This window comes from Streptomyces muensis (assembly GCF_021474425.1).
GTDB classification, from domain to species: domain Bacteria; phylum Actinomycetota; class Actinomycetes; order Streptomycetales; family Streptomycetaceae; genus Streptomyces; species Streptomyces muensis.
Window position 1 is genome coordinate 1 of the sequence record NZ_JAKEIP010000052.1, and the last position, 41,682, is coordinate 41,682.

At 71.9% G+C, this 41,682-nt stretch carries 25 protein-coding genes; 9 read left to right on the top strand and 16 right to left on the bottom strand.

Translation table 11 applies throughout. The features are described 5' to 3' along the window. The 3 genes from L0P92_RS15580 to L0P92_RS15590 form a co-directional block, all read right to left on the bottom strand. Positions 1-700 (bottom strand): spermidine synthase (locus L0P92_RS15580; RefSeq protein WP_234763302.1); only part of this gene is annotated, 700 nt, incomplete at its 3' end. A 115-nt stretch (positions 701-815) separates the two neighbouring features. Then, positions 816-1,985, bottom strand: a complete 1,170-nt coding sequence (gene tuf, locus L0P92_RS15585) for an elongation factor Tu (RefSeq protein WP_234763303.1) — start codon at positions 1,983-1,985, stop codon at positions 816-818. 275 nt (positions 1,986-2,260) lie between these two features. Then, on the bottom strand, positions 2,261-2,983 hold the full coding sequence (locus tag L0P92_RS15590; RefSeq protein ID WP_234763304.1) for a DNA alkylation repair protein: 723 nt from the start codon (positions 2,981-2,983) through the stop codon (positions 2,261-2,263). A 49-nt stretch (positions 2,984-3,032) separates the two neighbouring features. Between L0P92_RS15590 and L0P92_RS15595 the strand changes: the two genes are divergently transcribed. Next, entirely contained in the window at positions 3,033-3,827 is a 795-nt protein-coding gene (locus tag L0P92_RS15595) for a TVP38/TMEM64 family protein (RefSeq protein ID WP_234763305.1), read from the top strand. A gap of 61 nt (positions 3,828-3,888) precedes the next feature. Here L0P92_RS15595 and L0P92_RS15600 read toward each other — a convergent pair whose 3' ends face one another. Next, positions 3,889-5,058 (bottom strand): thiolase family protein, encoded by a 1,170-nt coding sequence (locus L0P92_RS15600; RefSeq protein ID WP_234763306.1) that lies wholly within the window; start codon positions 5,056-5,058, stop codon positions 3,889-3,891. A 116-nt stretch (positions 5,059-5,174) separates the two neighbouring features. Here L0P92_RS15600 and L0P92_RS15605 point away from each other — a divergent pair, with 116 nt between their 5' ends. Next, positions 5,175-5,645 carry a winged helix-turn-helix transcriptional regulator gene (locus L0P92_RS15605; RefSeq protein ID WP_234763307.1) on the top strand — a complete coding sequence of 157 codons (471 nt, stop codon included), beginning with the start codon at positions 5,175-5,177 and terminating at the stop codon, positions 5,643-5,645. Between the two features lie 21 nt (positions 5,646-5,666). On the opposite strand, the gene L0P92_RS15610 is transcribed toward L0P92_RS15605, so the two are convergent. Then, the gene (locus L0P92_RS15610) at positions 5,667-6,593 is read right to left on the bottom strand and encodes a DUF6807 domain-containing protein (RefSeq protein WP_234763308.1); all 927 of its coding nucleotides are present in this window, start codon (positions 6,591-6,593) and stop codon (positions 5,667-5,669) included. After that, on the bottom strand, positions 6,590-7,780 hold the full coding sequence (locus L0P92_RS15615; protein WP_234763309.1) for a Gfo/Idh/MocA family protein: 1,191 nt from the start codon (positions 7,778-7,780) through the stop codon (positions 6,590-6,592). Before L0P92_RS15615 ends, L0P92_RS15610 begins: the two co-directional genes overlap by 4 nt. 273 nt (positions 7,781-8,053) lie before the next feature. Between L0P92_RS15615 and L0P92_RS15620 the strand changes: the two genes are divergently transcribed. Next, positions 8,054-8,929 (top strand): undecaprenyl-diphosphate phosphatase, encoded by an 876-nt coding sequence (locus L0P92_RS15620; RefSeq protein ID WP_234763310.1) that lies wholly within the window; start codon positions 8,054-8,056, stop codon positions 8,927-8,929. On the opposite strand, the gene L0P92_RS15625 is transcribed toward L0P92_RS15620, so the two are convergent. Beyond that, complete coding sequence (locus tag L0P92_RS15625) at positions 8,883-9,416, bottom strand: hypothetical protein (RefSeq protein WP_234763311.1); 534 nt, start codon at positions 9,414-9,416, stop codon at positions 8,883-8,885. The two genes, L0P92_RS15620 and L0P92_RS15625, sit on opposite strands and share 47 nt — an antisense overlap. Positions 9,417-9,553: 137 nt before the next feature. Between L0P92_RS15625 and L0P92_RS15630 the strand changes: the two genes are divergently transcribed. Then, positions 9,554-10,189, top strand: a complete 636-nt coding sequence (locus tag L0P92_RS15630; RefSeq protein WP_234763312.1) for a hypothetical protein — start codon at positions 9,554-9,556, stop codon at positions 10,187-10,189. A 90-nt stretch (positions 10,190-10,279) separates the two neighbouring features. Here the strand turns inward: L0P92_RS15630 and L0P92_RS15635 are convergent, their stop codons facing one another. Further along, complete coding sequence (locus L0P92_RS15635; RefSeq protein ID WP_234763313.1) at positions 10,280-10,717, bottom strand: glutaredoxin domain-containing protein; 438 nt, start codon at positions 10,715-10,717, stop codon at positions 10,280-10,282. 135 nt (positions 10,718-10,852) lie between these two features. On the opposite strand from L0P92_RS15635, the gene L0P92_RS15640 reads away from it, so the two are divergent. From L0P92_RS15640 to L0P92_RS15650, 3 genes are all read left to right on the top strand, one after another. Continuing rightward, positions 10,853-12,316 (top strand): NF041680 family putative transposase, encoded by a 1,464-nt coding sequence (locus tag L0P92_RS15640; RefSeq protein ID WP_234763314.1) that lies wholly within the window; start codon positions 10,853-10,855, stop codon positions 12,314-12,316. A 142-nt stretch (positions 12,317-12,458) separates the two neighbouring features. Then, complete coding sequence (locus L0P92_RS15645) at positions 12,459-12,980, top strand: hypothetical protein (protein ID WP_234763315.1); 522 nt, start codon at positions 12,459-12,461, stop codon at positions 12,978-12,980. A gap of 707 nt (positions 12,981-13,687) precedes the next feature. After that, the gene (locus L0P92_RS15650; RefSeq protein WP_234763316.1) at positions 13,688-14,680 is read left to right on the top strand and encodes an aldo/keto reductase; all 993 of its coding nucleotides are present in this window, start codon (positions 13,688-13,690) and stop codon (positions 14,678-14,680) included. A gap of 274 nt (positions 14,681-14,954) precedes the next feature. Here L0P92_RS15650 and L0P92_RS15655 read toward each other — a convergent pair whose 3' ends face one another. The 8 genes from L0P92_RS15655 to L0P92_RS15690 form a co-directional block, all read right to left on the bottom strand. Next, positions 14,955-16,223: a diaminobutyrate--2-oxoglutarate transaminase gene (locus tag L0P92_RS15655; RefSeq protein WP_234763317.1), complete on the bottom strand. Its 1,269-nt coding sequence runs from the start codon at positions 16,221-16,223 to the stop codon at positions 14,955-14,957. A 65-nt stretch (positions 16,224-16,288) separates the two neighbouring features. Continuing rightward, positions 16,289-17,290 carry a TauD/TfdA family dioxygenase gene (locus tag L0P92_RS15660; RefSeq protein WP_234763318.1) on the bottom strand — a complete coding sequence of 334 codons (1,002 nt, stop codon included), beginning with the start codon at positions 17,288-17,290 and terminating at the stop codon, positions 16,289-16,291. A 32-nt stretch (positions 17,291-17,322) separates the two neighbouring features. Next, positions 17,323-17,577: an MbtH family protein gene (locus L0P92_RS15665; RefSeq protein WP_234763319.1), complete on the bottom strand. Its 255-nt coding sequence runs from the start codon at positions 17,575-17,577 to the stop codon at positions 17,323-17,325. A 190-nt stretch (positions 17,578-17,767) separates the two neighbouring features. Continuing rightward, positions 17,768-34,105 (bottom strand): non-ribosomal peptide synthetase, encoded by a 16,338-nt coding sequence (locus L0P92_RS15670; protein ID WP_234763320.1) that lies wholly within the window; start codon positions 34,103-34,105, stop codon positions 17,768-17,770. A 2-nt stretch (positions 34,106-34,107) separates the two neighbouring features. Further along, on the bottom strand, positions 34,108-34,380 hold the full coding sequence (locus L0P92_RS15675) for an acyl carrier protein (protein ID WP_234763321.1): 273 nt from the start codon (positions 34,378-34,380) through the stop codon (positions 34,108-34,110). 118 nt (positions 34,381-34,498) lie between these two features. After that, positions 34,499-36,211, bottom strand: coding sequence for an acyl-CoA dehydrogenase family protein (locus L0P92_RS15680; protein ID WP_234763322.1), 1,713 nt, complete (start codon positions 36,209-36,211; stop codon positions 34,499-34,501). Then, on the bottom strand, positions 36,208-37,869 hold the full coding sequence (locus tag L0P92_RS15685) for an acyl-CoA dehydrogenase family protein (RefSeq protein WP_234763323.1): 1,662 nt from the start codon (positions 37,867-37,869) through the stop codon (positions 36,208-36,210). The genes L0P92_RS15680 and L0P92_RS15685 overlap by 4 nt, the downstream gene beginning before the upstream one ends. Then, positions 37,866-39,620: a fatty acyl-AMP ligase gene (locus L0P92_RS15690; protein ID WP_234763324.1), complete on the bottom strand. Its 1,755-nt coding sequence runs from the start codon at positions 39,618-39,620 to the stop codon at positions 37,866-37,868. Before L0P92_RS15690 ends, L0P92_RS15685 begins: the two co-directional genes overlap by 4 nt. A gap of 217 nt (positions 39,621-39,837) precedes the next feature. On the opposite strand from L0P92_RS15690, the gene L0P92_RS15695 reads away from it, so the two are divergent. Both L0P92_RS15695 and L0P92_RS15700 read left to right on the top strand, forming a co-directional pair. Continuing rightward, positions 39,838-40,719: an ABC transporter ATP-binding protein gene (locus L0P92_RS15695; protein ID WP_234763325.1), complete on the top strand. Its 882-nt coding sequence runs from the start codon at positions 39,838-39,840 to the stop codon at positions 40,717-40,719. After that, entirely contained in the window at positions 40,716-41,603 is an 888-nt protein-coding gene (locus tag L0P92_RS15700) for an ABC transporter permease (protein ID WP_372497267.1), read from the top strand. Before L0P92_RS15695 ends, L0P92_RS15700 begins: the two co-directional genes overlap by 4 nt. Positions 41,604-41,682 lie beyond the last annotated feature (79 nt).

Consider the following 41,682-nt stretch of genomic DNA (forward strand, 5'->3'; position numbering starts at 1 on the left):
CTCCCAACTCGCCACCTACGCCACGCTGTTCGAGGAACTGGTACTGATTGCCGAAGCGCCGGCCGCGTAGGACGCCCGGTTCGGCGATCAGTACCAGTTCCTCGAACAGCGTGGCGTAGGTGGCGAGTTGGGAGCGCAGGAAGGCGAAGGGCGCGGCGTCGGCGAGGTTGGCCAGATAGACGCCGCTTCGCCGCAGCACCCGCTCGGCCTGCCGGGCGTACCCCACGGACGCCAGATGCGCGGGCACCCGGGAACCGCCGAAGACGTCGGTCACGAGCACGTCGGCCGAGTCGTCCGGGGCCGACTCGAGCCAGGCCCGCGCATCCCCGGCGTGCAGCCGGATGCCGGCCCCGTCCGGAACCGGCAGATGCTCGACGACCAGCTCCAGCAGCCCCCGGTCGGCCTCGACGACGTCCTGCCGCGAGCCGGGCCGGGTGGCCGCCAGATAGCGGGGCAGCGTGAGCGCCCCACCTCCGAGATGCAGCACGTCCAGCGCCCGCCCCGCCTCGGCGACGGTGTCCAGGACGTGCCCGAGGCGCCGCGCGTACTCGAACTCCAGGTGCTCCGGTTCGTCGAGGTCGACGTACGACTGAGGCGCCCCGTCGACGGTGAGCAGCCAGGCCCGCTTCCGATCGATGTCGGGCATGAGTTTGGCGGTGCCGTAGTCGACGGCGCAGGTGACGGGTATGGCGTCGTTCACCTCCCCATTGTGCCGGGGCTCTGTGTCCGAGGGGACGACAGCGCCCCTTCAGGGGCGCGGGGAACTGCGCGACCAGCCGCATACGGCCCGCAGTCCCCCACTCACCGAACCCCCCTCACACGACGGCTGTCACGGTGCCTGCCCCAACAGTCCGCCCACCCTCACGGATGGCGAAACCGAGCCCCGGCTCCAGTGGAACCTCCCGCCCCAGCTCGACGGTCATCGTGACCGTCTCCCCGGGCCGGGCGACCCCCACCGCACCGAGGTCGATGTCCCCCACCACATCCGCCGTACGGATGTAGAACTGCGGCCGGTACCCGGTGACCACCGCCGTCGTACGGCCGCCCTCGCGCGCGGACAGCACATACACCTGCGCGGTGAAGCGCCGCCCCGGCTCCACACTGCCCGGCGCGACCACGACGTGCCCCCGTCGGACGGCGTCCCGCGGAACGCCGCGCAGCAACAGCGCCACGTTGTCCCCGGCCTGCGCCTCGTCCATCGGCTTGCCGAACGTCTCCAGGCCGGTGACCACGGTCTCCAGCCCGGCGCCGAGCACTTCGACCCGGTCGCCCACCCGCACGGTGCCTCGCTCCACGGCCCCGGTGACGACGGTCCCGCGGCCCGTGATGGTGAGCACGTTCTCCACGGACAGCAGGAACGGCGCGTCCACATACCGCTCCGGCATCGGAACGTAGGTGTCCACCGCGTCGAGCAGCGCCTCGATCGACGCCGTCCACTTCGGGTCCCCTTCCAGGGCCTTCAGTCCCGAGACCCGTACGACGGGCGCGGCGTCGCCGCCGTAGCCGTGCTCGGTGAGCAGGTCGCGGACCTCCAGCTCGACGAGGTCGACGAGCTCCTCGTCGCCCGCGTCGGCCTTGTTGAGGGCGACGACGACGTGGTCGACGCCCACCTGCCGGGCGAGCAGCACGTGCTCGGCGGTCTGCGGCATGATCCCGTCGAGCGCGGAGACGACGAGGATCGCCCCGTCGAGCTGCGCGGCGCCGGTGACCATGTTCTTGACGTAGTCGGCGTGGCCCGGCATGTCGACGTGCGCGTAGTGACGGGTGTCGGTCTCGTACTCGACGTGCGCGATGTTGATGGTGATGCCGCGCGCGGCCTCCTCCGGCGCCCGGTCGATGCGGTCGAAGGGCACGAACGTGCCGGAGCCGCGCTCGGCGAGGACCTTGGTGATGGCGGCGGTCAACGTGGTCTTGCCGTGGTCGACATGACCCATCGTGCCGATGTTCAGATGCGGTTTGGTGCGCACGTATGCCGTCTTGGACATGGCTGTACCTCGAAGTCTCTAAGCAGGAGAGGGGGACCCCAAGGACTTGCCGACCCTCCCCCTGCGGGGTCCGCCGGACTGTCCGGGGAGGGTCAGCTTCGGGCGCCGTCGACGGCGGTCAGGAAGACCAGAACGGCAGCCTTCGGCGCATCCGCGACTGCGGATGCTGCGAAGTGGAAGGCGTGCCGGAACATGACGTCGATCATCGTCGACGCTTTGCCCCACGTCGAATGGTTTTTCGCGGTACGGGACTTCGGGCTTCGCGGTACGGGACTTCAGGCGCCGACGTTCCTCAGCGCCTCGCGCACCGACAGCGGCGCGAACCGCCCCCGCTCCCGCGCGAGGAAGTTCCGTACGGCGTCCGGGTCGGTCTTGGCGTACTCGCGCAGGGCCCAGCCGATCGCCTTGCGGATGAAGAAGTCGGTGTGCCCGGACTGGCGCAGGCAGTAGGCGAAGAGGCGCCGGGAGTCGGTGTGTTCCTTGAAACGCAGCTGGTGGAGCAGGGCGGTACGGGCGACCCACAGGTCGTCGTCGACGATCCAGGCGTCCATGTCCGCGCCGAGCTCCGGGTCGGCGGCGACGAGTGCGCCGACGACGTGGACGGCGAGCAGGTCGACGGTGTCCCACCACGAGACGGTGGTGATCAGCCGCCGGGTCACCGGGAGGAAGCCGGAGGAGCAGCGCCCCACGTGCCGGCGCAGATAGTCGACGGCGAAGTAGTGGTACTCGCGCTCGGGCAGCTGCCAGCAGCGCAGGGCGACGGCGGTGCAGTCGGCCTCGTCGGGGCGCGGTGTGCCCTGGAGGACGGTGCGGGAGAGGGCGCGGCGCTCGGGTGTGGGGATGCCGAGGAAGGGGGCGATGTCCTTCATGTACGCCTGTGCGGCGGCGGCCCGTTCCGGGTCCGCGGCGGCGGAGTACGTGGCGGTGAGCCGGTCCAGGACCGTGTCGGCCAGAACACTGCGCGGAACTTCTGATGTTCCCGCACCTGTGACGCTCATGAGACGAACCATACGGCGATCACACATCTTTCTCGGTTACTGTCGCCGAATGCTCGACGATGCCACCACCCGCTCTGGGGGCACCGCCACGGCCCCTCCCCGGGCCGCCGCCACGGAGCTCGCAGCCGCCGTACCCACACCCGTACCTGTCCCCGTTCCCGTGCCCGGGGGCTTCGCCGCGCGCTGCACGAGAACGCTGCTCTCGCCGTGGTCGCGGCTGTCCCTGCTCGTGGTCCTGCTCGCGGCGGCCGCGTCGTCCGTGCTGCTCTTCGAGCCGCAGAAGCTCCTGGCGGACGGCTGGCCGCCCCAGGTCGAGGGCTCGGCCGCGGTGGTGCTGTTCGCGGTGGCGTACGGCCTGGTCACGGTGGCCTTCGTGCCGCGGCCGCTGCTGAACCTCGCGGCGGGCGCCCTCTTCGGCTCCGAATGGGGCATCGGCGCGGCCCTGGCGGGCACGGTGCTGGGCGCGGGGATCGCCTTCGGGCTGGGCCGGCTGCTGGGCCAGGAGGCGCTGCGTCCGCTGCTGCGCGGCCGGTGGCTGAAGGCTGCGGACGGCCAGTTCAGCAGGCACGGTTTCCGTTCGATGCTGGCGGTGCGGCTGTTCCCCGGTGTGCCGTTCTGGGCCGCGAACTACTGCGCCGCGGTCTCCCGGATGGGCTACGTCCCGTTCCTGCTCGCGACGGCGCTCGGATCGATCCCGAACACCGCCGCGTACGTCGTCGCCGGCGCCCGTGCCTCCGCGCCGACGTCGCCCGCCTTCCTGATCGCGCTGGCCTGCATCGCCGTACCGGCACTGGCGGGCGTGGTGGTGGCGTGGCGGAAGCGGCACCATCTGCGCGACCGCTGAACCGTTTCGCCACCCTCTGCTCCGGTCCGGTCCGGTGCGCGGGTGCGCCGGCCGGGTCCGGCTACACCGTCTCCAGGATCATCGCGTTGGCCAGGCCGCCCGCCTCGCACATCGTCTGCAGGGCGTAGCGGGCGCCGCGTTCGCGCATCGCGTGCACCAGGGTCGTCGTCAGTCGGGTGCCGCTGGCGCCGAGCGGGTGGCCGATCGCTATCGCACCGCCGTGCACATTGACCTTGGCGAGGTCGGCGCCGGTCTCCTGCTGCCAGGCCAGCACCACGCTGGAGAACGCCTCGTTGACCTCGAACAGGTCGATGTCGCCCAGGGACAGGCCGGCCCGGCGCAGCACCTTCTCCGTCGCCGGGATCACGCCGGTCAGCATCAGGACCGGGTCGGAGCCGGTGACGGCGAAGCTGTGCAGCCGGGCGAGGGGGCGCAGGCCGAGGCGTGCGGCGGTCTCGCCGGAGGTGACGAGGACGGCGGAGGCGCCGTCGTTGATGGGGCTGGCGTTGCCCGCGGTGACGTTCCACTCGATCTGCGGGAAGCGCTCGGCGAAGGCCGGGTCGTGGTAGGCGGGCTTGAGGCCGGCGAGGATCTCGGGGGTGCTGCCCGGCCGTACGCACTCGTCGCGGGAGACACCCTCCAGGGGTGCGACCTCGACGTCGAACAGGCCCTTCTCCCAGGCGGCGGCCGCCTTGTGGTGCGAGGAGACGGCGAACGCGTCCATCTGCTCGCGTGTGATCGACCACTTGGCGGCGATGAGCTCGGCGCTGATGCCCTGCGGGACGAGCCCCTCGGGATAGCGCTCGGCGACGCCGGGGCCGAAGGGGTCCTTTCCGGGCGGCACGTTCGACCACATCGGCACCCGGCTCATCGACTCGACGCCACAGGCGACGACCAGGTCGTACGCGCCCGAGATCACGCCTTGGGCGGCGAAGTGCACGGCCTGCTGGGAGGAGCCGCACTGACGGTCCACGGTGGTCGCCGGGACCGTCTCCGGGAAGCCCGCCGACAGGGCGGCGTAGCGGGTGGTGTTCATGGCCTGCTCGCCGACCTGGTCGACGGTGCCGCCGATGACGTCGTCGATCAGCGCCGGGTCGACGCCGGAGCGTTCGACGAGGCTGCGCAGGGTGTGGGCGAGGAGCTCGACGGGGTGGACGTGCGCCAGGGAGCCGTTCGGCTTGCCCTTCCCGACGGGGGTGCGTACGGCTTCGACGATGACTGCGTCACGCATGGTGCGGGCCTCCCGATTACCGGTGAGTAGGAAATCCAAACTCACCATAGCCCGGTGGGTTGGGAAATCAAACCCATCAGGTTGGAAAGTCGAACCCGCCCTCTAGACTGAGCGGCATGGCCGCCACCAAAGACCCGCGCCCCTGTTCCATCGCCGACGCCCTGGCGCTCGTCGGCGAGAAGTACTCCCTGCTCGTCCTGCGCGAGGTGTGCCTCGGCAACGGCCGCTTCGACCAGCTCGTGCGCAACATCGGCGCCCCGCGCGACATCCTGGCCACCCGGCTGCGCCGTCTGGTCGACGCCGGCATCCTCACCAAGCGCGCCTACAGCGAGCGCCCGCAGCGGTTCGAGTACAAGCCGACCCAGGCCGGCCTGGAGCTGGAGCCGGTGCTGATGACCCTCATGGCGTGGGGCGACCGTCATCTGCGCGACGACGACAACCGGCCGATGGTCATCGAGCACGTCTGCGGCAACGAGCTGGTCCCGGTCGTCACCTGCCGCACCTGCGGCGACCCGGTGCGCCACGAGGACCTCAGGGCTCATCCCCAGGTGCCCGGCTGGTCGGTGTCGGGCCCGACGGCCGCATGATCCGCGTCCCTGGGGCCGCGCTCACCAGGGATGCGTCTCCAGGTACTTCTCGATCTCGTCCCTCTCCCACGCCCCGTCGGCCACGACGACCCGGTAGCGCCGCGTGAGGGTGTCGCCGGGCGCCAGTTCCAGCTCGTCGTGGAACGCCCAGGACGGGGCGACGCCCGCGAAGGGCTCGTTGCGTACGAACCAGTGGGCGGGGTGGGCGCCCCGGTCGCCGGCGTGGTCGTTCTCGGGGGCGTGCGCGAAGACGAGGGTCGCGTGGCCGTCGGTGCCATCGTGCTCGCCGGAGTAGGCCAGCCAGGGCGCCTGCTCGCCCATCAGGCCCGGCCCCTCGGCGTCCGGGGCGATGATCCGGCCGCCCTGGAAAGCGCGCGGGCCGCGCCAGAACAGGCCCGTGTACCCCGCCATGCCGCGCCCGGCGGTGGTGGGGCTGCCGAACCGCAGCGGCTCGGCGCGCCGGTTCGTCACGGCGCTCGTCCAAGTCAGCGCCCATGAACCGGACCCCGGCTCCACGTCGTGCACCTCGACCCCGCGCCGCTCGTCGGCCCACAGCTCTCCGTCGTGGGGGTGCCAGGTCAGCCGCTCGGCGATGACGACCCGGTCACCGTCCGAGGAGACCTCGTCGAACCCGACGTGCCGCATCGACCCGACCCGCTCGGGAAGCTCCAGATACCCCTGCCCGTGCACATAGCTGTTGCCGCCCCACAGGTTGGCCCCCGACAGGTGCGAGGCCGTCAGCGACAGTCCCTTGTGCCAGCGGTGGTCGTTGGGCCGGTAGTCGGTGACGACGTCGCCGGCGAGGGTCCGCAGCGGATGGACGTACGGCTTCGGGGCCTCCCAGGCGGCCTCCGGCCGGTAGACGTAGGCCAGCAGTTCGACGCCGGTGGCCGCAACGGTCACCGTGACGCGGTCGCCGTGCGCGTGGACGATACGCAGCCCGCTCATACGACGGCTTCCCCGCCCGGCACGACCCGCTCGGCCAGGACAGGCGCCCAGCCGGGCGCACCCCCGTGCATCGCCGCATGGAAGGGATCACCCGGGCCGATCTCCCCCGCCCGGACCGTCGCGTCCGTGAACGCCGACTTGTACAGCGCGGCGATCAGCTCAAGGCTCGTACGCCCGTCCGCGCCGCTGCTGCGCGGCCGCTCCCCCGCGCGCATGCTCGCGACCAGCTCCCGCAGCTGCTCCAGATGCGAACTGGGCAGGTCCGCTCCGAAGTCCTGCCAGGCAGCGGCCTCGGCGTCCGGCACGTCCCGGGCCGGCGTGATGCGCCAGTCGTCGTTGCGGTGCCCGTACAGATGGGTCAGTTCCACGGTCGCGCGCTCGCAGTCGATGCGGATGCGGCTGACCTCGTCGGGGCTCAGCACACTGTTCACGACGGTCGCCATCGCACCGTTCGCAAAGCGGACGAGGGCCGTCGACACGTCCTCCGTCTCGACGTCGTGCACCAGCCGGCCGGCCATGGCGCGCACCTCGCTCCACGGTCCGAGCAGGTCGAGCAGCAGATCCATCTGGTGGATCCCGTGCCCCATCGCGGGGCCGCCGCCCTCGGTCGCCCAGCGGCCGCGCCAGGGCACGGCGTAGTAGGCGGTGTCCCGGTACCAGGTGGTCTGGCAGTGCGCGACGAGCGGACGGCCCATGGCCCGCTCGGCCAGCAGACGCCGTACGTGCCGGGTGCCCGAGCCGAAGCGGTGCTGGAAGACGATCGAGGCGTACGGGCCGCCCTCCTTGCCCTCCTCCGCCTCCACGGCGTCGAAGTCCGCGAGACTCGGCACCGGCGGCTTCTCGCACCACACCCAGGCGCCGGCGCGCAGGGCGGCGACGGTCTGCTCGCGGTGCAGCGTCGGCGGGGTGCAGATGACGACCAGGTCGGGCCGCTGCTCCTGGAGCATCCGGTCCAGATCGGTGTAGGGGCGGGGTGCCTCGGTCCCGGCCGCGGCCGGGGCCGCCTCCGCGCAGAAGGACCCGGCCGACGACGCGTCGATGTCGACGGCCGCGACCAGCGTCGTCTCGCCCTCCTCCGCGAGCCTGGCGAGCGCGGGCAGGTGGGAGTCGCGTGCGATGGCGCCCGTACCGATCACCGCGACCCTGATGCGGCGGCCGGTGAGCGGGGCGATCTCGGATGCAGCCATGGATGTGGGACTCCTCCGGAGCGCCAACGACGAGTTACTGAGGGACGCGATAGCAAGCGCTTTCGGCCCGGAGCAACGTAAGCGGCGGCCCCACCGCAGGTCAACACCGGTTCGGCCGAGGCGGGCGATCGGCTGCCGAGGCCCCTGTGGCGGAGCCTTCATCGGAGGGCGCTACGCTGCCCCTCGACACCCGCGATCACTGTGCCGCCGACGCGGTGTCCTCCGTCATCCCTTGTCCCCTTGTCACGATCAGCACTTGGACTCCGTAACTTCATGTCTTGGTTTGAATCCCTCATCCTCGGACTCGTCCAGGGGCTGACCGAGTTCCTCCCCGTGTCCTCCAGCGCGCATCTGCGGCTGACCGCGGCGTTCTCGGGCTGGGAGGACCCGGGCGCGGCCTTCACGGCGATCACCCAGATCGGCACGGAGACCGCGGTACTGATCTACTTCCGCAAGGACATCGGGCGGATCATCGCGGCGTGGCTGAAGTCACTGACGAACAAGGAGATGCGGCGCGACCACGACGCCCAGATGGGCTGGCTGGTGATCGTCGGCTCGATCCCGATCGGTGTGCTCGGCCTGACGCTCAAGGACCAGATCGAGGGCCCGTTCCGCGATCTGCGCATCACGGCGACCATGCTGATCGTCGTCGGCATCGTCATCGGCGTCGCCGACCGGCTGGCCGCACGCGACGAGTCGGGCGGTCGGCACCGCGCCGCCAAGCAGCGCAAGGGGCTCGAGTCCCTGAACGTGAAGGACGGCCTGATCTTCGGCCTGTGCCAGTCCGCGGCGCTCATCCCCGGAGTCTCCCGCTCCGGCGCCACCATCAGCGGCGGCCTCTTCATGGGCTACACACGCGAGTCCGCGGCCCGCTACTCCTTCCTCCTCGCGATCCCCGCCGTCCTCGCCTCCGGCCTCTTCGAGCTGAAGGACGCGATGGAGAGCGACCATGTCTCCTGGGGTCCGACGATCTTCGCCACGGTGATCGCCTTCGCGACCGGTTACGCGGTCATCGCGTGGTTCATGAAGTTCATCAGTACCAAATCGTTCATGCCGTTCGTCTACTACCGCGTGATCCTCGGTGTGGCGGTGATTGTGCTGGTCAGCATGGGTGCGCTGAGCCCGCACGCGGGCGAATCCGGCGGCTGAACCAGGGCCACACAGGTAGCGCCATCCAGCATTTCCTAGCGCCTGATTGCAGCACCACGCCATGATCATCTCCCACTCGTCTCCCAGTCATCTCCCACCGGGGAGGCGGGAGACACCCCACCAGGACGTGTGCGTCCGCAAAGTAGCGGATGACGCCGTGTCCCAGGCAGCACCCGGTGACGTCGTCCAGTGCCGCGGCCGTGAGGATGAGCCGGCCGAGGCGCATCTCCACGTCCTCCCACTGGTGCGTCACCTCGGCTGACTCACCGTGCGGGCCCGTGCCCAGTGCCCCGCACACGGCGATGGCGATCTCGCCCAGGTCCCCGTTGATCGCGAGGACCTGGAGGAGCCGGGTCTCCCCGGCGGCCCTGGTCTCCTCCTCCACGCGTCCCTGGAGCTGGTGATCCACGACGGCCGCGCCATCTCCGCTCACGGTGTCCAGGGCGACCGCGGCCGTCACGATGACGTCCGCGAGCTCCTTCGACACGCCCCCGAGCGAGGCGCCCTTCCGCGGGTTGGCGCCGAGCGCGCCGTGACGGCCTCCGCGACCTCGCCCAGCTCCTGACAGGGCGCAACGAACTGCCCGAACCACAGGACGAGACCGGCGGCAGCATGCGGTGGTCCGTGCCGGTCGCACAGGACTGGGCCGAGAACTACCGCCGCAACAACGGCCCCGCAGCCCTGCTGTCGTCGACCACCGTGTACGACACCGCCCAGCCCGCCGGCCTCGTGGCCGACCACAACCGGCTGCGCCGCGTCTTCCACGAAACCTTGACCGAACAACGCCACAGCGGCGGCAAACGACGAGCGCCCTACATGAAGGGCGACCCCGCGCAGAGCGCCACCGACGATCTCGCGTGGGACGCGGCAGCCGCCCTCATGTACGGCAGCAACCAAGGCCTCGTCCCTCACGGCCCCGTACGTGACGTGCTGGTCGAGGCCATCCTCGGCCGCCTGGCCGAAGACGCCGGACGAAACAGCAGCGAGGGCGAAACCCAGGAGGACATCGCTCTGTCCGACCTGTCCGGCGGCACGGTGAAGCTGCTCACCTGGTACCTCCGGCACCGGCCCGGCGACAGCGCGAACCTCCTCGGGGCGATCTGCCTCAAGGCCCGCGTGCGCCTGGGCCTTGCTCCCGCCCAGGTCGGCAGCCTGCTCCGCCGGTCCTTCCACCTGGACAGCGGCCTCGACGGCCAGACCATCGACACCCTGCTGGACATGGCCCTGGCCCCGTCCGCATCCGGCTACCGCAAGCACTAGGGACCGCGGGCAGGCACCGGAGCTGAGCTTGTCTTTTAACCTCTGTGCGCTTGTGTCTGCGGGTGCCTCTCCGTAGGGCGCGGTTTCTGATCACGTGGAAGGGGAGACCTGCTCGCGCACCCATCCGGGATCGGGGTTGGTGTGTGGCTGGCCCATCACGACGGCGGTCGGCACGGTCTCGTTGCCGTCGTTGACTGCTCTCACCGCTGCGGCTCCTGCCGGGTCGCGCCAGATGTTGACCCAGTGCAACTGGCGGGCGCTGCGGCCCAGCCGGATGCGCAGTCGTATGCAGTACTTGCAGCCCGGCCGCCAGAAGACGACCGGTCGGCCGTCGACCGCGCTGCGGAGCTGTGCCTCCTGCGCACCGGTCGACCTCGGGAAGATCAGGGGTGAGTTCACGCCGGCGAGCGCCAGGAACGCCAGTAGGAGTGCTGCGGCTGTGCCGGGGCTCCCCTTGAAGATCTGCCCAGCCGCGACGGCTGAGCCGCTGAGTACAAGCAGCATCGGCAAGATCCAAGCGCGCATCATGGTGATGCAGGCTACCGATGAGTCGAAATGCTCCTCGAACTAGGCCGATCACCTGGGCATTCGCCGGACAGGCGGACGGCCCCCGCATGAGCATGCGTTCCGTCACAGAACCGCACTCATACGAAGGCCGCAGGGGTGAGTCTGCTGCACCACGATGCCCAACGCGACGCATTCGACTTCACGTCCCACTTTCGGGAGGACTTCTACGAATGCCTGACCCGGCGCGGTGACACGTTGTTCGAAGTCACGGACGCGATGCTCTGCGAGAACGGGCCGGTGACCTCGCCGGTCGGCCTGACGCTGCTGGCTGAACACCGGCGTGGGCACGGCGCGTTGTACGACGCGCTCAACCAGGGCCGCATCGACGCGGACAGGCTGCGCAAGGCACTGGCCGTGCTGCCGCAGCCCAAGGCCGCCGACGGGCGCCTGGTCCTGGCCGTCGATGTCTCGCCGTGGCTGCGTCCGGACGCGCCGACCAGCCCGGACCGTCTGTTCTGCCACGTCTACGGACGCTCGGGACGCTCCAGCGACCAGTTCGTTCCCGGCTGGCCGTACTCGTTCGTCGCCGCGCTGGAGACGGGCCGCACCTCGTGGTGCCAGCTGCTGGACGCGGTCCGCCTCGGCCCCGACGATGATGTCGCCGAGGTCACCGCCCGGCAGGTCCACCGCGTCGTGAACGACTTGATCGGCCAGGGCCAGTGGGAGGACGGCGACCCGGACATCCTGGTCGTCTTCGACGCCGGCTACGACGCCCCGCGCATGGCCTGCCTCGTCGACGGCCTGCCCGTCGAGGTGCTGGGCCGGATGCGTGCGGACCGTGTCATGCGACGGCCGGCACCCTCACTCAAGGAGTACGCCCTGGCCTATCCCCAGGGCGGGCGTCCGCCGAAGCACGGCAAGGAGTTCCGCTTCGCCAGGCCCGGCACCTGGGGCGAACCCGACGCGGAGACAGTGCAGGTCACCGACCGCTACGGCACCGCCCAGGCCATGGCCTGGGACCGCATCCACCCCCGGCTCACCACCCGCAGCGCGTGGATCGACCACGACGGCGAACTCCCCATCATCGAGGGCACCCTCATCCGCCTCCAGGTGGACCATCTGCCCGGCGGAGGTGACCCGCTGCCCGTCTGGCTGTGGTCCTCCAAGACCGGCATGACCAGCGAGGACGTCGACCTGCGGTGGCAAGCGTTCTTGAGGCGTTTCGATCTTGAACATACTTTCCGTTTTGTGAAGCAGACGCTCGGCTGGACCCGTCCCAGGCTCCGTAGTCCCGAGACCGCGGACCGGTGGACGTGGCTCGTGATCGCGGCGCATACCCAGCTCCGGCTCACCCGCAAGGCCGCGGCCGATCTCCGCCGCCCCTGGGAGAAGCCGGCCGAGCCCGCACGGCTCACCCCTGCCCGCGTCCGCCGGGGGTTCAGGAACCTCCGCCCTCACCTGCACAGTCCGGCCCGTGCGCCCAAACCCTCAACTCCCGGCCCAGGACGCCCACTTGGCTCGAAGAACCGGCGACCCGCCACCCGTTACGACGTGGGCAAATCGACCAGGCGCCCCGAAAGCATCGCTGAACGTAATCAGCCCAAAGCCCGCAAACCATAAAAAACAAGCTGATGCGGCAGCAGAGCCGTCGTCACCCGGCACGGGCGAGGGGAACGGTCATCGAGAGCAGCGCAGCGTCAGACACCCGAGCATCCCCGGGAGTTGTAGTCCAGGGCGACCTGCGGGTGCCACTCTGGACAGCATGACCGAACCCCCGCCTCCTCGAACCTCCGATGCCGAGCCGGCCGACCTGGCAGCCCTTCGTGGCGTCCGGATGAACCAGATGGTGGACGAGCTGTACCAGTGGCGCGCCCACCGGGACCACATCGAGTCGCACCTGATGGACGAGTACAACGGCGGCATCACCGATCCCGATCTGGCCCCCGTCCGCCTGGTCGACCTCGCCGCCAGTCCCGACCTTGAGCATCCCGTCATGTGTGGCATGCTGCGCGAACTCGGCGAGATCGCCTCCGAGTTCGCCGGCCAGCGGCCTGGCGCCCGGCACGGTACGTGTCTGAGCGGCATGGCCCCCGACCACTCGCCCCGCCACGACGCAGGTCATCCAGGTGACCGCCGGTTGGTGGAGCCTGGCCGCCCGGCATCCCGGCGGCCCTGCGTTGCTCTCATGGACGGCTCCGGCCTGTACGACATGACCGCTGCTCCCGACATCGCCAGCCTGCTGGACACCCTCGTGGCGGTCGCGGTCGAGGAGCCGCTGCCCTGACCGTGCGGCACCTGCGGACATCCGCGCCGTGCCCGCGAGTTCGGCGAGACGGATACTTCGGCGGCCCGGCGAAGATCCCTGGGTCTGCGATCACTGCGAAGCAGTCACCACCGGGGGCCGGTAGGGGTCCCACGCCGACGATCACGCCCTGAGGCACCCACCTTGGTACGTGATACGGGTGCGGTGCAATGAGGGCATCACGGCGCTTCTTCGAGACTGATGCCGTCCGGCGGGTTCTGCCAGGCCTTCCAGTGCAGGACGATCCCGTCGTCGTCCAGGCACCGGGTGCAGGTGCGGGGCCGGCACGCAGTTCGACCTTGGTCGGGAACGCGCGGACAAGTTGACGCTTGCGGTGGGGACTGCGGGCGGCTCGTCGGTTCCACCAGGCGGCCCCGGTACCGTGCCGCTCGAGGCACCTCCACACGCATACCGCACCGTCAGTTCAACCCGGGTCGCACGCTGCCGCGGTCGTGGACCGGGTGAAAGTCCCACTGCACCGGCGCCGAGGACAGCGCGTCAGTCAGCCCGACCCTGTCCACCGCGCGGGGATCCCTGGTCACGGGGGGGCACAGATGGACCTGACGATCACCATGAAGGGCGCATCGGAGGACTTGACAGTGGCGTCGGTTGCGTGGTTCGGCGTGTGGCTTCGGGCGCGGACTTGCACACTTACCTAAAACACACTTCACGCGACTAGCGTGCGGACCATGAAGTACACGCAGCTCGGACGCACGGGACTCAAGGTCAGCCGACTCGTCCTCGGCACCATGAACTTCGGTCCGCACACTGACAAGGCCGACAGCCACGCGATCATGGACGCGGCGCTGGACGCGGGCATCAACTTCTTCGACACGGCGAACGTCTACGGCTGGGGCGAGAACAAGGGCCGTACCGAAAGCATCATCGGCAACTGGTTCGCGAAGGGCGGCGAGCGGCGCGACAAGGTCGTCCTCGCCACCAAGGTCTACGGCAACATGGGCGCGGACGGCGCGGCGTGGCCCAACCACGACAAGCTGTCGGCCGTGAACATCCGGCGGGCAGTCGACGCCTCGCTCACGCGGCTGAAGACCGACTACATCGACGTCTACCAGTTCCACCACATCGACCGGGACACCCCGTTCGAGGAGATCTGGCAGGCGATCGACGTACTGGTCCAGCAGGGGAAGATCCTCTACGCCGGGTCGTCCAACTTCCCGGGCTACAAGATCGCCCAGGCCAACGAGGTCGCCGCCCGGCGCGGCGGCACCATCGGCCTGGTCAGCGAGCAGTGCCTCTACAACCTCTACGAGCGCCGCGCCGAGATGGAGGTCATACCGGCCGCGCAGGAGTACGGCCTCGGTGTCATCCCGTTCTCGCCGCTGCACGGCGGCGCCCTCGGCGGCGTACTGAAGAAGGAGATCGAGGGCGGTCGGCGCGGCGAGGGGCTGGCCGCGGGGAATTTGTCCGGCCCTGAGGTACGCGCGAAGATCCAGGCGTACGAGGACCTGCTCGACAAGCACGGCCTGGAGCCCGGCGAGGCCGCCCTGGCCTGGCTGCTCACCCGCCCCGGCGTGACCGGCCCGATCGTCGGCCCGCGCACGGCGGAGCAGCTCGAATCCGCCCTGCGTGCCGTCGAGTTGGAGCTGAGCGAGGAACTGCTGGCCGGGCTGGACGAGATCTTCCCGGGACCCGGACCCTCTCCGGAGGCCTTCGCCTGGTAGCGGTCGCAGCCTCATTCGTTCCCGAGCGCCGCCACCGTCGTCGGGACGGGGCGGCGCTCGGCCTCCGGCGTGGCTGTCGCGACTGCTGTCCGAGCGCCGCCGCCACCGCGACCAGGACGGACGTCGGCACCAGCGCACCGCCCATGATCCGTTCACGGGATTGGCCCAGGTCATCCTCTCCTCGCACGGCGCCGAGCCGACGCGCTCCTCGCCATGCCGGCCCCGGGGGCGGCCGCCGACGCTCGACGTGGCTCGTCCCCGAGGCGTCGGGCGGCTACGCCGTAGCGAGCGCATGGACGGTGTCGCCCAAGGTGTCCCCCACTTCCTTCCACTCGGTGAGGGGGATCGTCAGGGGTGGCAGGAGCTTCAGTACATGCCCTGATCCCGAGGTCTCGGCGACGATGCCGGTGCGGAACAACGCCTCCCGTATCCGCTCCGCTGTCCCGGGGTCGGGGAATCTCAGTCCGCTCATCGCTCCCTTGCCGACGACTTCGGCGGCACCCGCCGGGAGGGCGTCGGTGATGCTCGCGAGGCTGGTGCGGATCGCGGCGGTCAGATCGGCGGTGTGATCGGTGAAGTTCGGGTCGGTCCAGTGGTCCAGTGCCGCGGAGCCCGCTACGAAGGCGAGGCCCAGGCCACGGAAGGTGCCGTTGTGCTCGCCGGGGGCCCAACGGTCGATCTCGCGCCGGATCAGCAGCGCCGCCATCGGCAGCCCCATTCCGCTGAGGGACTTCGACAGGCAGACCAGGTCGGGGCGGAGTTCAGGGGCGTCCTCGAAGCTGAAGAAGGTACCGGTGCGTCCGCAGCCCGCCTGGATGTCGTCCACGATGACCAACGTGCCGGTGGTGTCGGCGAGTTCACGGATCCGGGCGAGCCACGCGCGGGGAGCGGTGTGCAGTCCGCCCTCGCCCTGGACCGTCTCCAGCAGGATCGCGGCGGGCCGGGGCGTCGCCGCGCTCGGGCCGAGGGCGTGTTCCAGGGCGGCGAACGGATCAGGCTCGGCCGTGTCGCCGTACGGAAGGATCGTGACATCGGTCAGAGGTACGCCCGCCGCGCCCCGCAGCAGCGGGGAGGTCGTGGCGGCGAGGGCCCCGAGGGACGCGCCGTGGAAGCCTCCGGTGAAGGCGATCACCTCGGTGCGCCCGGTGACCTTGCGGGCCAGCTTCAGGGCGGCCTCGACGGCGAGCGTTCCGGCCGGTCCGGGGAACTGCATCACATAGCCGCCGAGCCCGCGCGGTTCCAGGACGAGGCTGGTGAACCGCTCCAGGAAGTCGGCCTTGGCCGTGGTGTGCAGGTCCAGCGACTGCACCGGGCCGCCGGCCGTGAGGTAGGCCGTCACCCGTTCGACGATCCCGGGCGGGTTGTGGCCGTAGTTGAGCGAGCCGGCCCCGCACAGCAGGTCGACGTAGCGGCGTCCGGAGGTGTCCCACAGATGGTGTCCGGCGGCTCGTTCGAAGACCACCGGGAAGTCGCGGCAGTAGCTGCGTACGTTCGACTCGTGACGTTCGAACACCGCGAGGGGCGTCCGGTCGGTCTCGGTCATGTCAGCACGTACCTTTCATGTCAACGGTTGTCGTAACGCGTCGCGGGCCGACGTCACTTGAGGTGTCACTTGACCAGCACCGTTCCGTCACCGGGACGGTGGTCGCGGGAACGGCGCAGGTCGCTGAAGGCGAAGGTCCGCTGGAGCCAGCGGTCGCGGCCGTCGTAGCGCGGGGTGAACGCGGAACGGCCGTGCAGGGTGACGCGGTTGTCGACGACGGCCAGGTCGCCGGGGCGCAGCAGCACCCCGGTGTACGTGCGGTGCGCCACCTCGGCCAGTTCGGCGAGGGCGGCCCGGCCTTCGGAGGTCACGGCCTTGGTGGCCGCCTCGTCGAAGCACCAGTCGGGGTCGTCCGGGTCGCCGGTCAGCACGGCGTGCGCGGTGCCCTCGCCGGCCGGGCCGAAGGACGGCGGCGCCTCGGTGACGTACTCGGGCCTGCCGAGCGCCTCCCGGGTGCCGGGTGTCAGCAGCGGCAGGACGCGCCGGACGCAGCTGGTACGCAGTTCGGCCGTGCCCTCGTGGTCGGGGCGCAGGCACAGCAGCATGACGTAGTCGGGGCGGTGGGGGTGGAAGGCGTTCTCGGTGTGGAAGGTGAGTTCGACCGAGCCGACGTTGCCCTGGACCGCCTCCTGACCGGGCACCGGCACGACGTCCTGGACGAGGGCGCCGGACTTCTCCGCCGCGAACGCGGCCGGGTCTCCGAGCCCGGCCGCGAACAGCAGCAGCATCGCCGCCGCGAGGGACGGGGTGTGCTGGACCGAGCCCTTCGCCATCGGGGTCGGCGGCAGGTGCGCGGCGCCGATGGGGAGCCTCCGGAGTACGAGGGCGCCGTCGGGGCCCGAATGCCTGCGGAACTCCCGCACGGTGCGTCGTATTTCGGCGGGGGCGTCCTCCCAGGCGCGCCGGGCGAGGGCCACCCATGCCGGGTCGTCGACCCGCTCACCCGCCTGGTCCAGCACTTCCGCCGCCACATGGCCGAGCCGGGCCAGGGTGTGGGCGCCGTACCGCACCGTGCCGTCGGTGCTCGCCGGGGCGTACGGTGCCTGCGTCATGTCGACGCTGCTCACGTGCGTGTTCCCTTCTCTCCGTCGCGTCCGCGTCACTCTCCCCCACGCTCGAACCGGCTTCGCTCGGCTCGCGCGGGGGCACCCCCATTGGCCCGGACGAGGCTTTTGGGGCGCAGGTCGGTCCACTCGCGTTCGATGTACTCCAGGCAGGCGGTGCGGCTGTCCGGGCCGAAGACGGTGGTCCAGCCGGCGGGTACGGCGGTGAAGTCGGGCCACAGCGAGTGCTGGCCCTCGTCGTTGGCCAGGACCCGGTAGGTGCCGTCGGGGTTCTCGAAGGGGTTGGTCATGACAGGTCGGTGTTCCTTTCGGGAGCCGGGAGGCGCTTCGCCTCCCGGTGTGGGGAGTCGGGCCACGGTTCCGCCCGGTGGTCCGGGCGGTGTGGCCGGTCGTCAGGCCGATGGGGAGGACGGCGCACGGGGACTCGCGCGAGGTGCTCCAAGGAAGCCGGATCACCGAGGCCGGTCCGCGCGGCTCGCCTCACCGTTCGACGAAGTCCCAGTAGCGGGAGATCGCGGCCTCGTCGATGTCCGGGATCGCGACCGCCAGATCCCGCAGCCGCTGCAGCGTCCTGTCGTTCTCGAACTCCAGGGTCGGCTGCTGCGGGTCCGGTGCGTTCCTCGCGTGCTCTTCGAGATACACCTGGTAGGGCAGGATCGACAGGTCCTGTCCCCGTTCGCTCGCACGCCGCAGGCAGTGCAGCCACTCGGTGAGCGGGACCGGTTCGGAGGCCGTCCCGTGCATCCGGTCATAGCCGCTCATGAAGACACCGGCTCCGACCCTGCGCGGGTGGTGGAGGTGGTGCACACTGGCGGTTCCCGTCCCGGTCAGGATCAGCCCGACGACGGCGCGGGCCAGGACATCGACGGGGAGCAGCGCTTCCTCCAGATCCGGTCCGACCGGATGGCGACCGAGCGCGGCGCAACTGGTGAGCAGCCGGGAGAACATGTCGTCCGGACTGACGGCACCGGTCGAGGTGTGTGCCCAGATGCGGCCGAGCCGGTGTATGCCGCCGGTGGCTCCCCGCTCGAAGGCACGCTCCACGAGCCGGTCCGCGACCCACTTGCTCGCCGCGTACCCGTTCCCGAACGGGTGTTTCTCACCGTCGGTCGGTGAATCCTCCGTGACCAGCCGGGAGCCTTGGCCGGGCCCGAACACGCCGAGGGTGGAGAGGTGGTGGAACGCTTTCGGCCGGCCTTCGGCGGCCAGGCGCAGCAGGGTTCGGGTGCCCTCCACGTTGGCCGGTTTCAGCAGGGTGTACGGGGAGAGGTGATGGACGTGTGCGCCGCTGTGGACGATCGTGTCGACCCGCTCGCGCAGCCTCGCCCAGTGCGCGGGGGCGAGGCCGAGGCCCTCTGCCGCCAGGTCGCCCAGGACGACGTTCAGCCGCGGATCGTCCGGCGTCGGCCCGAGGTCGATGCCGTAGCGCCGCAGGGCCCCGGTCAGCCGCTCGCCCGCCTCGGCGTCGGTCCGCGCACGGACGAGGCAGTGCACCCGCGCCGATGTCCGCTCCAGCAGCTCGGCCAGGAGGAAGGCTCCGACGAACCCTGTGGCCCCGGTCAGCAGGATCTCCCGAGGACCACCGGCATGCGGGTCGGCATGCGGCACGCCGGGCAGGCCGGCGGGGGATGTACCGGACGTGAAGCGCAGGTCGGGACTCAGCTCGGCTTCCGAGTCCGGCACCCACGACGAGGCGTGCGGGCCGCCCTCCGTGAGGCGGCGGGCCAGTCCCTCCGGGGTCGGTGCTTCGAGAAGCGCCGACAGGCTGAAGCGGACCGCCAGCGTCTCACCGATGCGGCCGGCCAGACGGACGGCGAGCAGGGAGTGACCGCCCAGCGCGAAGAAGTCGTCGTCGGCGGAGACCTCGGGCACCCCCAGTACCTCGGCGAACAGCCCGCACAGCACGGCCTCCCGTTCGGTCCGCGGCGCCCGGCCGGTACCGGCGGCGGTGTCCGGCGGGGCGGGCAGTGCCCTGCGGTCGAGCTTGCCGTTGGCGTTCAGCGGGATGGCGTCGACCTCGACGAACGCGGACGGTACGAGGTGGGCGGGGAGGACGGTGGCGAGCCGGGCCTTCAACTCCTCGGCCGCCAACCGTGTTTCGGCGACGAAGTACGCGACCAGCCGCTGGTCGCCGGGGCGGTCCTCGCGGGCGATCACGGCGGCTCGGGCCACGCCGTCGAGCGCGGTGAGCGCGGTCTCGATCTCCCCGGGCTCGATCCGGTAGCCCCGGATCTTGACCTGGTCGTCGACGCGTCCGGCGTACTCCAGCACCCCGGCGCGGTTCCATCGGGCCCGGTCGCCCACCCGGTACATCCGGGTGCCGGGCGGGCCGTACGGGTCGGCGACGAAGCGTTCGGCGCTCTGACCGGGCCGGCCGGCGTAGCCGCGGGCGAGTCCGGCGCCGGCGAGGTACAGCTCGCCCCACACACCGTCCGGGACGGGCTGGAGGCGCTCGTCGAGCACGTACACGCGCGCGCCCGCGATGGGGCGGCCGATGGGCACCGGCCCGGCGGCGAGGTCGTCGTCCGGTTCGAGCCGGTGGACGACACAGCCGACGGTCGCCTCGGTCGGGCCGTACTCGTTGATCACCACGGCCTTGGGGTGCCTCTCGCGCCACGCCTGCAGGGCGGTGCCGTCGAGTGCCTCGCCGCCGATGACCAGGTTCCGGGCGTCGCTGACGCGGTCGGGCAGCGACTCCAGCAGCCGTAGATGGCTCGGGGTGACCTTGAGCAGGTCCGGGGTCGGTGTGTCCTCGTCCAGTTCCCCGAACCGCACCCGGCCGCCGGTGATCAGCGGAGTGAACAGCGTGGTCACCGGCATGTCGAAGGCGAGGGAGGTGTGGACCAGGGACTCGCCCGATGCGGCGGGGTACATCGCCGCGGCCTCGCTCAAGTAGGCGGCGAGCGAACCGTGTTCGACGACCACTCCCTTCGGGCGGCCCGTCGATCCGGAGGTGTAGATCAGGTAGGCGGCCTGGTGAGGGTGCACCTGGACCGACAGGTCACCGTCGGCGCCGGTGTCCGGGGCTGCGGCGAGCGCGTCCTCGTCGAGGACGGTCGCGGCGCCCGCGTCGGCGACAAGGGCGTCGATCCGCGCCTGCGGGTTGGCCGGGTCGATCGGCAGGTAGGCGGCCCCGGTCTTCAGTACCGCGAGCAGCGCCACGATCACCTCCGGGCGGCGCGGCAGGACCACGGCGACGACGGTCTCCGGTCCGGCCCCGAGCGCGGCCAGATGCCGGGCGAGCCGGTTCGCGCGACGGTTCAGCTCGTCGTACGTCAGCTCCGTACCGTCCGCGACGACGGCCACGGCGTGCGGAGTGTGCGCCACCTGGGCTTCGAACATCTCCGGCAGCGAGGACCCCGGCAGCGGCCGGGCGGTGTCGTTGCGGCGGACGAGCGCGTCCTCGCGTTCGGCGGGGGTGAGGAGGGGCAGGGCGTGCAGGGGGCGCGCCGGGTCGGCGGTCACCTCCTGGAGCAGGCGCAGATAGCGGGCTGCGACACGCTCGGCGGTGGCGCGGTCGAACAGGTCGGAGGCGTACTCGACCGATCCGGACCAGCCGCCGTCGGCGGTCTCGACGAGCGTCAGCGACAGGTCGAACTTGGCCCGGTCGCCCGCCACGTCTTCGACGGTCACGTCAAGACCGGGCAGCGTGGGTGTGATCGCCTCCTGGTTGAGCGTCAGCATGACCTGGAACAGGGGGTGCCGTGAGCGCGAGCGCGCCGGATTGAGGACCTCGACCAGCCGCTCGAACGGCACGTCGGTGTGGTCGTACGCCGCCACGTCCGCCGCGCGCACCCGGTCGAGGAGTTCCTCGAACGTGGGGTCGCCGGAGGTGTCGACGCGCAGGACCAGCGTGTTGGCGAAGAGTCCGACGAGGTCTTCGAGCGCGGTGTCCGGGCGGCCTTCGACGGGCGTGCCGAGCACGATGTCGTCACCGGCGCCGAGTCGGTTCAGCAGGGTGACGAGCGTGGCGTGCAGCACCATGAAGGCGCTGGCGCCCCGGTCCCCGCCGAGCGCGTCGATACGGCGGCGCAGCGCGGCCGGCACCGTGAAGGGCACCGTGCCACCGCGCTGGGAGGCGACGGCCGGCCGGGGCCGGTCGGTGGGCAGCTCGATCTGCTCGGGGATCCGGGCCAGCTGCCCGGTCCAGAAGTCGAGCCGGTCGGCCGGCAGTTCCCGCTCCCACAGCGCGTAGTCGGCGTACTGGAGGGGCAGCGGAGCCCAGTCGGGGGCGCGGCCGGCGAGTCGGGCGGCGTAGGCCGTGGAGAGGTCCTCGGCGAGGGGCCGCATGGAGGCGCCGTCGCCCGCGATGTGGTGCAGGTGCAGCAGCAGGGCGTGTTCCCGGTCCCCGTCCGTGAACAGCATGGCGCGGATGGGCGGTTGGTGGTCCAAGGAGAACGGCGTCCGGGCGGCCTCCGCCAGCCCTGCGGCGAAGCCGGCCGGGTCGGACGAGAGGGTCTCGAAGCGCGGTTCGGTGTCGACGACGACCTGGTGCGGTCCGTCCGGACCGTCGGCGATCACCGTGCGCAGCACTTCGTGCCGTCGGACCACGTCGCCGAAGGCGTCCCGCAGGGCGTCCCGGTCGAGGGCGCCCGTCATGCGCAGGACGACGGGGATGGTGTACGTCTGCGCGGGGCCGTCGAGCCGGTCGAGGAACCACATCCGCCGCTGTGCCGCCGACAGTGGCACTCGCTCGGGCCGATCGGACCCTTCGCGCCGGACGAGCGGCGGCCGCGAGGCCTTCGCCGGCCGGGCCGACAGCAGTTCGGCGAGCCGGGCGACGGTTGCGTGCTCGAAGACCTCCCGGATGGACAGCTCGGCGCCGAGGTCGGTCCGGACGCGGTTGACCAGCCGTGCGACGAGCAGGGAGTGGCCGCCGAGGCGGAAGAAGTCGTCGTCGGCGCCCACGTCGGGCACTCCGAGGACGGCCGCGAAGAGGTCCGCCACGCGCCGCTCGATGCCCTCGGCGGGCGGTCGGCCCGGGCCCTCGGGCTTGAGGTCCGGGGCCGGCAGCGCCTTGCGGGCGATCTTGCCGTTGGCGGTCAGCGGCAGGGTGTCCAGCACGACGAAGGCGGCGGGGACCATGTAGTCGGGCAGCGCCCGTGCGGCGGCGGCGCGCAGGGCCGCCGGGTCCGCCGGACGATCCGGCTCGGGCACCACGTAGGCGACGAGGCGCTTGTCGCCAGGGGCGTTTTCGCGGACGACCACCGCGGCCGCGTCGATGCCCGGCTGTGCCGTCAGGACGGCCTCCACCTCGCCGAGTTCGATGCGGAAGCCGCGGATCTTGACCTGGTCGTCCACGCGGCTGACGAACTCCAGCAGCCCGGCGGCCGTCCAGCGGGCCAGGTCGCCGGTGCGGTACATCCGGGAGCCGGGCGGGCCGTACGGGTTGGCGACGAAACGCCCGGAGGTCAGGCCGGGGCGTCCGTGGTAGCCGCGGGTGACGAGGTCGCCCGCGACGTACAGTTCACCGGCGGTGCCGACGGGCGCGGGACGCAGCAGCGCGTCCAGCACGTACATCTGGGTGTTCCAGGCGGGCGTGCCGATGGTGATGACGCCGGGCGGCACGGGGTCGCCGGGTTCGATGCGGAACAGGCTGCAGCCGATCGTGGTCTCGGTGGGGCCGTACTCGTTGAGGACGGTCACCCCGGGGTTGCGGGCGCGCCAGGCGTCCAGCACGTCACCGAGCAACGACTCCCCGCCGAGGACGAGTTGATCCTGCGGCGAGTACTCCTCGGGCACCGCGCCGAGCAGGTGCAGATGGCTGGGGGTGGCCTTGACGAAGTCGGGCCGGGTGACGCGGGCGTCCGGGTCGGGGCCGCTGGAGGTCCAGCGGACCAGTTCCACGGTGCCGCCGGAGATCAGCGGGCCGAACATGCCGGTGGCGGTGAGGTCGAACGAGACCGGCGAGTGCACCAGGACGCGGCGACGCAGGCTCGCGTACTCAGCCGTCGCCCACGCCAGGTAGGCGACGAGCGAGCGGTGTTCGACGACGACCGCCTTGGGGCGCCCGGTCGAGCCCGAGGTGAAGATGACGAACGCGGCGTGCTCAGGCCGACGGACCACTTCGGTGAGGGGGACGGACGGCTGTTCGGCGAGCGCAGGATCGTCCGCCAGAACGACAGCCGCGCCGGTCAACGGCCGTACGACATCGGCCAGTTCCGCCGTGGTGACAACCGCGACCGGCGCGATGTCGCTCAGCATGAAGGCGAGTCGGTCGGCCGGGTGCGCCGGGTCCAGCGGCAGATAGCCGGCCCCCGTCTTCAGGGCGGCCAGCAGGGTCACCGGGATGTTCTCGGAGACCGGCATCAGTACGGCGACGTACCGCTCGGGACCGGTGCCGAGGGCGGCCAGGTGCCGGGCCAGCCGGTCGGCGCGGGCGTCGAGTTCGGCGTACGACAGCTCGGTCGTGCCGAAGACCACCGCGGGGGCGTCCGGCGTACGGGCCACCTGGGCTTCGATCAGGTCGGTGAGGGTCTGTGCTGGCACCTCGTGGGCGGTGGCGTTCCAGTCGGTGAGCAGCAGGCGTCGCTCGTCGTCGTCGACGACGTCGAACTCCCCTACGGGGCGGCCGGGTTCGGCGATGACGTCGGCGAGCAGCCGGGTGAAGCGTTCCGCGATCCGGGCGGCCGAGTCGCGGTCGAACAGGTCGGTGGCGAACTCCAGGAGCCCGCTCACCCCGCCCTCGGGCCTCTCGGTGAGGAAGAACGACAGGTCGAATTTGGCGGCGGGCGAGGCGACCGGCTGCACGCGCGCCGACAGTCCGGGCAGTTCGACGGCGAGGTCGAGGGCCGTCTGCTGGTCGGCGTTGCCAAAGTTCAGGCCGGTCTGGAACAGGGGGTGCCGGGCGGTGGAGCGCACCGGGTTGACGGCTTCCACGAGCCGCTCGAACGGCACGTCCTGGTGGGCGTAGGCGGCCAGGTCGGCGGCCCGCACCCGGCGCAGCACCTCGGTGAAGTCGGGGTCGCCGGTCAGGTCGGTGCGCAGGACGAGGTTGTTGGCGAAGTAGCCGACCAGGGGTGCCAGGGCGTCGTCCGTGCGGTTGGCGACGGGGGAGCCGATGACGATGTCGTCGCCCGCGCCGAGCCGGTGCAGCAGGGTGGCGAGGGCTGCGTGCAGGACCATGAAGACGGTCGTGTGGCGCTCGCGGGCGAGCCGTACGAGGGCCTCGTGGACCTCGGGTGCGACGGCGAAGGGCACGGTGTCGCCGCGGTGGGTGGGGACGGCGGGCCGGGGCCGGTCGAAGGGCAGCTCCATCTGTTCGGGCAGTCCGGCGAGCGTGGCCCGCCAGTGGTCGAGCTGCCGGGACAGGACGCTGTCCAGGTCGTCGGACTCCCCCAGGGTCTGCCGCTGCCACACCGCGAAGTCGGCGTACTGGACGGGCAGTTGAGCCCAGCCGGGTTCCTCGCCCTTCGTCCGGGCCGCATAGGCGGTGGCGAGGTCGCGTGCGAGCGGGGCCATGGAGGCGCCGTCACCGGCGATGTGGTGCAGGACGAGGAGCAGGACGTAAGCGCTCTCGCCGAGGTCGAACAGGGTGGCCCGCAGTGGCGGTCGGGTGACGAGGTCGAACGGGGTGCGGACCTCCTGCGCCAGCCGTTCGGCGAGACCCTCCTCGTCCACGCTCACCACGCTGAGCGGCGGCACCGACGGCAGCACGACCTGGTGGGGGCCGTGTCCGTCCTCGGCGAAGACCGTGCGCAGGGCCTCGTGCCGCGCGGCCAGGTCGTCCAGGGCGGCGGTGAGCGCGGCCACGTCGAGGTCGCCGGTCAGGCGTAGCGCGACCGGCAGGTTGTACGTCGGGGACGGGCCCTCGAAGCGGTGCAGGAACCACAGCCGCTCCTGGGCATACGAAAGCGGCAGGCGCCCCTCTCGTGGCTGGGCCGTGATGCCGGTGCGGCGCGGTCCGCTCCCGGCGAGCCGGGCCGCGAGCTTCGCCACGGTCGTCGCCTCGAACAGCACCGAGAGTTCGATGTCGACGTCGAGGGCGGCGCGGATACGGCCGGCCAGCCGGGTGACCAGCAGGGAATGGCCGCCGAGCGAGAAGAAGTCGTCGTCGATCGACACCTCGGGCACACCGAGCACCTCGGCGAACAGGCCGCACAGGATCTCCTCCTGCGGGGTGCGCGGCGCTCGCCCGCCGGTGTGGGCGAGGTCGGGGACCGGCAGGGCCCCCCGGTCGAGCTTGCCGTTCGGGGTGAGCGGCAGCTCCTCCAGGGTGACGATCTGGGCCGGGACCATGTACTCGGGCAGCCGGGCGGCGAGCCGGTCGCGGATGTCGTCGGCGGCGTCGAGCGGGGCGATCGGGTCGGCGGGGACGACGTAGCCGACGAGCCACTGGCCGTGGACGGCCGCGGCGGCCTGGGTGACGGCCGGGTGGTCGACCAGCGCGTCCTCGATCTCGCCGAGTTCGACCCGGAAGCCGCGCAGCTTGACCTGGTTGTCGGCGCGGCCGAGGTACTCCAGCTCGCCGTCCGCCGTCCAGCGGGCCACGTCGCCCGTGCGGTACATGCGGGTGCCGGGCGGGCCGTAGGGGCTCGCGACGAACCGTTCGGCGGTCAGGGCGGGCCGGTCGAGGTAGCCGCGGGCCAGCTGGACGCCCTCGACGTACAGTTCGCCGGGCACGCCGGGGGCGACCGGCGCCAGCGTCGCGTCGAGGACGTACGCACGGGTGTTGGCGACGGGGCCGCCGATCAGCACGGTCTCGGTGTCGGGCGGCGCGGCCCAGGCGGTGACGTCGACGGCGGCCTCGGTCGGACCGTAGGCGTTGAGCAGCACGGCGGCCTCGTCCTGCGCGTACTCGTGGAATCGGCGGACCAGCTCGGCGGGCAGGGCCTCGTCGCCGGAGACGACCAGGCGGACGGAGTCCGGCAGCCGGGTCTCGGCCAGGTAGGCGCCGAGCATGGACGCGCTGAGGTGGACGACGCCGACGGACTCCTCGCTCATCAGCCGCTCCAGGTAGAGCGGGTCGCGGTGGCCGTCGGGCCGGGCCACGACGAGGGTGCCGCCGTACATCAGGGTCCAGAAGACCTCCCACACCGACACGTCGAAGCTGACCGGGGTGGACTGCAGCACCCGCTCGCCGGCCGCGAGTCGGTGGTCGCGCTGCATCCACCACAGCCGGTTCGCCATGCCCGCGTAGGTGTTGACGGTGCCCTTGGGCCGGCCGGTGGAGCCGGAGGTGTAGATGACGTACGCGGCGTTGTCGCCGCGGGTCGTCACCCCGGGGTTCTGCGTGGGCCCCTCGGCGTCTGGGGAGATGCGCTCGAAGCCGTCCGCGTCCCGGTCGGAGATCAGCAGCCGGGCGCCGGAGTCGTCGAGGATGTACGCGATGCGGTCGGCCGGGTAGCCGGTGTCGATCGGCACGTACGCGGCGCCCGCCTTGATCACCGCCCACAGGGCCACCATCAGGTCGACCGAGCGCGGCAGCATCACGGCGACCCGTGACTCGGGTCCGACGCCCCGTGCGCGCAGGGCGTGTGCGAGCCGGTTCACCCGGGTGTTGAACTCGCCGTACGTGACCCGGTCGCCCTCGAAGAGGATCGCCTCGGCGTCCGGGTTCCGCAGCGCGTGCGCCTCGAACAGCTCGACCGCCGAACCCTCGCCGTCGAACGTCACGGCGGTGTCGTTCCAGCCGTGCAGGACGAGGGCGCGGTCGTCGGCGCCGAGGACGTCCACCTGGGACAGCCGCTGTCCGGGGTCGGCGGTGACGCCCTTCAGGACGCGTACGAAGCGGGCGGCGAAGCTCTGCGCGGTCCGGCGGTCGTACAGGTCGGTGGCGTACTCCAGGCGGCACAGCAGCCCGCCGTCCTCGTGGACGTGGCAGTCGAAGTGCACGTCGAACTTGGCGGTGCCGCTGGTCACCGGGCCGGGGTCGGCGGTGACGCCGGGCAGGTCGAAGCGGGCCTCGGTGAGGTCGAGCCAGGCCAGCATGACCTGGAAGAAGGCGTGCCGGGAGCGGGAGCGCTCCGGGTTGAGCTCCTCCACGAGGCGCTCGAAGGGCACGCCCTGGTGGGCGTAGGCGGCCAGGCCCGTCTCGCGGACGCGGTCCAGCAGTTCCTCGAAGGTCGGGTCGCCGGAGGTGTCCATGCGGTAGACGAGGGTGTTGATGAAGACGCCGACGACGTCGTCGAGCACCGAGTCGGGCCGGTCGGCGATCACACCGCCGAGGGGGATGTCCTCGCCGGCGCCGAGCCGGGTCAGCAGCAGGGACACGGTGGCCTGGAGGATCATGAACGGGGTCGTGCGGGTGCGGCCGGCCAGGTCCAGCATCCGCTGGTAGAGCTCCGCGTCGACGGGGAACTCCACGTGGTCGCCGCGGTGGGTGGCCACGGCCGGGCGGGGCCGGTCGCCGGGGAAGGTGACCTCGGGCGGGAGGCCGTCGAGGTGCTCTTTCCAGTAGTCGATCTGGCGCGGGAGGTCCGCGGCGAGCGTCTCGCGCTGCCAGATCGCGAAGTCCGGGTACTGGACGGTGAGTTCGGGGAACCGGGGCGCGTCGCCGTCGACCCGCGCCCGGTAGGCGGCGGACAGGTCCTCGGTGAGGGGCCGCAGCGAGGCTCCGTCGGTGGCGATGTGGTGCACCACGAGGAGCAGGACGTGGCTGTCCGGTCCGGTCGGGTAGAGCGTGGCCCGCAGCGGCAGGTCGCGGGTGAGGTCGAAGGGGCGGGCGGCGGAGGCGGCGAGGTCGGGGGCGGGACCCGCGTCGCGTACGACGTCCATGGTGAAGCCGGTGTCCGGGGGCAGGACGACCTGGTGCGGGCCGTCGGCGTCTTCCGGGTACAGGGTGCGCAGTGCCTCGTGGCGGGCGACCAGGTCGGCGAGCGCGGCACCGAGCGCGTCCGCGTCGAGCGGGCCGGTGAGCCGGACCTGGATGGGGATGTTGTACGTCCCCGAGGCGCCCTGAAGCCGCTGGAGGAACCACATGCGTTCCTGGGCGAACGACAGCGGGACGCGGCCGGGCCGCTCCTCGGCCGTGATCCGCTTGGCCTGCGGGGCCAGCCGGGTCAGCCGTTCGGCGACGCCGGCGACGGTCGGGCCGGCGAAGACGTCCCGCAGGGACAGGTCGACGCCGAACTCGTCGCGGACGCGGTGGACGAGGCGGATCATCAGGATCGAGGTGCCGCCGAGCGCGAAGAACTCGTCGTGCACGCCGACCCGTTCGACGCCGAGCACGTCGGCGACGATGGCGCACAGCTTCTGCTCCTCCGGCGAGCGGGGATCGCCGCCCGTGACGGTGGCCGCGGCCTTCGCGGGGGCGTCGGCCGTACGGACGCCGGTGACCAGCAGCCGGTCCTCCTCGCTCACAGCGGTCAACGCACCGGTCTTGACGTCGAGTTCGACCGTGGCGCTGCGGAGCAGGTCGACGAGGTGGTCGGCGACGCGTGCGACGGCCGGCGCGTCGAAGGCGCCGGCGAGGTAGGAGAAGCGCAGCCGCAGCCGCTCGCCGGGGAAGACGGACAGGCTGACCGGGTAGTGGGTGCGCTCGACGAGGTCGGCGTGGGCCAGGCGCAGTCCACCGGCCTCGATGCCGTCGTCCATCGGGTAGTTCTCGAAGGCGACGATGGTGTCGAACAGCGCGTCGAAGCCGGACGCGCGCGTCAGCTCGGCCAGGGAGGCGTGCTGGTGGGCGTCGAGCGAACGCTGCTCGTGCTGGACTCGGGCCAGCAGCGCGGACAGGGGCTCGTCGGGGTCGATCCGCACGCGGACCGGCAGGGTGTTGACGAACAGCCCGACCATCGACTCCGCGCCGGACAGCTCGGGCGGGCGCCCGGAGACGGTCGCGCCGAACACGACGTCGTCACGCTCGGTGAAGCCGCTCAGCAGCAGGGCCCACAAGCCCTGTACGACGGTGTTCAGGGTGAGCCGGTGCGCACGGGCGGTCGCCGACAGGCCGTCGGTCAGCGCCTCGGACAGAACCAGTTCGTGGACGCCGTGGCCGCCCGAGGCGCGGTCGGCGGGGGCCAGCAGAGTGGGTGCGGTCAGGCCGGCGAGGTGTTCGCGCCAGGCCTCGCCGGAGGCCTCGTGGTCCTGCCCGCGCTGCCAGGCGAGGTAGTCGCGGTACGGGGTGGCCGGGGGCAGGTCGGCGCCGCCGTACAGGCTGAACAGGTCCCGTACCAGCAGCGGCAGCGACCAGCCGTCCAGCAGCAGGTGATGGTGGGTCAGGACGAGGCGGTTACCGAGAGCGGTGAACCGCAGCAGGGGCGGTCGTACGACGCTGAAGCCGCGCGCCCGGTCCCGGGCGAGGAACGCCTCCACGTCGTCCTCGTCGCGCTCCTCCCACGGCACCTTGACGTCGGCGGGGACGACCTGGACGGGGGCGCCGGCCGAGCGGCTGCGGAAGGCGGCGCGCAGGTTGGGGTGGCGGTGCAGCAGCGCGGTTGCGGCGTTCCTCATCCGCTCGGTGTCGAAGCCGCCGTCGATCTCCAGGACGAGCTGGCCGACGTACGGGTCGTCGGGCTCGTACAGCGCGAGGAAGAGCAGGCCCTCCTGGAGCGGAGAGAGCGGCAGCACGTCGGTGGCGCCGCGGAACCGGTCCAGTTCCTCCTGGGTGATCCGGACGAGGGGTACGTCGGAGACGGTGAGCCCGCCTCGCGTGTGGACGGCGAGTTCGGTGAGGGCCGTCGTCCATGCCTCGGCGAGGGCGCGTACATCGGTCTCGTCGAGAACCCCGGAGGGATAGGTCCACCCGGAGGTGAGCTCGCCGTCGCGGACGTAGGCGTCGATCTGGAGGGCGTGGGTGAGCGCGAGGCCGTCGTCTGCGAGGAGTTCCACGGCCTTCGCGTCGTCGGCGAGGCGCCATCCGCCGAGGTCGGTTGCGTCCAGACGGCCCAGGTAGTTGAAGGAGATCTGGGGCGCGGGCAGGCCGGTGAGGCGGTCGTGGAGCAGGTCGTGGCCGCGGCCGCCGTGCGGGACTGCGCGGAGTTCCTCCTTGGTGCGCTTGAGCAGGGCGGGGCCGGTCTCGGTGCCGGCGGCGAGGCGGACCGGGTGGATGCGGGTGAACCAGCCGACGGTGGTGGACAGGTCCATGCCGTCGGGGAGGTGGTCGCGGCCGTGGCCCTCCAGGTCGACCAGGACCGGTCCCTCGCCCCGGTGGCGCTGTACGGCGGCCGAGAGCGCGGCGAGGAGGATGTCGTCCGGGGTGGCCCGGTAGGCGGCGGGCAGCGTGGTCAGCAGGGTGGCGGTGAGGTCCGTCGGGACGGTGACGGTGATCGAACGGGCGGTGCCGTGGACGTCCTGGGCGGGGTCGAGGGGACGGGCGCCGAGGACGGGTTCCGGGGTGGACGACAGGTCGGTCCACAGCGGGAGTTCGTCGTCGGGGGCCCGGAGGTGGGCGGCCCAGTGGCGCAGGGAGGTTCCGGCCGGGGACAGTTCGCCGTCCGCGAGCGCCTGGGTGAGGTCGGTCAGCAGGATGCGCCAGGACACGCCGTCCACGACCAAGTGGTGGAGCACGAGCAGCAGTCGGCCGGAGGCGAACCACACGGCCCGGACCATCGCACCGTCCTCGGGCGACAGTGCGCGACGGGCGGCCTCCTTGTGCGCGGCCACGTCCTCGTCCTGGGCGCGAGTCAGGCAGTCCTCGGCCCGTACGGCGCCCACGGGCCGGATGTGCCGGCCTCGCATGCGCAGGGCGTCGTGGCGGTCGAGGACGCGTTGGAGGGCCGCACCGAGTCGCTCGTACGACAGGCCGGGCCCGGCGGCCAGGAGGAGGGACTGGGCGAACCCGGCGGTGGGGCCGCCGCGTTCGGCGAGGCGCCGGGCCATCGGCGTCTCCGGGAGCTCGCCGACCGGGTCGTCCTCGACGGGCGCGGGCGCCGGTGCCGTGGTCACCGCGGTGGCGAGCCGGGCGACGGTCGGGTGGTCGAAGACGTCCTGGGGAGTGAGGTGGAGGCCCTGGCGGCGGGCGCGGCTGACGAGCTGGATGGCGTGGATGCTGTCCGCGCCGAGGGCGAACAGGTCGTCGTCCACGCCCAGTTCGGGGCGGTTCAGCAGGTCGGCGGCGAGGGCGTGCAGGGCGTGCTCGGTGGCAGTGCCGGGGGCGCGTCCGCCGGTCGGCCGGGCCGGGGCGGGCAGGGCACGGCGGTCGATCTTGCCGTTGAGGGTGACCGGGATCGACGGCAGGACGTGCACGCTCACGGGCACCATGTGGGCGGGCAGCAGGGTCGCCAGGTGCGCCCGGGGGTCGGTCCTCGGGGTGCCGGTCACATAGCCGACGAGCTGCCGGGCGCCCGCCGCCGAGTCGTGGACGAGGACCACGGCCTGCTCGACTCCGGGCACGGACGCCAGCACGGCCTCGACCTCGGCGGGTTCGACCCGCTGACCGTTGATCTTGATCTGGTCGTCGGCGCGCCCGACGAACTCCAGGTCTCCGTCGGCCCGTCGGCGCACCAGGTCACCGGTGCGGTACATCCGGGTGCCAGCCGGGCCGTAGGGGTCGGCGACGAAGCGCTCGGCGGTCGGGCCGGGGCGGTCGAAGTAGCCGCGGGCGAGCTGGACGCCCGCGAGGTACAGCTCGCCGGTGACGCCGTCAGGGACCGGCTGGAGGGCCGGGTCGAGCACGTAGGCGCGGGAGTTGTGGGTGGGCGTGCCGATGGTGACGGGGACGCCGGGGGCGCAGGCGTGGGAGGTGGCGGTCACCGAGAACTCGGTGGGGCCGTAGGAGTTGTGGAGCCGGGCGCCGCACTCGCGGTGGAAGCGCTCGGCGAGCCCGGCGGGCAGGGCCTCGCCGCCGCAGCTGACCATGCGCAGGGAGTCGACGGGCACGTACTCGTCGAGGAACGGGCCGAGCATCGCCGGAACGAAGTGGATGACGGTGACGTGTTCGTCGCGGACCAGGCGGGCCAGATAGGCCGGGTCGCGGTGGCCGTCGGGGTGGGCGACGACGAGGGTCGCGCCGCGAGTGAGGGTCCAGAAGACTTCCCACACCGACACGTCGAACCCGACCGGCGTCTTGTGCACGACCCGGTCCGCCGGGGTCAGCCGGTACTCGTCCTGCATCCAGGCGAGCATGTTGCTGATACCGGCGTGGGTGACGACGGTGCCCTTGGGACGGCCGGTGGTGCCGGAGGTGTGGATGACATAGGCGGCGCTGTCCCCCCGTGGGACGACGCCGAGGTCGGTCTCGGGCTCGCCCTCGCCGAGAGTCCGTACGTTCTCCTCGTCGATGACGAAGGACGTACGGGAGTCGGCGAGGACGTAGGCGATCCGGTCGGCCGGGTAGCCGGTCTCGACCGGCACGTACGCGGCGCCCGTCTTCAGCACCGCCCACAGCGCGACGATGAGGTCGAACGAGCGGGGCAGCCGTACCGCCACCCGGGACTCCGGTCCCACGCCCCGCCCGCGCAGGGCGTGCGCGAGACGGTTCACCCGGGCGCCCAGCTCGCCGTACGTCAGCCGCTCGCCCGCGAAGACCACGGCCTCGGCGGCCGGGTCCTGGGCCACACACGTCTCGAACAGCTCCACCAGGGAGCGCGGGTCGCTCGCGCGGTCGGCGGTGTTGTGGGCGTGGAAGCGCTCCCGTTCCGTGTCGTCGAGGAGGTCGAGGGCGCCGATGGGCAGCTCGGGGTGTTCGGTGGCGGTGGTGAGGAGACGGGCGTAGCGGTCGCGGTGGGCGGCGGCCGTCTCGGGGGTGAAGCGGCCGGGGTGGGCGTTGACGGTGAGCTCGATGCCGTCGCCGGCCCCGGGGTCGCCGTACGCGTGCAGGGCGAGGTCGCGCACCGGGCCGGAGGCAAGCTGGTGTGCCTCAGCCTGGACGGGTCCGAAGGGCAGGCGGGCGGCGGCGAAGGAGAGGACGTTCAGGGACGGGCCGTTCAGGGTGCCCGGGTGGGCGGTGGCGGCGAGGTCGCGGCGGAGTTCGTCGTGCGGGTAGCGCTGGTGGCGGGTCGCCTCGGCGAGTCGGGCGGCGACCCGGTCGAGCAGTTCGGTGAAGGTGGTCGCGCCGTCGACGGGGATCCGCAGCGGGACGTCGTTGACGAGCATGGCGGGTGTCGCCAGGGCGTGCGGGCTGAGGCGGGCGGCCATGAACACGCGGACGAGGACGTCGTGGGCGCCGGTGACGCGGTGGGTGTGGGCGGCCATGGCGGCGATCACCGGCAGGGACCAGCGGGACCCGGTGAGGCCGCGCACGCGCAGGGCGGTCTTCTCGGGCAGTCGGAGATTCGCGCCGGGCAGGCTGGGCGCAAGTCCTGTGGCTCCGGAGCCCAGCTCGGTGGACTCGGGCAGGTCGGCGAACTCCCGCTGCCAGTAGGCGCCGTCGCGGTCGTGCCGGGCGGAGCCGAGGTAGGCGTGCTCCTCGGCCAGGACCTCGCCGAGGGTGCCGAAGCCGCTGGCGGGCGGCTGTTCGCCCGCCGCGAGGGCCGTGTAGACCTCCAGCACGCGGCGGCAGTGCAGGACCTGTCCGTAGCCGTCGAGGAGGATGTGGTGGTAGCGGAAGTGGAACCAGTGCCGGTCGGGGCCGAGGCGCAGCAGGGTGTGGCGGAACAGCCGGTCACTGGTGAGCGGGACGGGGCGGGACTGGTCGGCGTCGATCCAGGCGCGGGCGGCACCGGCCGGGTCGGCCTCGCCGCTCAGGTCGAGGTATGCCAACTCCCCGGTGACGGACGGGTCGACGCTCTGCCGAACCGTCTCGCCGTCCTCGCGGAAGCGGACCCGCAGGGCCTCGGTCTCGGCGACGGTCTGCTCGACCGCGCGGGCCAGCAGCGCGCGGTCCACCGGTCCGGGGACGTCGAAGTAGACGCCGCAGGTGAACAAGTGGCTGTCGGGGGCGAGGCGTTGGGCGACCCACACCCCGTGCTGGGCCGCCGTCAGGGGTAGCGCAGTCTTCATCGTCAGACCTGCTTCGTGCTCGTACGTGCCGCCTCGACCAGCTCGGACAGGGCAGCGCCCAGCGCGTCGACCGTCGGGTGGTCCCAGGTCAGGGCGTCGTCCACGGTCACCTCGAACTCGTCCTCGATGTCGGCGGTGATGGCCAGCGCGGTGAGCGAGTCCAGGCCGTAGTCGGCCAGCGGTACCGACGTGTCGATGTCCTCCGGGGAACGGCGCAGGTAGGTCGCCACGCGCTCGGTCAGCCAGGTGTGCACGTCACGGTTGCCAGCGGTCATGAGGGGGGTTCTCTTTCTTGAAACGGAGGGGAACGAAAAGCCGGGCGCAGGGCGGCACTCCGCACCCGCGGGGGTGGTCGGTGTCGGGCGCGTACGGACTTGAGGTGGCCGGTGGGCCTCAGACGGCGAGCCGTCTTGCGGTCAGGCCGAAGGAGCGGCCGGTGTCCCGGCGGTCCAGGAGTTCGGTGAGGAGCGTGTTCTCGGCCTGGGCGGGCAGCGGGCCGGGCCCGTGCGGTGCGGGGGCCGAGCGGTGCAGTGCCGCGCGCAGCCAGGCGGGGTCCGCCAGGAAGTCCCCCGGCGCGGCATGGCGCCAGACCTGGGCGCAGGCGGTGCGGGAGAGCAGGCGTACGTAGCGGGTGACGAGGTCGTAGTGCTCGGGGCGGGCGTCGACGCCGAGTTCCACGGGCGACAACTTCCCGCATATGGCGGCAAGTTCGGTCAGTTCCGCGTGGTCGGCGGCGAGGGCGGCCCGCAGGTCGGCGTGCTCGGGGGCCCAGGGCGCGTCGGGCAGGGCGTGCAGGGAACCGGCGATCGGGTCGCGGCCCGCGGCGTGCAGGGCGAGCCGGTCGTACGGCAGTGGCGGCAGCGGCTCGGCGAGGGCGTACAGGTCGGCGGGGGCCTCGGTGCCGGGCCCGTCCCAGGTGCGGCGGGCCAGCAGGGGAAGCTGCGGCAGCAGACTCATCTGGCAGGCGGCGCGCGCGATGTGCCCGAAGCCGACGGGGGCGAGGTCGCGCAGCAGCTTCTGGAACAGGGCGGTCGGCCCCTCGCGGAGGTAGAAGTGGGCGCCGAGGAGTTCCGCGAGCCGGTCCATGGCCCCCAGCAGCAGCCGGGACACCTCGAACTTGACCGCGGAGGCGTACACGCTCGCCGCACCGGGCACCAGGTGCAGCGCACGGGCACCGACCGCGCCGAGCGCCTCGGCGCGCAGCAGGTCGGCGAGGACACCGGCCAGCACCGAGCGGACGTGCGGGAGAGCGGTGGCGGGGCCGCCGTAGAGCCGACGCCGGGTCAGGTGGTCCACGGTGATGCGCAGTCCGGTGTCGAGGATGCCGGTGGCCATCGCGGGCAGGACCGTGCGGGTGATCTGGAGGGCCTTCAGGGCCGTCTCCAGTCCGGAGCCGACCGGGCCGAGCACCGCCGAGTGGGGCACGGGCAGGTCGTCGAAGCGCAGTCCGCCGAGCTGTACGCCGCGCATGCCGACGGTGCCGAAGCGCGGCAGGTCGGTCAGCCGGGCGGGGTCGGTGGTCGCGCGGTCGACGAGGACCAGGGAGTGGCTGCGCGGACCGGGGCGGGGGTCGGTGCGGGCGAGGACGACCATGGCGTCGGCGCGCGCGATGTTGGTGACGACCTCCTTGCGGCCGCTCAGGCGCAGGCCGTCGGGTGCGGTGGTCGCGGCGAACTCCATGCCCGCCATGTCGTTGCCGTGCGCGAGTTCGTGGAAGGCGATGGCGATACGTCGGCCGTCCAGCAGCAGGCGGGCCGCGTGCTCGCTCTGCCGTTCGTCGCCGGCGGTCCACAGGGTGACTCCGGCGATGAGCGAACTGGCGCCGTAGCCGAGGCCGAGTGCGGGGTCGCGGCGGTAGAGGGAGCGTACGACCTCGGTGAGGTGGTCGGCCCGTTCGAGACGGCCGCCCAGCCGGGGTGGGACGAACTCGGCGTTCATCCCGTAGGAGTGCATCAGTTCCTCTCCGGCGGTGAGCATCTCGGCGCGTTCGTCGGCGGCGAGGACGGCGGTGGCGCCGATGGGGTTGGCCGGGTCGGAGAGGCTGCCGAGCAGGTGCTCCAGTTCGTCGGCGCGCTTGGGGGCGAGGCCCGTCGTGTCGGTGGTCATGCGAGACCTCCCCAGAGGGTGAACTCCGGTGCGGGCGTGTCGAGTACGACGCCCGCGAGTGCGTCGAAGACCTCGTCGTCGTTCCCGCCCAGCAGGGCGGTCAGGCAGGCCCGCAGCCACAGACCGTCCGTGCCGAGCCGTCCCGTGCGCAGCGGCGGGTTCTCCAGCCACAGCAGCAGGCAGGCGGCAGCGGCGTAGGCGCGCTCGTATGCCTCGGCGATGCCGAACGCGGTGCTGGGCAGTCCGCCCGCGACCGGCACGAAGTCCGCCGACTCCGTTTCCAGTCGGGCGAGTTCGGCGAGCATCCGGTCGACGAGCGGGCCCGCCTGCGGGGGACCTTGCGCCCGTATGCGGTCCGCCACGTCGGGCAGGACCTGCACGGCGCTGCATCCCGTGACCGACAGCATCGTCAGGCGGTCCCGGTCGAACGGGGGTAGTGGAGAGGTGAGGTCGGCGGCGGCCCGTACGCCCTCGGTGTCGGCCCGGCGGCGGCTCAGCTGGCGGACCAGGCGGGGCATCTGGTTGAGGAGCGCGGCGCGGTTGACGACCGTGCTGCCGTCGAAGATCGCGCAGATGCGGTGGTCGCGTTCCAGCTTGGCGAAGCCGCCGCCGGGTGGTGAGGTGAGGAAGCCGCGTACGCCGAGGAGTTCACCGAGGGAGGTGAGGGTCTGCTGGGTGAGTGTCGGGACGTATGCCTTGGTGAGCGCCGAGGTCGCGCTCAGCTCCCCGGGCAGGGTGTGCACCGAGCGGGCGGAGAGCAGGCTCACGGCCTCGACGGTCAGTGCGGCGGCGGCCGCCCGGCCGAGGATGCGCCGTACGTGCGGGACGTCGGCGAGGCGGCGGCCGTACAGCTCGCGTCCCATCGCGAAGTCGCGGGCCAGCCGCAGGGCGTGGTCGGCGGCGCCGAGGGAGAGCGCGGTGCACGCGATACGGGTGAGCTGGAGGGTCTTGAGGACCACGGCGATCCCGTCGCCCGGCTCACCGATGAGGGCTTCGGCCGGCACCGGGGCGCCGTCGAGGGCGAAACCGCTGATGTCGGCGCCGCGGATGCCGTGCGTGCGGACCTTGGGCAGATCGAGCCAACTGCCTTCCGGCAGCTGCCTCTTGTCCACGAGGAAGAGGCTGAAGCCGCGTCCGCCGCCCGCGGGGTCGGTGCGGGCCAGGACGCAGGCGAGGGTGGAGCGGGTGGCGTTGTTGATGAGCCACTTCTCGCCGGTGAGCCGCCAGCCGCCCCCGGCGATCGGGTCTGCTGCTGCCTCGGCCACCGCCGTGAACTCGCTCGCCAGCAGGTCGGCCCCGTGGTCGCGCTCGGTCAGCCCCCAGCAGACCGCCTCGCCTGCGCGTACGCGTTCGGCGAGCCGGGCGACTTGGTCCGCGGTTCCGGCCACCCACACCGGAGCCGCCCCGAGGAACGTCTTGCCGTGCGCGATGGCCACGGTCAGGTCGCGGCGGGCCACGGTACGCAGCAGCTCCACCGTCCGGCTGAAGTCGCCGTCCGGGGTGAGGACGTAGTGGGCGGGCAGCCCGGCGTCGTCGAGGAGGCGGACAGCGCCGTCGGGGAACGCCTCGCGCTCGTCGAGCCGGGCGAGCGTGCCGGGTGAGAAGGCGTCGTCCTCGTGGGCGGCGAGGAGACTCTCCAGATCGGCCGTGGTGGTCATCGTGCGGTCACCCGCCGGTGCTCGGTAAGGGCGGCGGTGAGCAGCGGGTCCTCGGCGAGGTGCAGGGTGTCCAGTTCGCCGGCGAGGTAGAGGGCGCGCATCGCGGAGCGCTGGACCTTGCCGCTGGTGGTGCGCCGTACGCCGCCGGGCCGGACAAGAGCGACGGCCGCGACCGGAACGCCGAACTCCCGGGCGATGGTCTGCTTCATGGCGACGGCGATCTCACCGAGCCGTTCGGCGCCCCAGTGGGCACGGATCTCGTGCACGGCGACGATCGCCGGAGCGGTGTCCACGCCGTCGTCGTGCCCGACCATGAAGGCAGCCCCGTGCAGGCCCTCCAACTCCTCGTGCTGGGAGCGCAGTTCGTACTCGATGTCCGCGGGGTGCAGATTGCGTCCGTGCAGGACGAGGACGTCCTTGCGGCGGCCGGTGATGTACAGGTCGCCGTCGAGCAGGCCGCCGAGGTCGCCGGTGCGCAGGAACGGGCCGCGTCCGTCGCCGGCGCGGGCGTGGAAGGTGGCGTCGGTGGCGTCGTCGTTCTCCCAGTAACCGGCAGTGACGCAGGGGCCGTCGAGCCAGATTTCTCCGATGCGGCCGTCGGGCAGGGCGTCACCGGTGTCGGGGTCGACGATCAGCACGTCGGATCCGCTCGGCGCCCCGCATCCGACGAGGACACGGGACGGCTGCGTGCCGGTGGCCGGCCGCAGCTCCCGGTTCTCCAGGGCGGCGGCGTCGACCTCGGTGCGCAGGGGTGGCCGTCCGGTGGTGCCGGAGGCCATGAGCGTCGCCTCCGCCAGGCCGTACACGGGGATGAGCGCCTCGGGGCGCAGTCCCGCGGCGGCGAACCGTTCGGTGAAGGCGGTGACCACGTCGGCACGGACGGGCTCGGAGCCGTTGGCCGCCTTGAGCCGGGACAGGTCGAGTGTGGCGAGCTGCTCGTCGGTGACCCGGCGTACGCACATCTCGTATCCGAAGTCGGGTGCGGCGGTGAAGTTGACGTCGCAGGCGTCCAGCATGCGCAGCCAGTGGTAGGGGCGGCGCAGGAAGGACATGGGGTCCATCTGGACGTACCCGTTCCCGCACAGGAGGCCGGGCAGCATCAGGCCGATGAGCCCCATGTCGTGGTACAGGGGTATCCAGCCGCCGTACGTCGTGCCGCTGTCGTTGCCGAACATGCGGACCATGCGGTCCACGTTGGCGACCAGGTTGCCGTGGGTGACCATGACGCCCTTGGGGTCGCCGGTCGAACCCGAGGTGTACTGGAGCAGGGCCAGGGTGTCGGGCGACACCTCGGGAGCGGTCCAGGCGTCCGGGTCTCCGTCCCCGGCGTCGGTCGGGTGGCAGACCGCACCGACGACGCCTTCCTCGGCGATCCACTTCTCGACGTCCGGGAGATCGCTCTCCTGCGTCAGGATGGCGCGCACCCCGGCGTCGCGGGCGATGGCGGCGAGCCTGCGGCGCTCGTGGCGGTAGCGGCCCGGCAGGGGGGCGGGGACGGCGATGACGCCGGCGTGGACACAGGCGGAGAAGGCGGTGGTGAACTCGATTCCCGGGGAGTAGAGGAGCAGAGCCCGGTCGCCCGGGGAGAGCCGCTCCTGCAGCCAGGAGGCGATGCGCCTGGAATGCAGATCGAGTTCCGCGCGGTCGCGCACTGTCCGTCTGATGTCGCTGAAGTCCGAGACGAAGGTCACTGCCGGCTGCTGCGGATTACGCGCTGCCTGTTCCCTCAGCGTCGTGAGTAATTCTCGCACGACGGAAACCGTACGGAATCACGACCCTCGAACCAGTAGTGAAACATTCAAGCAATCGTCAAGAAATCCCATCGAACGCACAAGAAACCTTGAACGTTCCATGATCGACTTCGACCATCGGCCGACGTAGAACGGATTTGTGCATACACCGACCGCGTCGGCCATCGCCGTGCAGGGACTACATAAGAAATTCAATGAGAACCACGCCTTACGCGGCGTGGACCTACAAGTAGATCCGGGCGAAGTCCTGGGGCTCCTGGGCCCCAACGGCGCTGGGAAAACCACGCTGGTAAAGATTCTCGCGACCCTCGTCAGGCCGGATTCCGGCCGTGCTTTCGTGAACGGCTGGAATGTGACGGCCAATCCCGCGCAGGCCCGCTTCACAATCGGTATGGCTGGCCAGTATTCGACGGTCGACGCCCTGCTGACCGGCTTCGAGAACCTGTACCTCATCGCGAAACTGCGCGGCGTGGGCCGCCGTACGGCCCGCCGCGTCGCAGATGACCTGCTGTCCAGGTTCCGGCTCACCGATGTCGCGGGGCGCCCGGCGGGCACCTACTCGGGCGGTATGCGCCGCCGGCTGGATCTGGCCGCCGCCCTCGTCGGTTCTCCGCCACTGGTCATCCTGGACGAGCCGACGACCGGGCTCGACCCCGAGAGCCGACTCGACACCTGGGAAGCGGTCGGCGAACTGGTCGCCGGCGGCACCACCATCCTGCTGACGACCCAGTACCTGGAGGAGGCGGACCGCCTCGCCGACCGGATCACCGTGATCGACCGGGGCCAGGTCGTGGCCGAGGGCACCAGCGACGAACTGAAGGCCGCCGCCGGCAACCGGCTCGTCGTATGGGTCGCCGAGGACCATCAGCTCGACGCGGCGGCACGCGCCGCGCAGCGGGCCACCGGCGCCACCCCGACGGTGGACCGCCGTGCCCGGCGCGTGGAGGCGGCCGCCGCCGACGGCCGGGCCGCACTGGGCCGCGCCCTGACCGCACTTGAGGGCGAGCAGGTCGAGGTGCTGGAGATCGGGCTCAGCCGCTGCACCCTCGACGACGTGTTCCTCGGCCTCACCAGCCGCGCCCGGCGGGAGGCGGCGTGATGACGGCGACCACCCAGGCGCGCGGCACCCGCACCCCGCGTCGACCGGCATCGGCGACCTTCCCCTCCCCCACCCGCGCCCGGCGCGATCCCGTCCTCCGCGTGCTCGCCGAGAGCGCCGACCTCGCCCTGCGCAATCTGCTCCATCTGCGGCGCACTCCGGGGCTGCTGATCACCTGTCTGGTCGAGCCGGTCGTGTACGCCATGCTCATCGGCTACGTCTTCGGCAACAGCCTGGGCGGCCCGGCCTACCGGGAGTACATGGTGGGCGGGCTGCTCGCTCAGACAGTGGCCTTCACCACCACGTTCACCACGCTCGGGCTCGCCAGGGACCTGGAGCAGGGCATGGTCGACCGCTTCCGCGCCCTGCCGATCTCCCGCGTGGCGCTGCTGCTCGGCCGGACCACCTCCGACCTCGCGACGTGCGTGGCCAGCGTCGCCGTCACCACGACCTGCGGGCTGCTGATGGGCTGGCGCCCGCACAACAGCCCGTTCGCGGTGGCCGCCGGGTTCCTGCTGGCGCTGCTGTTCTCCTTCGCGATGTCCTGGATCGGCGTGTTCGTCGCCCTCATCGCGCCGAACACCCAAGTGGCCGGAAGCCTCGGCCTGATCTGGCTGTTCCCCGCGACGTTCGTGTCCTCCGCGTTCGTCTCCGGCTCCTCCCTGCCCGGCCCACTGTCCACCGTGGCCGCCTGGAACCCGATCACCTCGCTCGCGGGGGCCCTGCGCCACCTCTTCGGCAATACGCCCCCGCCCGGCTTCCGGGTGCCGCACAACTGGCCCGCCCAGCATCCCTCGCTGTACACCGCGGCCTGCTCGGTACTGCTCATCGCCGTCTTCGTCACGCTGTCGACCTGGCGCTACCGCACTCGCACAAGCCGCTGACCGCGACCACCCTCGCGCAACCACCGGCCGGGCCGACCCCCGCGCCCGGCCGTGTCCGTGGCCGCGGTGCGCGGGGTGC

Bases quoted from the DNA above. Each gene is read 5' to 3' on its own strand.
- L0P92_RS15595 (WP_234763305.1), top strand. From the start codon at position 3,033: ATGCTCGACGATGCCACCACCCGCTCTGGGGGCACCGCCACGGCCCCT.
- L0P92_RS15635 (WP_234763313.1), bottom strand. From the start codon at position 10,717: ATGATGCGCGCTTGGATCTTGCCGATGCTGCTTGTACTCAGCGGCTCA.
- L0P92_RS15600 (WP_234763306.1), bottom strand. From the start codon at position 5,058: ATGCGTGACGCAGTCATCGTCGAAGCCGTACGCACCCCCGTCGGGAAG.
- L0P92_RS15590 (WP_234763304.1), bottom strand. From the start codon at position 2,983: ATGAGCGTCACAGGTGCGGGAACATCAGAAGTTCCGCGCAGTGTTCTG.
- tuf (WP_234763303.1), bottom strand. From the start codon at position 1,985: ATGTCCAAGACGGCATACGTGCGCACCAAACCGCATCTGAACATCGGC.
- L0P92_RS15680 (WP_234763322.1), bottom strand. From the start codon at position 36,211: ATGACCACCGACACGACGGGCCTCGCCCCCAAGCGCGCCGACGAACTG.
- L0P92_RS15610 (WP_234763308.1), bottom strand. From the start codon at position 6,593: ATGAGCGGGCTGCGTATCGTCCACGCGCACGGCGACCGCGTCACGGTG.
- L0P92_RS15670 (WP_234763320.1), bottom strand. From the start codon at position 34,105: ATGAAGACTGCGCTACCCCTGACGGCGGCCCAGCACGGGGTGTGGGTC.
- L0P92_RS15605 (WP_234763307.1), top strand. From the start codon at position 5,175: ATGGCCGCCACCAAAGACCCGCGCCCCTGTTCCATCGCCGACGCCCTG.
- L0P92_RS15620 (WP_234763310.1), top strand. From the start codon at position 8,054: ATGTCTTGGTTTGAATCCCTCATCCTCGGACTCGTCCAGGGGCTGACC.
- L0P92_RS15645 (WP_234763315.1), top strand. From the start codon at position 12,459: ATGACCGAACCCCCGCCTCCTCGAACCTCCGATGCCGAGCCGGCCGAC.
- L0P92_RS15675 (WP_234763321.1), bottom strand. From the start codon at position 34,380: ATGACCGCTGGCAACCGTGACGTGCACACCTGGCTGACCGAGCGCGTG.
- L0P92_RS15685 (WP_234763323.1), bottom strand. From the start codon at position 37,869: ATGACCACCACGGCCGATCTGGAGAGTCTCCTCGCCGCCCACGAGGAC.
- L0P92_RS15655 (WP_234763317.1), bottom strand. From the start codon at position 16,223: ATGACCGAGACCGACCGGACGCCCCTCGCGGTGTTCGAACGTCACGAG.
- L0P92_RS15665 (WP_234763319.1), bottom strand. From the start codon at position 17,577: ATGACCAACCCCTTCGAGAACCCCGACGGCACCTACCGGGTCCTGGCC.
- L0P92_RS15615 (WP_234763309.1), bottom strand. From the start codon at position 7,780: ATGGCTGCATCCGAGATCGCCCCGCTCACCGGCCGCCGCATCAGGGTC.
- L0P92_RS15650 (WP_234763316.1), top strand. From the start codon at position 13,688: ATGAAGTACACGCAGCTCGGACGCACGGGACTCAAGGTCAGCCGACTC.